Annotated in this window: 41 protein-coding genes and 1 pseudogene; 19 read left to right on the forward strand and 23 right to left on the reverse strand. The window is 68.4% G+C overall.

The window, feature by feature from the left end; genetic code table 11:
• A pseudogene (locus QZ772_RS25155) lies at window positions 1-1,157 on the forward strand (hypothetical protein); the annotation flags it as partial.
• Between the two features lie 278 nt (window positions 1,158-1,435).
• A complete protein-coding gene (gene rpoH, locus QZ772_RS25160; RefSeq protein WP_295532556.1) occupies window positions 1,436-2,371 on the forward strand; it encodes an RNA polymerase sigma factor RpoH in 936 nt (311 codons plus the stop codon).
• A gap of 102 nt (window positions 2,372-2,473) precedes the next feature.
• On the opposite strand, the gene QZ772_RS25165 is transcribed toward rpoH, so the two are convergent.
• From QZ772_RS25165 to QZ772_RS25185, 5 genes are read right to left on the reverse strand one after another with little or no spacing between them, the layout of a single operon-like run.
• Window positions 2,474-3,118: an SCO family protein gene (locus tag QZ772_RS25165; RefSeq protein WP_295532558.1), complete on the reverse strand. Its 645-nt coding sequence runs from the start codon at window positions 3,116-3,118 to the stop codon at window positions 2,474-2,476.
• The gene (cyoE, locus tag QZ772_RS25170) at window positions 3,115-4,020 is read right to left on the reverse strand and encodes a heme o synthase (protein ID WP_295532559.1); all 906 of its coding nucleotides are present in this window, start codon (window positions 4,018-4,020) and stop codon (window positions 3,115-3,117) included. The genes QZ772_RS25165 and cyoE overlap by 4 nt, the downstream gene beginning before the upstream one ends.
• A complete protein-coding gene (locus QZ772_RS25175) occupies window positions 4,017-5,219 on the reverse strand; it encodes a heme A synthase (RefSeq protein ID WP_295532561.1) in 1,203 nt (400 codons plus the stop codon). Before QZ772_RS25175 ends, cyoE begins: the two co-directional genes overlap by 4 nt.
• On the reverse strand, window positions 5,216-5,935 hold the full coding sequence (locus QZ772_RS25180) for a hypothetical protein (protein WP_295532563.1): 720 nt from the start codon (window positions 5,933-5,935) through the stop codon (window positions 5,216-5,218). The genes QZ772_RS25175 and QZ772_RS25180 overlap by 4 nt, the downstream gene beginning before the upstream one ends.
• The gene (locus tag QZ772_RS25185) at window positions 5,889-6,695 is read right to left on the reverse strand and encodes an SURF1 family protein (RefSeq protein WP_295532629.1); all 807 of its coding nucleotides are present in this window, start codon (window positions 6,693-6,695) and stop codon (window positions 5,889-5,891) included. Before QZ772_RS25185 ends, QZ772_RS25180 begins: the two co-directional genes overlap by 47 nt.
• 50 nt (window positions 6,696-6,745) lie before the next feature.
• Between QZ772_RS25185 and QZ772_RS25190 the strand changes: the two genes are divergently transcribed.
• Window positions 6,746-6,967 (forward strand): twin transmembrane helix small protein, encoded by a 222-nt coding sequence (locus QZ772_RS25190; protein WP_295532565.1) that lies wholly within the window; start codon window positions 6,746-6,748, stop codon window positions 6,965-6,967.
• A 93-nt stretch (window positions 6,968-7,060) separates the two neighbouring features.
• On the opposite strand, the gene QZ772_RS25195 is transcribed toward QZ772_RS25190, so the two are convergent.
• From QZ772_RS25195 to QZ772_RS25230, 8 genes are all read right to left on the reverse strand, one after another.
• Window positions 7,061-7,942, reverse strand: a complete 882-nt coding sequence (locus tag QZ772_RS25195; protein ID WP_295532567.1) for a cytochrome c oxidase subunit 3 — start codon at window positions 7,940-7,942, stop codon at window positions 7,061-7,063.
• Between the two features lie 55 nt (window positions 7,943-7,997).
• Complete coding sequence (locus QZ772_RS25200; protein WP_295532568.1) at window positions 7,998-8,225, reverse strand: DUF2970 domain-containing protein; 228 nt, start codon at window positions 8,223-8,225, stop codon at window positions 7,998-8,000.
• Window positions 8,222-8,845, reverse strand: a complete 624-nt coding sequence (locus tag QZ772_RS25205; RefSeq protein ID WP_295532570.1) for a cytochrome c oxidase assembly protein — start codon at window positions 8,843-8,845, stop codon at window positions 8,222-8,224. The genes QZ772_RS25200 and QZ772_RS25205 overlap by 4 nt, the downstream gene beginning before the upstream one ends.
• Before the next feature lie 10 nt (window positions 8,846-8,855).
• Entirely contained in the window at window positions 8,856-8,966 is a 111-nt protein-coding gene (locus QZ772_RS25210) for a cytochrome oxidase small assembly protein (protein ID WP_017761738.1), read from the reverse strand.
• Between the two features lie 25 nt (window positions 8,967-8,991).
• Window positions 8,992-10,626 carry a cytochrome c oxidase subunit I gene (ctaD, locus tag QZ772_RS25215; RefSeq protein ID WP_234197992.1) on the reverse strand — a complete coding sequence of 545 codons (1,635 nt, stop codon included), beginning with the start codon at window positions 10,624-10,626 and terminating at the stop codon, window positions 8,992-8,994.
• Window positions 10,627-10,674: 48 nt separating this feature from the next.
• On the reverse strand, window positions 10,675-11,844 hold the full coding sequence (coxB, locus tag QZ772_RS25220) for a cytochrome c oxidase subunit II (RefSeq protein WP_295532573.1): 1,170 nt from the start codon (window positions 11,842-11,844) through the stop codon (window positions 10,675-10,677).
• Window positions 11,845-11,909: 65 nt separating this feature from the next.
• On the reverse strand, window positions 11,910-12,386 hold the full coding sequence (locus QZ772_RS25225; RefSeq protein WP_295532575.1) for a DUF2244 domain-containing protein: 477 nt from the start codon (window positions 12,384-12,386) through the stop codon (window positions 11,910-11,912).
• Between the two features lie 137 nt (window positions 12,387-12,523).
• Complete coding sequence (locus tag QZ772_RS25230; RefSeq protein WP_295532577.1) at window positions 12,524-13,438, reverse strand: biotin synthase; 915 nt, start codon at window positions 13,436-13,438, stop codon at window positions 12,524-12,526.
• A 79-nt stretch (window positions 13,439-13,517) separates the two neighbouring features.
• On the opposite strand from QZ772_RS25230, the gene QZ772_RS25235 reads away from it, so the two are divergent.
• From QZ772_RS25235 to QZ772_RS25245, 3 genes are all read left to right on the forward strand, one after another.
• Window positions 13,518-14,261, forward strand: a complete 744-nt coding sequence (locus QZ772_RS25235) for a ComF family protein (protein ID WP_295532579.1) — start codon at window positions 13,518-13,520, stop codon at window positions 14,259-14,261.
• 76 nt (window positions 14,262-14,337) lie between these two features.
• Window positions 14,338-14,808 (forward strand): tRNA (cytidine(34)-2'-O)-methyltransferase, encoded by a 471-nt coding sequence (locus QZ772_RS25240; protein WP_295532581.1) that lies wholly within the window; start codon window positions 14,338-14,340, stop codon window positions 14,806-14,808.
• Window positions 14,809-14,949: 141 nt separating this feature from the next.
• On the forward strand, window positions 14,950-15,231 hold the full coding sequence (locus QZ772_RS25245; protein ID WP_295532583.1) for a DUF4148 domain-containing protein: 282 nt from the start codon (window positions 14,950-14,952) through the stop codon (window positions 15,229-15,231).
• A gap of 27 nt (window positions 15,232-15,258) precedes the next feature.
• Here the strand turns inward: QZ772_RS25245 and QZ772_RS25250 are convergent, their stop codons facing one another.
• Window positions 15,259-15,729: a MaoC family dehydratase gene (locus QZ772_RS25250; RefSeq protein WP_295532585.1), complete on the reverse strand. Its 471-nt coding sequence runs from the start codon at window positions 15,727-15,729 to the stop codon at window positions 15,259-15,261.
• A gap of 115 nt (window positions 15,730-15,844) precedes the next feature.
• Complete coding sequence (locus QZ772_RS25255; protein ID WP_295532587.1) at window positions 15,845-16,468, reverse strand: ParA family protein; 624 nt, start codon at window positions 16,466-16,468, stop codon at window positions 15,845-15,847.
• A gap of 87 nt (window positions 16,469-16,555) precedes the next feature.
• Between QZ772_RS25255 and QZ772_RS25260 the strand changes: the two genes are divergently transcribed.
• Window positions 16,556-17,218, forward strand: a complete 663-nt coding sequence (locus QZ772_RS25260) for an NAD(P)H-dependent oxidoreductase (protein ID WP_295532589.1) — start codon at window positions 16,556-16,558, stop codon at window positions 17,216-17,218.
• 2 nt (window positions 17,219-17,220) lie between these two features.
• Window positions 17,221-19,086 carry a glutathione-regulated potassium-efflux system protein KefC gene (kefC, locus tag QZ772_RS25265; RefSeq protein WP_295532591.1) on the forward strand — a complete coding sequence of 622 codons (1,866 nt, stop codon included), beginning with the start codon at window positions 17,221-17,223 and terminating at the stop codon, window positions 19,084-19,086.
• A gap of 12 nt (window positions 19,087-19,098) precedes the next feature.
• On the opposite strand, the gene QZ772_RS25270 is transcribed toward kefC, so the two are convergent.
• Window positions 19,099-19,962 carry an amidohydrolase family protein gene (locus tag QZ772_RS25270; protein WP_017760568.1) on the reverse strand — a complete coding sequence of 288 codons (864 nt, stop codon included), beginning with the start codon at window positions 19,960-19,962 and terminating at the stop codon, window positions 19,099-19,101.
• A 103-nt stretch (window positions 19,963-20,065) separates the two neighbouring features.
• Between QZ772_RS25270 and QZ772_RS25275 the strand changes: the two genes are divergently transcribed.
• The 8 genes from QZ772_RS25275 to QZ772_RS25310 all read left to right on the forward strand — a co-directional run bounded on the left by QZ772_RS25275 (window position 20,066) and on the right by QZ772_RS25310 (window position 30,789).
• Window positions 20,066-20,836: a crotonase/enoyl-CoA hydratase family protein gene (locus tag QZ772_RS25275; RefSeq protein WP_295532593.1), complete on the forward strand. Its 771-nt coding sequence runs from the start codon at window positions 20,066-20,068 to the stop codon at window positions 20,834-20,836.
• Window positions 20,837-20,971: 135 nt separating this feature from the next.
• Window positions 20,972-22,852 carry a feruloyl-CoA synthase gene (locus QZ772_RS25280; RefSeq protein WP_295532595.1) on the forward strand — a complete coding sequence of 627 codons (1,881 nt, stop codon included), beginning with the start codon at window positions 20,972-20,974 and terminating at the stop codon, window positions 22,850-22,852.
• 147 nt (window positions 22,853-22,999) lie between these two features.
• Window positions 23,000-23,764 carry an SDR family NAD(P)-dependent oxidoreductase gene (locus QZ772_RS25285; protein WP_295532597.1) on the forward strand — a complete coding sequence of 255 codons (765 nt, stop codon included), beginning with the start codon at window positions 23,000-23,002 and terminating at the stop codon, window positions 23,762-23,764.
• A gap of 72 nt (window positions 23,765-23,836) precedes the next feature.
• Window positions 23,837-25,639, forward strand: a complete 1,803-nt coding sequence (locus QZ772_RS25290) for a tannase/feruloyl esterase family alpha/beta hydrolase (RefSeq protein ID WP_295532599.1) — start codon at window positions 23,837-23,839, stop codon at window positions 25,637-25,639.
• A gap of 34 nt (window positions 25,640-25,673) precedes the next feature.
• Window positions 25,674-26,660, forward strand: coding sequence for a Bug family tripartite tricarboxylate transporter substrate binding protein (locus tag QZ772_RS25295; protein WP_295532601.1), 987 nt, complete (start codon window positions 25,674-25,676; stop codon window positions 26,658-26,660).
• A gap of 207 nt (window positions 26,661-26,867) precedes the next feature.
• Window positions 26,868-28,562, forward strand: a complete 1,695-nt coding sequence (locus QZ772_RS25300) for a tannase/feruloyl esterase family alpha/beta hydrolase (protein WP_295532603.1) — start codon at window positions 26,868-26,870, stop codon at window positions 28,560-28,562.
• A gap of 17 nt (window positions 28,563-28,579) precedes the next feature.
• Window positions 28,580-30,277: an acyl-CoA dehydrogenase family protein gene (locus tag QZ772_RS25305; protein ID WP_295532605.1), complete on the forward strand. Its 1,698-nt coding sequence runs from the start codon at window positions 28,580-28,582 to the stop codon at window positions 30,275-30,277.
• 29 nt (window positions 30,278-30,306) lie between these two features.
• A complete protein-coding gene (locus QZ772_RS25310) occupies window positions 30,307-30,789 on the forward strand; it encodes a MarR family winged helix-turn-helix transcriptional regulator (RefSeq protein ID WP_295532607.1) in 483 nt (160 codons plus the stop codon).
• A gap of 179 nt (window positions 30,790-30,968) precedes the next feature.
• Here QZ772_RS25310 and QZ772_RS25315 read toward each other — a convergent pair whose 3' ends face one another.
• The 4 genes from QZ772_RS25315 to QZ772_RS25330 all read right to left on the reverse strand — a co-directional run bounded on the left by QZ772_RS25315 (window position 30,969) and on the right by QZ772_RS25330 (window position 36,744).
• A complete protein-coding gene (locus QZ772_RS25315) occupies window positions 30,969-31,733 on the reverse strand; it encodes an SDR family NAD(P)-dependent oxidoreductase (RefSeq protein ID WP_295532609.1) in 765 nt (254 codons plus the stop codon).
• A 67-nt stretch (window positions 31,734-31,800) separates the two neighbouring features.
• Window positions 31,801-32,571 carry a sulfite exporter TauE/SafE family protein gene (locus tag QZ772_RS25320; protein WP_295532611.1) on the reverse strand — a complete coding sequence of 257 codons (771 nt, stop codon included), beginning with the start codon at window positions 32,569-32,571 and terminating at the stop codon, window positions 31,801-31,803.
• 130 nt (window positions 32,572-32,701) lie between these two features.
• Window positions 32,702-35,698 (reverse strand): EAL domain-containing protein, encoded by a 2,997-nt coding sequence (locus tag QZ772_RS25325; protein WP_295532613.1) that lies wholly within the window; start codon window positions 35,696-35,698, stop codon window positions 32,702-32,704.
• A complete protein-coding gene (locus QZ772_RS25330; RefSeq protein ID WP_295532615.1) occupies window positions 35,695-36,744 on the reverse strand; it encodes a TRAP transporter substrate-binding protein in 1,050 nt (349 codons plus the stop codon). The genes QZ772_RS25325 and QZ772_RS25330 overlap by 4 nt, the downstream gene beginning before the upstream one ends.
• Before the next feature lie 201 nt (window positions 36,745-36,945).
• On the opposite strand from QZ772_RS25330, the gene QZ772_RS25335 reads away from it, so the two are divergent.
• Window positions 36,946-37,554 (forward strand): hypothetical protein, encoded by a 609-nt coding sequence (locus tag QZ772_RS25335; RefSeq protein ID WP_295532617.1) that lies wholly within the window; start codon window positions 36,946-36,948, stop codon window positions 37,552-37,554.
• Here QZ772_RS25335 and pcaF read toward each other — a convergent pair whose 3' ends face one another.
• From pcaF to QZ772_RS25350, 3 genes are read right to left on the reverse strand one after another with little or no spacing between them, the layout of a single operon-like run.
• Window positions 37,555-38,760, reverse strand: coding sequence for a 3-oxoadipyl-CoA thiolase (gene pcaF / locus QZ772_RS25340; RefSeq protein ID WP_295532619.1), 1,206 nt, complete (start codon window positions 38,758-38,760; stop codon window positions 37,555-37,557).
• A 41-nt stretch (window positions 38,761-38,801) separates the two neighbouring features.
• A complete protein-coding gene (locus tag QZ772_RS25345; protein WP_295532621.1) occupies window positions 38,802-39,461 on the reverse strand; it encodes a 3-oxoacid CoA-transferase subunit B in 660 nt (219 codons plus the stop codon).
• Entirely contained in the window at window positions 39,461-40,168 is a 708-nt protein-coding gene (locus QZ772_RS25350; RefSeq protein WP_295532623.1) for a 3-oxoacid CoA-transferase subunit A, read from the reverse strand. Before QZ772_RS25350 ends, QZ772_RS25345 begins: the two co-directional genes overlap by 1 nt.
• 138 nt (window positions 40,169-40,306) lie before the next feature.
• Here QZ772_RS25350 and QZ772_RS25355 point away from each other — a divergent pair, with 138 nt between their 5' ends.
• Together QZ772_RS25355 and QZ772_RS25360 are read left to right on the forward strand one after the other, a co-directional pair.
• Window positions 40,307-41,101 carry an IclR family transcriptional regulator gene (locus tag QZ772_RS25355; RefSeq protein WP_295532625.1) on the forward strand — a complete coding sequence of 265 codons (795 nt, stop codon included), beginning with the start codon at window positions 40,307-40,309 and terminating at the stop codon, window positions 41,099-41,101.
• A 154-nt stretch (window positions 41,102-41,255) separates the two neighbouring features.
• Window positions 41,256-42,032, forward strand: a 777-nt coding sequence (locus QZ772_RS25360; RefSeq protein ID WP_295532627.1) for a DAHL domain-containing protein, incomplete at its 3' end; no start/stop codon positions are given.

Genomic DNA, 42,032 nt, shown 5'->3' on the forward strand with positions numbered 1-42,032 from the left:
TGGACAGCACGACCAGCACCGTCAGCGACGCGCTGTCGCCGCTGCTGGGCGACAGCTTCAACGCCAACAACCCCAACATGCTGGACCCGGTGGACGACGTGGTGGGCACCGCCACGGGCGCGGTGGACGGCCTGGTCTCGCCGCTGACCGACGGGCTGCTGGGCTCGAACGTCGTGCACGACGTGCTCGGCGGCGTGACGCAACAGGTCGACTACGTGACCGATGGCGTGGCGAATCTCACCGACGGGGCGCTGGGTAGCGATCTGCTGGGCGGCGTGCTGGGTGACGACGGACTGCTCGGTGGCCTCACCGGGGGTGACCTGCTCGGCGGTGTCCTTGGCGATGACGGGCTGCTGGGCGGCTTGACCGGCGGTGACTTGCTGGGTGGCGATCTGCTCGGCAGCGTGCTCGGCGAAGACGGCGTGCTGGGTGGCCTGAACGGCGGTGATGTCCTCGGCGGCGACCTGCTCGGCGGCGTGCTCGGTGAAGACGGCCTACTGAGCGACCTGACCGACGGTGACCTGTTGGGCGGCGATCTGCTGGGTGGCGTCGTTGGCGACACCGGCATCGTCGGCGGCCTTCTCGACACCATTGCCGGCGACGATGGCCTGCTGGGCAGTGTCACGGGCGGCGAGCTTCTGGGGGCTGACCTGCTGGGCAACCTCATCGACGATGGCCGCCTGCTGGAAGGGATCGCTGGCGGCAATCTGACGGGCGGTGACGCCGTCGGCGGCCTGCTCGGCGACGACGGCATCGTCGCGGGTCTGCTCGATACCGTCGTAGGTACGGACGGCATTCTGGGCAACGTGACGGGCGGGGATTTGCTGGACAGCGTCCTGGGTGACAGTGGCCTGGTCGGCAGCGCGCTGAGCGGCGCCACCGGCGGCAACGACCTGCTGGACAGCGTGCTGGGCGACAACGGCGCGCTCGCTGGGGTCCTCGATACCGTCTCCGGAGGCGGCGGACTGCCGGATGGCGGACTCGCCGGCTCTGCAGGCGGCCTGCTTTCCAGCGAGGGCGCGGTCGGCGGATTGCTGAACAGCCTGGTCGGCAGCGTCTCGGGCATCACCGAGCCGGTCTCCAGCGGCACGAGCACGGGTGCGGTGAACAGCCCCGTCAGCGCGGTGTCGGGCCTGCTCAACAACCTGCTGGGCTGACGTGAAATGGCGCTGCGGCCCGCCCGCCGGCAGGAACGCAGCGCCAGCCATTTCGCTCCAACGCCGGCTTTTCGGGCGAGGGGCCATCCGTGGAACAGCCGCCATTTCACTTGGCCCGCCAAGGCGAATGGACCCATGCGCAGGACGCGCCGACGCCCCGGCGTCGCCTGCGTCCTACCAATAAAAACTATCGACTATGCGGGAATGATGGGAACTCACCCGGCCATTAGCACTCCAAACCCGCGAGTGCTAATATCCTCAAGCAAGGAGTAACCCTGATGTCCAACCTGTCTACTGTGTCTTCGCAGTCGCTGGCCGTTGCCAACCCGTGGGCGATGGTGCCCCCGCTGGGCAACCTGGACGCCTACATCTCGGCGGCCAATCGCCTGCCCCTGCTCTCCCAGGAAGAAGAGCGCAACTATGCCCGCCGCCTGCGCGACGAGGGCGATTTGCAAGCCGCTGGTGCGCTGATCCTGTCGCACCTCCGGCTCGTCATTTCCATTTCCCGCCAGTATCTGGGCTATGGCCTACCGCACGGCGACCTGATCCAGGAGGGCAACATCGGCCTGATGAAGGCCGTGCGTCGCTTCGACCCTGACCAGGGCGTTCGGTTGGTGAGCTACGCCATCCACTGGATCAAGGCTGAAATCCACGAGTACATCCTCAAGAACTGGCGCATGGTCAAGGTGGCGACCACCAAGGCCCAGCGCAAGCTGTTCTTCAATCTGCGTTCGCTCAAGCAGGGTTTCAAGGCCGGAGCCGTAGATGCCGACACGCACCGCGAAACCCTGAACAGCGAGGAGATCGGCCTTGTCGCCGAGCACCTGAACGTCAAGCGCGAGGAAGTCGTGGAGATGGAAACGCGCCTGTCCGGCGGTGACGTGATGCTCGACCCGACGCCCTCCGACGGGGATGACGAGGCCTTCGGCCCCATTGCCTATCTGGCCGATGCGACCCAGGAGCCCACGGCACAGCTCGAGTCCCGCCAACGCGACCGCATGTCCACCGATGGCATCGCGACCGCGCTGGAGATACTGGACCCGCGCAGCCGCCGTATCGTGGAAGAGCGCTGGCTGAAGGTGAATGACGACGGCTCCGGCGGCATGACGCTGCACGAACTGGCCGCCGATTACGGCGTGTCGGCAGAGCGCATCCGTCAGATCGAGTCGGCGGCGATGAAGAAGATGAAGAAGGCGCTGGCCGAATACGCCTGAGCCTCGCGTCTCTCGCCACTCCTTAAACCCGGCCTCGGCCGGGTTTTTTGTGGGCGCTCACCTCGACCCTCTGGCCAACCGCCAGAAGGAAGATGCATCCGCTCAGCTCGCTGCCAGCAGCGTCTTGAGGTCGGAGGCCATCGCGTCGGTGCCCAGGCCATAGCGCGCGTACAGGCGCAACCGGCCCTGCGGGTCATAGACGAAGCTCGCGGCCGAATGGTCCATCGAATAGCTGGTGGGCGTCTTGCCCTCCACCTTCTTGTAGTAGACCTTGAAGTCCTTGGCGAGCGCGGGCAGTTGCTCCGTCTTGGGAATCAGCGCCAGGAAGCTGGGATCGAAGGCCGTCATGTAGGCCTTCATCACCTCGGCGGTGTCGCGCTCCGGATCGACGGTGACGAACAGCACCTGCACGCGCTGGCCGTCGGCGCCCAGCTTCTCGCGTACCTGGAGCATCTCGCTCATGGTGGTGGGGCATACATCGGGACACTGCGCATAGCCGAAGAAGAGCACCACCGCCTTGCCCTTGAAATCCGCCATCGTGCGCTCGCGGCCGTTCATGTCGGTCAGCCGGAAATCCTTGGCGTAGTCGGCGCCGGTGATGTCCACGGCCTGGAAACTGGGCTTGGGGTCGGTGCAGGCACCCAAGGCGACGGCCGCGCAACCGGCGCCCAGCAGTTGCAGCGCGCGGCGCCGTCCTCGCAGCGTGCGCGCGGACATCGAGGAGGGCGAAGACAGTCGATCGGTCATAGGACGTAGTGATCCACCAGCAGTGCCGCGAACAGCACGCTCAGATGGATGAGCGAGAAACGGAAGGTCTTGCGCGCCAGCTGGTCGGAATAGCTGCGCCACAGCGCATAGGCATAGCCGCAGAAACCCACGCTCACAGCGATGGCGGCCAGCAGGTAGAGCCAGCCGCTCATCCGGTAGATGAAGGGCATCAGGCAAGCAGCGAAGAGGATCAACGTGTAGAGCAGGATCTGCAGCCGGGTGTACTCGTTGCCATGCGTCACCGGCAGCATCGGCAGGCCGGCGCGGCGATAGTCTTCCACCCGGTAGAGCGCAAGCGCCCAGAAGTGTGGCGGTGTCCACAGGAAGATGATGAGGAACAGGATCAGCGCCTCCGGGTCCACGTTGCCCGTCATGGCGGCCCAGCCGAGCACCGGCGGCATAGCGCCCGAAGCGCCGCCGATCACGATGTTCTGCGGCGTGAGCGGCTTGAGCACCACCGTATAGATCACGGCATAGCCGACGAAGGTAGCGAAGGTGAGCCACATGGTGAGCGGGTTGACCGCGAACCACAGGACCGCAGAGCCCAACGCACAGAGCCCCGCCGAGAACAGCAGCGTCTGCCGGTCGGAAAGCTCGCCCCGCGCCGTCGGCCGCCACGCCGTGCGCTTCATGCGCGCGTCGATGCCTTTCTCGACCAGGCAGTTGAAGGCCGCGGCCGCGCCGGCGACCAGCCAGATGCCGATGCAGGCCTCGGCCATGCGCAGCAACTCGGCCAGCGTCGGCACCTCAGGCACGGCCAGCACCATGCCGATCAAGGCGCAGAAGACGATCAGTTGCACTACGCGCGGCTTGGTGAGCGCGTAAAACTGCCGCCACACGCTGGTGGCCGGCATCTGGGCAGGATGCGCCGGTGCGCTCATGATCGGGCCTCCTGCGGGCCGAAGGCCGGGCGCCGCGTCGGTGCCTGCGGCAGCCCACCCCGCAGCACGCGGCATTCGCACAGCGTCCAGGTCATCACCGTGGCGAGCGCTGCGGCGCCGCCGGTGTGGAGCACGGCCGCAGCGAGCGGCCAGCCGAGCAGCACGTTGCCAAGACCGGTGGCCAACTGCAGCAGAGCGAGCCCCCCGAGCCAGCGGGCCTGGTTGCGCAGGGCGGGAACATGACGAAGCTTGAAGAACAGCACGATGAGAACGGCAAAGACCGCGTAGGCCATCAGTCGGTGTGTGTAGTGGATGGCCGTGAGCGAGGCGAATTCGATGGGCACCCCGGCGGCATCCACGCCGAGATGGCGCCATGGCTGGAAGCCCTGAGCGAAATTCATGGCGGGCCACCAGCTGCCCTGGCACTTCGGGAACTCGGTGCAGGCGAGCACCGCATAGTTGGTGCTGACCCAACCGCCGAGCGCGATCTGCATGATCAGCAGGCCCATGCCCAGCCACAACCATCCGCGCATCGAAGGCGGCATGGCCGCCGGCCGGCGGCCAGTGGCCGCCTGCTGGTAGCGGACAGCCTGGATGCACAGCAACATCAACAGCACGATGGCGCCCATCAGGTGCAGCGTGACAATGGCCGGGAACAGCTTCCATGTCACGGTGAAGGCGCCGAACGCGCCCTGCAGACACACCCACACCAGCGTGGCCGCCGGCCACAGCGGATTGAGGACCTGCGGCTCACCGCCCGGCCGAAGCCGTTGCTTTCGCCGAGCCCACCAGGTCGCCAGGGCCAGCGTGACGATCAGCGCGCCCACGCCCGTGGCCAGGTAGCGGTGGACCATCTCGATCCAGGCCTTGGCATGCGTGACGGGGCCGGTCGGCAGGGCCGACTGCGCCATGGCGATCTCGTGGCGCGCTCCCAGAGGGCTGGCATTGCCGTAGCAGCCCGGCCAGTCGGGGCAGCCCAGGCCGGAGTCGGTCAATCGCGTAAAAGCACCGAACAGCGTGAGGTCGAAAGTGAGGAAAAGCGTCAGCACCGTGAGCGCATGCAGGCGGCGCGCGGCACCCGCACCGGCATTGCGCCGCCACACCCACAGTACCGGGCCGAGCGCCAGCAGCGCGCCGCCCAGCAACAGCAGCGCCACGGGCTCGAAATCGTAGAGGGCCTGCGTCTGCACGTCGGTCATCGTCCCGGCTGGTCCCACGAACTCGACGCACGTAGCAGGCGGTCGAGATCGCGCTTGGCCTTGGCCGCGCCCTTGAGGTCCATGCGCGCGGGAAAGCGCATCATCCAGTTGCCCATCGGATCCACCACGTACAGGTGCTCCCCCATCGATGCACCGGGGGCAGGTGCCAGCCACCCCGCCAGCGTATCCGCGGGCACGCGCAGCACCGTCGCACCGTCGAGCGCCGCCTTCAGCCGCTGGGGAATGGGCGCATCGTCCGACACCAGCCAGACCCGATCCACGCGGTCCTTCTCGCGGCCGAGCGTCTCGCGCAGTTGCCGCTGCAGGTACAGCTGCTGCTCGCACAGCTCGTTGCACGCACCGCCGGCTACCGCCACCAGCAGCCACTGGCCCTTGAGCTGGGCGAGCGGCTGCGCCGTGCCCTCGGCCGTGCGGACGGCGACCGCCGGCAGGGGCCGCTGCGGATCGATCAGCTCGCCGAAAACGCTGCGGCTCTGCGGCCGGATCACGTAATAGGTGAAGTAGGAGGCGATCACCGGTGCCGCGCAGCACAGCAGCACCAGCGTCATCTGCCAGCGGCCCCGCTTGCGCTGCCGGCCGGCGTCGGCGCCCATGCCCAACGCCTCGCCCGGCGAGGGCATGGAATGGACGGTCAGGCCCAGAGGCTCGTCAGCGAGGGCGGCGACGGCGGGGCGCGATGAGTTGGAACCAGACATAGAGGATGACCACCAGGGCGGCAAGCCCGAACCACTGGAAGGCGTAGCCGTAGTGCTTTTCGATGCCCAGCGCCGGCACCGGCCACTCACGCAGCAGGCCTTCGGAGTCGGGGCCGACCTGCTGCAGCGAAAAGTCGGTGCGCAGCGGCAGCCCGGTCTCGTTGCGGAAAGTCTCCAGGTCCAGATTCTGCCGGATGCGGGCATGGGCCAGGTCGGCGGGCTTTTCAATGCCGGGCTGCGCGGCCGAGGCAGCCTGGGCCGGCGGATCGGCGCCCAGTTGCAGCAACTTGGACGGAGGCGGCTCGATGCGCGCCTCCAGATCCACCAGACCGGCCGGCGTCTCGACAGGCGGCAGTTGCGTACGGTCCGCGAAGTTGCGCGGTACCCAACCCCGTTGGACCATCAGCGTCTGGGTGGTGCCCTCCAGCGCAAAAGGCGTGAGCACATAGAAGCCGGGCTGCCCGTGCATCTGCCGGTTGTCGAGGAAGATCGTCTGCGTGGGGAGCCAGAGCCCGCGCAACCGCACCTTGCGATGCAACTCGGTGGTGGGCTGCTCCACCGCAAGGAAGTCCTCCATCTGCAGCGCCGGGTAGGCCTGCTGCGTCTCGATGCTGGCCTGCAGTGACTCTTTCTGCGCGGCACGGGAGAGCTGCCATCGGCCAAGGGCCACTGCCGTGGCCGCGACCGCAAGGGCCGCCAGGGTGATGATCCAGAAACGCACGGCAGGGTGCGCGCGCGACGAAGAAGAGGAAACCCGCATCCGGTCACGCATGGCGTTGAACGCGGCAGAGGCCGCACATAATCGAACTCATGAAATATCTCGTGGCCCTGGGCTTCGTGGGCATCCTGGGCAGCCTGGCATGGGCGCTGTTCCACATGCTCACTGGCGGACGCGACGGCAAGTCCAAGCCTGGCGGCATGGCGCGCGCGCTGACCGTTCGGATCGGGTTGTCGGTGGTTTTGTTCCTGTGCCTGCTGCTCGCCTGGAAGCTCGGCTACATCCAGCCGACGGGCTTGCCGGCCGGACGCTGAGCCCTCAGCGGACGACAACAAAAAAGCGCCTTGCGGCGCTTTTTTGCTTTCTGGACCTCGATCATAGCGAGGCCCCTTCGGCAGCCTTGTCGGTCAAAGCCAATAGACCAGCACGTACAGGCCAAGCCAGACCACGTCCACGAAGTGCCAGTACCACGCCGCGCCTTCGAAGCCAAAGTGACGATCCGGCGTGAAGTGGCCCTTCATCAGGCGCAGCGTGATGAACAGCAGCATCAGCATGCCGACGAACACATGCAGGCCGTGGAAGCCGGTGAGCATGAAGAAGGTGGAGCCGTAGGCACCAGAACTCAGCTTGAGATTGAGTTCGGTGTAGAGGTGGTAGTACTCGTAGCCCTGCACGCCCAGGAAGATCACGCCCAGCAGCACCGTGATCCACATGAAGCGGATGGTCTGGGCGCGATGGCCGGCACGCAGCGCATGGTGGGCGATGGTCAGGGTCACGCCCGACGACAGCAGCAGCGCGGTGTTGATGGTGGGCAGCCAGAACGGACCGACAGTCTGGAAAGGCTCGACGATGCCGGCGGGCGAACCGGTGGCACCGGCCTGCACGCTGGGCCACACGGCCCGGAAGTCCGGCCAGAGCAGCGCGTTGTCCAGGCTGCCGAGCGCCGGCAGCGAGTGGGTGCGCGTCCACCACAGGGCGGTGAAGAAGGCGCCGAAGAACATCACCTCCGAGAAGATGAACCAGCTCATGCTCCAGCGGTACGAAAGGTCGATCTTGGCGCTGTACTTGCCCGCTTCGCTCTCGCCCACGGCCTCGCGGAACCACTGGAACAGCACCACCCACCACCAGATCAGACCGAAGGCCAGCGAATAGGCACCCCAGGCATGGTCGTTGATCCATTGCCCGGCCCCGAGGATGACGAAGAACAGGCCGATGGCGGCCATCAGCGGATGACGCGATGGGCCCGGCACGAAGTAGTAAGGCGCGGTGCCGTGGGTGGTCGAACTCATGTTGCTCCTCAGGCTTGATCTTTGTCTTGTGGGTGGCAGGGGAACGGGTGTCGGCTCAGGTCGAAACGGCGAACTTCACCAGCGCAAGCAGCACGGCGATGAGCACCAGCACCGCGACGAAGCCCACGGCCACGATGTGCAGCGGTGACAGGCGCGATATGTCTTCCTGGTACTCGCTGTGCTTGCGCACGCCGAAGAAGCCCCAGGCCACCGCCTTGATGGTGCGCCACAGGGACGGCCTGGGCACAGCCACCGGACCGCGGCCATCATTCGGCGCGGTCACGAGCGCGGCTCCCCGTTGCCGGCCGCCGCCGTGGGCGCAGGCGGCGTACGGCCGCCAACCTCGAAGAAGGTGTACGACAGGGTGATCGTCTTCACATCCTTGGAGATGCGCGGATCGATCACGAAGGCCACGGGCCACTGCTTCTTCTCACCGGCGTCCAGGGTGTACTGATTGAAGCAGAAGCACTCCAGCTTGTTGAAGTACGGCGCGGCCTGCTGCGGCGCATAGCTTGGTACGGCCTGGGCGGCCATGCGCCGGTTCTGCACGTTCTGGAACTCGTACATCACCGTGTGCAATTCGCCGGGATGGACCTGCATCGAACGCTGGGCGGGTGCGAAGTCCCACAGCCCGTGCGCGTTGGCATCGAACTCCACCGTGATGGTCCGCGACCGGTCCACCTGCGTGTTGGCCGGCACCTTCACCGCCGAGCCGCCCTTGGCGCCACCGGGCACGTCGAGCTCGGAGCGGGCCAGCACATTGATGCCCGTGACCTCACAGATGGCACGGTACAACGGCACCAGCGCATAGCCGAAGGCGAACATGCCCGCCACCACGATCGCGAGCTTGCCCACCATCTGGAGGTTCTCGCGCCGCAGGCGCCGGGCGAATTGCAGAGCCATGGGCGGATCCTCAGTGGCCGAGCCAGACCATCCGGATGATGAAGCCGATGAAGAACAACACAGCAATGGAGGCCAGCGTCAGGCCCATGCGGCGGTTGTTCTTCTTCTGGTCGGGCGTCATGGCAGATGCGGGCACGTGCTCAGCCTCAGCCGATCACCTTGGTCGCGGTGGCGTCCAGGCGGGGCGGGTTCTCGAAGGTGTGGAATGGAGCAGGCGACGGCACTTCCCACTCCAGGCCCTCTGCACCTTCCCAGGGCTTCTGGGGCGCGGGCTCACCCTTGCCGCGCATGGCCGGCAGCACGACGAAAAGGAAGAAGTACACCTGGGCGAGTCCGAAGGCGAAGGCACCGACGGAGGCGATGGCATTGAAGTCCGCGAACTGCATCGGATAGTCGGCGTAACGACGCGGCATGCCTGCCAGACCAAGGAAGTGCATCGGGAAGAAGGTGACGTTGAACGAGATCAGGGACCACCAGAAGTGCAGCTTGCCCCGCGCCTCGTCGTACATCACACCCGTCCACTTGGGCAGCCAGTAGTACACGCCAGCGAACATGGCGTAGAGTGAGCCGGCCACCAGCACGTAGTGGAAGTGGGCCACCACGTAGTAGGTGTCCTGCAGCTGGATGTCGATGGGCGCCACGGCCAGGATCAGGCCGGTGAAGCCACCCATCGTGAACACGAAGATGAAGCCGACGGCGAATAGCATCGGCGTCTCGAAGGTCATCGAGCCCTGCCACATGGTCGCGATCCAGTTGAAGATCTTCACCGCCGTCGGCACCGCGATCAGCATGGTCGCGTACATGAAGAAGAGCTGGCCCGTCACCGGCATGCCGGTGGTGAACATGTGGTGCGCCCACACGATGAAGCTCAGGATGGCGATGGAGCTGGTGGCGTACACCATGGAGGCATAGCCGAAGAGCTTCTTGCGCGCGAAGGCCGGCACGATCTGGCTGATGATGCCGAAGGCCGGCAGGATCATGATGTAGACCTCGGGATGACCGAAGAACCAGAAGATGTGCTGGTACATCACCGGATCGCCGCCGCCGGCCGGATTGAAGAAGTGCGTGCCGAAGTGCCGGTCGGTCAGCGTCATGGTGATGGCGCCGGCCAGCACGGGCATCACGGCGATCAGCAGGTAGGCGGTGATCAGCCAGGTCCAGCAGAACATCGGCATCTTCATCAGCGTCATGCCCGGAGCGCGCATGTTGAGGATGGTCACGATGATGTTGATCGAGCCCATGATCGACGAGGCGCCCAGGATGTGCATCGCGAAGATGCCGGCGTCCATGGAGGGGCCCATCTGCAGGGTGAGCGGCGCGTAGAGCGTCCAGCCCGCGGCGGGCGCACCGCCCGGCAGGAAGAAGGAGCCCACGAGCATGAGGGCGGCGGGAATCATCAGCCAGAAGCTGAAGTTGTTCATCCGCGCGAAGGCCATGTCGCTCGCACCGATTTGCAGCGGGATCATCCAGTTCGCAAAGCCCACGAAGGCCGGCATGATCGCGCCGAACACCATGATGATGCCGTGCATGGTGGTGAACTGATTGAACAGCTCGGGGTTCACCAACTGAAGGCCGGGCTGGAACAGCTCGGCGCGGATCAGCAGCGCCAGAATGCCGCCGATCATCAGCATCGTGAAGGAGAACAGCAGGTACAGCGTGCCGATGTCCTTGTGGTTGGTGGCGAACATCCAGCGGCGCCAGCCGTGCGGATGGTCGTGGTGTTCGTCATGCACATCGCCACCGTGGGCGGCGTGGCCGTGCGGGTCGAGGACTGCGCTCATGTCGTTATTCCTTGGCTGACTCTCGGAGGGACTGCAATGGCGCCGGCATCACTTGCCGCGCTGTGCCAGCACCTCGGCCGGCTGCACGAGCTGGCCTGTCTTGTTGGACCAGCTGTTCTTGGTATAGGAGATGACTGCCGCAATGTCGGTGTCGGACAGCTGTTTCCACGACGGCATGGCGCCGTTGTTCTGGCCGTTGAGCAGCACATGGATCTGCTTCGTGTGGTCGGCGTCGAGCACCACGGCGGACCCGTCGAGCGGCTTGATCGGGCCGGCACCCTTGCCGTTGGCCTGGTGGCAGGCCGCGCAGTTGGCAGCGTACACGCGCTCGCCACGGGCCAGGATGTCGGGAAGCGTCCAGACCTTGTTAGGGTCGTCCTGCTTGGCAGCGGCTTCCTTCTTCTTGGTGTCGACCCACGCGGTGTAGTCGGCGGCAGACAGAACCTTGACGTGGATCGGCATGTACGCATGCTCCTTTCCACACAATTCCTGGCATTGACCATAGAAATCGCCAGTTCGCTCGGCGCGGAACCAGGTGTCGCGCACGAAGCCGGGAATCGCGTCCTGCTTGATGCCGAACTGCGGCACGGCGAAGGCGTGGATCACGTCGTTGGCCGTGGTGATGATGCGGATCTTCTGCTTCTCGGGCACCACGAGCGGGTTGTCGACCTTGAGCAGATAGTCATTGGGCACATTGCCCTTGGCACCGGCATCGGACAGGGCGCGGTGCGAGCTGTCGAGCGTGGAAATGAAGGACAGCCCCTCGCCTTCACCCTTGATGTAGTCGTATCCCCACTTCCACTGATAGCCGGTGACCTTGATCGTGAGGTCGGCGTTGGTCGTGTCCTTCTGGGCGACCAGGATCTTGGTGGCAGGCAGGGCCATCAGGATCACGATGATGAAGGGGACGATGGTCCAGACCACCTCCACCACCACGGATTCATGGAAATTGGCGGCCTTGTGGCCCACGGACTTCCGGTGCTTCCAGATGGAATAGAACATCACCGAGAAGACACCGACGAAGATCACCAGGCACAACAGGAGCAGCACGTTGTGCAGGAAGTGCTGCTCCTCCGAAATGCGTGTCGCGCCCACCGGCAGGTTGAGCTGGCGCACCATCGGGCCGCCCGGCAGATCTTCGACTGCATGCGCAGCGCCACTGAACGCCACGCCAGCCGCCAGCATCCATCTTGCCGGCACGGTCCAAATGCTCTTCATCGTGTTCACTCTTTTCAGACCTTCAAACAATCCACCGTCTCCACCATCCGCCAGCCCGCGCGAACCTAGGTCTCGCGCAACGCGCTGCGGATCTCCCGTGCCAGTGCGGCCCGAAGCTCGGGGCGCACGTAGCGCCCCACGCAGACCGAACGCCCCTGCGCGGACACCTCGATCAGCGAGCGGTCGCTCACCTGAGGCTCCACCCGTACCTGGTGCCGAAGGAATTCGGCCCGCTCGACACTGCCGCCATGCTCGTGCTCGATGACGAGCCGACCGTCCTGCAGCGCGATGCGCTCGCCATCCGTCGCATGCCGGGCATAGAACATGAAAGCCAGGCCCACCGCCGCAAGCTCCAGCCAGGCAAATGGCAGCACGAGCTTGGCACCCTGCAGCCAGAAGACACCGGCGATCCCCAGCGATACCACGCACAGTGACGCATAGGCCCATCCGAGCTGGCTGGGCGTGATCGAGCAATTGCGCCGCAGGAACCAGTGAATGCTCTGGCCCGAAACAGTGGCGAAGCGAAACACGGGATTCGGCACGGGCGGGTGGGGCTCTTTCGAGGGTGTGTCACTGCCGCCAAGGGCCAGTCCCAGGGACGCAGGCACTCAAGAATTGTAGCGTGGCACCCTGTTTCGACAGTCGGGGCAAGCCCTGCCCCGGCAGCTCTTCGCAGAGGCTAGGCGTCTTCGCGGCCCCGCCGCAACATTTGACGCATGTCATTCAGACCGATGGCGCTTTCCGGGGCGACGGCGACCCGGGAAACGGGCTTGAAGGCATGACCGTAGATGATCTCGAAGGTCAACGCGATGCGTCCGCCGTGCTCGGCCGAAGCCAGCCCGGCCAGCAGGTCCAGCAGCTGCGCGCGCCAGCGCCGCCCGCGCAGGCCGGCAAAGCGCTCCCGATGGAGATTGCGCCCGAGCGTCCGCAGCTCCGCCAGCGCCGCCTCCGGCGAGCCCCAGGTGAGCACGATGCGCTCCATGTCCATCACCGGCTCGGCGAACCCCGCATGCACCAGCATGTCGCCCCAGTCGTGCATGTCGGTGAAGGCGTGGGCCGGCTCGGGCCAGCCCCGCGCCAGGTAGGCCGCGCGCAGTTCCACCAGCGTATCGGGGCCGAAGCCCGAGAACATCAGGAATCCATTGGTCGCCACCTGCCGATGCCACTGTGCGATCAACGATTCAGGATCGGCGGTCATGTGGAGGCCCATGTTGGCCCACAGCAAGTCGACGCCGCCTTCCGGCAGGGCGCCGAAGAGTTGCGGCCGGCCGCTGCGCCAGCGCTTGGCGCTCCACCAAGGGGCCGCAAACGCGGCAGACGTGAGCGCATGCAGGGCGGGTTCGGGCTCCTGCACATGGACGGCCGCCTGCGGATAGCGCTGGGCCACCTGCGCGTGCACCTCCAGGCCACCACGCAGCGGCGACCAGTCCGCCCAGTGTCGGGGCGTGGCCTTGATCCACTGCAACCGCTCCTCCATCCGCTTGCCCACTTCCTCGTGGAGCCAGGGCGCCGTATCGCCGGGCGCCTGTCGTGCCCAGCGGCGGGCGGCCACCGGGTCGATGGTCGGGGGCCGGGATGCGGGGGAAGAAGGCATGGCGATCAGAAGGCGCGCAGTGTGCGAATCGTCACGGCCGCGAGCGGGTCGGCGAGGGGCGCGCCAGTATATTGAGCCGATGCCGACCTCTGCGCCGACCCGGCTTCATTCCCCGGTTGTCCGTCTGTTCAGCGCCCTGCTCGGCCTGCTCCCCAGCCAATGTGCCCTCTGTCGCGCGTGGCCGGGCGAGGTGCTCTGCGGCACCTGCCTGGACCAGTTCGCGGTGCCCGTGCCGCGCTGCGTGCGCTGCGCGATTGCCGTCCCGCCGGGCCAGCCCACCTGCGGCGCCTGCCTGCGCGATCCGCCCTTCCTGGACGAATGCGTCGCCGCCTGCGACTACGACTGGCCGTGGAGCGCCTGCATCGCGCGCTTCAAGTTCGCTGGCGAGGCGGGCTGGGCCGCGCCGCTGGCCGCGGTGCTGGCGCGCCATCCGCGCACACCCCATCTGCTCGACACCGCCGACCTCGTGCTGCCCATGCCGCTGTCAGCGGAGCGACTGCGCGAGCGCGGCTTCAATCAGTCGCTCGAACTGGCCCGGCGGCTGGCGCCGGGACGATGCGACGCGCATCTGCTGCTGCGGCCCGTCCACACATCGCCGCAGGCGGGGCTCAGCCGTCACGATCGGTTGCGCAACCTGCGGGGCGTCTTCGCGGTCGGGTCCTCGAGCGCCAGCGCCGTGCGCGGCCGCACCGTGTTGCTGGTCGATGATGTGATGACGACCGGTGCATCGCTCGCCGCTGCCGCGCAGGTGCTGCGGCAGGTGGGCGCGGCCCGGGTGAACGCCCTCGTGCTCGCACGCACGCCGGCGCCAGGGAACGCCTGAGGCGATCCGGGTCCAGGCGCCCCCACGACGCGCCGCGCGGTTAAGCTCGCCGCCCCTTCTCCGGTCCAGCGCATCCATGTTCCGCATCGTCCTCGTCGAGCCCGAGATCCCGCCCAACACAGGCAATGTGATCCGTCTGGCGGCCAACACCGGCTGTGAACTCCATCTGGTGGAGCCGCTCGGCTTCTCGATGGAGGATCGCCTGCTGCGGCGCGCGGGTCTCGACTACCACGAGTTCGCCCGCGTGGTCCGCCATGGCAGCTGGCAGGCCTTGGTCGACCAGCATGCGCCAGCGCCGGAGCGCACTTTTGCTCTCACGACGCGCGGCACCCGTGTGGTGCACGACGTGTCGTTCCAGCCCGGCGACTGGCTGGTCTTCGGCTCGGAAACAAGGGGCCTTTCGCCCGAACTGCGAGCGCATTTCGCACCGGCGCAGCAACTGAAGCTCCCGATGCGCCCCGGCCAGCGCAGCCTCAACCTGTCGAATGCAGTGGCCGTGACGGTGTTCGAGGCGTGGCGACAAAACGGCTTCGGCACCGAAACCTGAGGGGAACAGGCGCATCTGAACGCGCCTCGAAGGGCTGCGCGTGAATCCAGGCGCACGTCGGCGACGTATGTGGATCAGGTGCCTGCTCGGCCGCGTGGTGGGCAGACACCCGTCGCCCACCCTTTCTTCAAGGAGCCTTCCATGATCCGCAAGCTCACCGCCATTGCCCTCGCCACCGTGTTCACTGCGGGCGCCGCCCATGCCGTGGACGGCGAGATGTCACCCAATCCGGCCGCTCCCTTCAAGTCGACGCTGTCTCGCACACAGGTGCAGGCCGAGGCGCGCAATGCGCCGACGCCCAGCAACGGCGGCACCGGCGTGCTGCAGGTACGCGGCACCGCCGACCGGGCGGTGGTCCAGTCCGGCGCGCGGGCCACGGCGCGCAACGGCTGCGCCAACTGCGCCGAAGTCGGCACGATGTAAGCCGATGCGACGCACCCCTGCCTCGGCTCAGGGGTAGCGCCGCACCACGGATTCGGCCACGCAGGCCGGCTTGGCGGCGCCCTCGAGCTCGATGGTGCTCTGCCAGACCATCTGGTAGCCGCCACCCTCGATGGCCTCGCTAGCCAGCAGCTTGATATGGGCGCGCAGTCGGCTGCCCACGGGGACCGGTGACATGAAGCGCACCCGGTTCAGACCGTAATTGACCCCCATGCGGGCCTCCACCACCTCGACCGCCGTGTCGAAGAAGGTGGGTAGCAGGGACAGTGTCAGAAAGCCATGCGCGATGGGCGCGCCGAATGGCCCCGCCTTTGCGCGCTCCACATCCACATGAATCCACTGATGGTCGCCCGTCGCCTCGGCGAACTGGTTGACCTGGGCCTGCGTCACGGTGCTCCAGTCGCTGGTGGCGATGTCCTGGCCGACGCAGGCGTGGAGGTCGGCAAGGGTCTGGAAGATGCGCTTGGTCATGCGGCGCATGATGCCGCCGGCCGGCGCTCATCGCTGTCTGCGCGGGGACACGGCGGCTCGGGGCTTTCCCCAAAGTCCGCATCCCAGGCACGACTCCGTCGCTCAGTCTCCAAACGCTCCCTGCTCAGTTCTCCAGCCACTCGATCAGCGGCTGCCACTGCGCCAGGTCGCGTTCGTAGCGCGACGGCGACAGGTCGAACAGGGTCAGCCCATGGGCAGCGACCTGGACATAGTTCTGCGTTTCGCGCAGTTCCGTGACCAGCGGCATGTCCACCTGGGCCGCGAATTCACGAAGCCGCTCGGCCGCCAGCGTACGCAATCCGACGCGCATGCCCACCAGTCCGATGCGCGGCGTTTTCTTGCCGGAGAGCCGCTCTGCCAGCCGGTCCAGGAATTCGCGTGTGGCAAAGATATCGAACAGGCTGGGCTGCACCGGCACCACCACCTTGTCCGCCAGGGCCAGCACCTCCTTGAAGCGCCAGCCATGCAGGCCAGCAGGCGTGTCGAGCACTGCATGCGTGGTGCCCGGCGGTGGTCGCACCACGCTGCCCTCGCCCTTCGCCTCCCAGCTGCGGATGGGCGCGACCTGCGGCGGCCGCAGCGACAGCCACAACCGGGACGATTGCTGACGGTCCACGTCGCCCAGCATCACCGGATGGCCCTGGTTGGCGAAATGGCCCGCGATGTGCGTGGCGATCGTGGACTTGCCTGATCCCCCCTTGGGATTGGCGACGAGAACCACCGGCATGCAGCGCTCCTGAGCTTGGACGGATCTTGGATGGTAGGGCCCGACGCCGCCGCCGGACCAGCACGAGTTTGCGCTATGGTCGCCGCCATGCCGACCATTCCAACCTCAACATCCGGCGCCCCCATCGGTGAGCCCAGGACGGCAGCAATCTATGTGCTGGCCGCCCATCCGCACTGGCGGGAATCGCGGGCCAACCGGCGCCTGCGCGATGCCGCCGCGCGTCTTCCAGGCGTCCAGGTCAACGACCTCTACGCCCGCTACCCCGACTACGCCATCGACGTGGAGGCCGAACAGCAACGCCTGGCGGCCGCCGAACTGGTGGTCCTGCTGCACCCGATCCAGTGGTACAGCATGCCGCCGCTGCAGAAGCTCTGGCTGGACGAGGTGCTGGGCTATGGCTGGGCCTACGGACCGGGCGGCGGGGCGCTGCGCGGCAAGTCGCTCTGGCTGGTGGCCAGCACCGGCGGCGCCGAGGACAGCTACCACCCTGCGGGCTACAACCGCTATTTCTTCGACGCATTCCTGCCGCCCTACGAGCAGACCGCCGCCTTGTGCGGCATGCGCTTCCTGCCGCCGCTGCTGCTGCACGATGCGCGGCGCGTGCCGGAAGCCGAACTCGCCGCGCACGAGCACGTCTTCGTGGAACGGCTGGTCCGCTACCCGGACTGGCCCGAGATGGCCGAACTGGACGATTGCCCCGAGTGTCGCGTGCCGGTGGGCGACCGGCCGCAAGGCCAGGTGGTGCGCTGACCATGGAACACGCACCCGCCTGGCTGACCAACAGCCTCATCTACCTAGGCGCCGCCGTGCTGGTGGTGCCCCTTTCGCGCGCGCTCGGCCTGGGCTCGATCATCGGCTACCTGGTCGCCGGCATCGCCATCGGCCCCACCGGCCTCGGACTGGTGTCCAGCGTCGAGGAGGTCCTGCACTTTGCCGAGTTCGGCGTGGTGCTGATGCTCTTCCTGGTCGGTCTGGAACTGGAGCCGCGCCGGCTCTGGCTGCTGCGCCGGCCCATCTTCGGCTGGGGAAGCGCCCAGGTGCTGGGCTGCGCCGTGGTGCTGTTCGCCGTGGGCTGCCTGGCCGGCGCACCGTGGCGTGTCTCGCTCGTCGCGGCGCTCGGCCTGGCGCTGTCGTCGACCGCCATCGCGCTGCAGGTCTTCGGCGAGCGCAAGCTGCTCAAGACGGCGAGCGGCCAGGCGGGCTTCTCGATCCTGCTGTTCCAGGACGTCGCGGCCATCCCCATCCTGGCGCTGCTGCCGGTGCTGGCCAGCGGTCCGGCGGACGCGCCGCTGGACGCGATGGCGCGCGCGCTCGAGGCCGCCAAGATCATCGGCGTGGTCGGCGGCATCGTGCTGGGCGGCCGGCTGGCGCTGCGACCGATCCTGCGCTGGATCGCCCGCAGCAACACGCCCGAGATCTTCACCGCGGCCTCGCTGCTGCTGGTGGTGGCCATCGCGGCGCTGATGCAGTTCGTGGGCCTCTCGATGGCGCTGGGTGCCTTCCTCGCTGGCGTGCTGCTGGCCGAAAGCGAGTACCGCCGCGAGCTGGAAACCGACATCGAGCCCTTCAAGGGGCTGCTGCTCGGCCTGTTCTTCATCGCGGTGGGCATGAGCATCGACTTCCGCGTGCTGCTCGCGCAGCCGCTGCTGATGGCGGCGCTGGTGGTGGGCTTCATGGTGCTCAAGTTCGGCGTGATCCTGGGGCTGGCGCGGGCCATGGGGCTGCCGGCGCGGGAGCGGCCGGTGTTCACGCTGCTGCTGGCGCAGGGTGGCGAGTTCGCCTTCGTCGTCTTCCAGGCGGCCGTCGGCGCGCAGGTACTGGCGCCCGAGACGTCGTCGCTGCTGATCGGCGCGGTGGCGCTGTCGATGCTGCTGTCGCCGCTGCTGCTGGTGCTGTTCGACCGCCTCATTCCCGACCCGCAGATCCGGGCGCAGGTGGAAGAAATCTCCGAGCCGCAGGAGGCCCAGGTGCTGATCTGCGGCTTCGGCCGCTACGGCCAGATCGTGGGCCGCGTGCTCCTGTCGCAAGGCATGCCGGTGACGGTGCTCGACCACGACCCCGACACGGTGGAAGGCCTGCGGGAGTTCGGTTTCCGCGTGTTCTACGGCGATGCGACCCGGCTCGACCTCCTGCGCATCGCGGGGGCCGGTCATGCCCGGGCCATCGTGGTGGCCGTCGACGAGGTGGCCACCTGCCTGGCCATCGTCGACCTGGTGCGGGAGCACTTTCCACAAGCGGAGATCATCGCCCGCGCGCGCAACCTGGGGCACTACTACCAGCTGCGCGACCGCGGCATCACGCTGGCCGAGCGCGAGCTCTTCGAGTCGTCGCTGCGCAGCGCGCGCTCGGTCCTGGAGACGCTGGGCTGGCCGGCGCACGAAGCGCGCGAGGCGGCGATGCACTTCCGTCAGCGCAACCTGCGCATCGCGGAAGACAGCTATCCCCACTACAAGGACCGCAAGAAGCTGATCGCCGTGGCCAAGGAAGGCCGCCAGCAGTTCGAGGAGCAGATGGCCCGCGAGCGCGAAGAGCGCCGGCGGGCGCGCGACTCCTGGGGCGTGCGGCACGAGGCGCAAGGAGGCGCGACGCAGCAGACCGGCAGCGCCGACCGGCCATGACGCGCCAGCCGATCACTTCAGTCCGAGCAGCCGGACCGCGTTGTCCTTCAGGATGCCCGGCATCACCTCGGGCTTGAAGCCCGCCTCCTGGAAATCCTTCATCCACCGGTCCGGCGTGATCAGCGGGTAGTCGCTGCCGAAGAGGATGCGGTCCTTCAGCAGCGTGTTGGCGTACTGCACCAGCTGCTTCGGGAAGTACTTGGGGCTCCAGCCCGACAGGTCGATCCAGACGTTGGGCTTGTGCGTGGCCACCGACAGCGCCTCGTCCTGCCACGGAAAGCTGGGGTGGGCCATGATGATCTGCATGTCCGGGAAGTCGATGGCGACGTCGTCCAGGTGCATCGGGTTGCTGTACTCCAGCCGCAGCCCGCCGCCGCAGCGCATGCCCGAACCGATGCCGCTGTGGCCGGTGTGAAAGATGGCGGGCAGCTTGTGCTCGGCGATCACCTCGTACAGCGGCCAGGCCATGCGGTCGTACGGGTGGAAGCCCTGCACCGTGGGGTGGAACTTGAAGCCCTTGACGCCGTGCTCCTCGATCAGCCGGCGCACCTCGCGCGCGCCCATCTTTCCCTTGTGCGGATCGACGCTGCCGAAGGCGATCATGATGTCGCTGTTCTTCTGCGCCGCCTCGGCGATCTCCTCGTTCGGGATGCGGCGGCGGCCCAGGTTGGACTCGCTGTCCACGCCGAACATCACCAGGCCGATCTTGCGCTCGCGGTAGTAGTCGATGCTCTCCTGGATGGTGGGGCGCCGGCTGGAGCGGAAGTACTTGTCCGCCGCGCGGTCGTATTCCTCGCCATAGTTGTCGAAGGGGTTCCAGCAGCTGATCTCGGCGTGGGTGTGGATGTCGATGGCGCTGAGGTTCGCGATGTCCATGAGGCGCGTCTCCGTTCGGGTAAGTACTGATGAGTTGGCCGCTCCGGGCCGTTGAATTGATTATTTTGGATAACCATAATCGATCCAACTTCCGAACGCAATCATGACTCATCAGGACCTCAGCCTCGACATCCAGGGCGACATCGCCATCGTCCGCCTCACGCGCCCTGCCAAGCGCAACGCGCTCAACGACGGCCTCATCCTGGCGCTGCGCAACACCTTCGAGAGCCTGCCCGACACCGTGCGTGCGGCCGTGATCGATGGAGAAGGTCCGCACTTCTGCGCCGGCCTCGACCTGTCCGAGATCAGCGAGCGCGATGCTGGCGGCGGCCTGCGCCATTCGCGCATGTGGCATGCCGCGCTGGAGCTGGTGCAGCACGGCCCCGTGCCCGTCGTCGCGGCGCTGCACGGCGCCGTGGTGGGTGGCGGCCTGGAACTGGCCAGCGCCTGCCACATCCGCGTGGCCGATGCCAGCACCTTCTACGCGCTGCCCGAAGGCACGCGCGGCATCTTCGTGGGCGGCGGCGGTTCGGTGCGCATCCCGCGCCTGATCGGCGTGGCCCGCATGACCGACATGATGATGACCGGCCGCGTCTACAACGCCGAGGACGGCGAGCGCGCCGGCTTCGCGCAGTATCTGGTGCCCGAAGGTGCCGCGCTGGACAAGGCCGTCGAGCTGGCCCGCCGCATCGCCACCAACGCGCCGCTGACCAACTATGCGCTGATGCACGCCCTGCCCCGCATCGCCGAACAGAACGCCGACCACGGTTTCTTCACCGAGGCCCTGATGTCCGGCATCGTGCAGGACGCGCCCGAGGCCAAGGCCCGTGTGCGCGCCTTCCTCGAAGGCAAGGCTGCCAAGGTGACGAAATAGGCCCACCCCCGTTTCTTGCTCACAACGCGCAAGCCGAATCCCCCCTCAAGGGGGCGACACCAGTGGCCCGGCAGAGCCGGTTCCACGATGCCCCCCGCGGTCCGGCCCGCTCAAAGGCCGAAAGGAATAGATGAAATGAAGATGGAGACAGCCCAGGATCTGCGACCCAAGTACCGCGCGCTCGAATTCGGCATTACCCGCGCCGTGCTGCGCGAGGCCGAGGGCGGCGTGCAGTACCTGCAGGCCGACAAGCCGCTGGGCCACCATGCCCACCGCATGACCGACCGGCTGGTGTACTGGGCCGCCATGGCGCCCGACCGCACCTTCGTGGCCCGGCGCGCCCGCAATGCCGACGGCAGCACCGGCGACTGGATCCGCATCAGCTACCGCGAGGCACTGGCCAAGGCCCGCGCCATCGGCCAGGCCCTGCTCGACCGCGGCCTGAGCGAGGACCGGCCCGTCGCCATCCTGAGCGAGAACAGCATCGAGCACCTGCTGTTGGCGCTGGGCGCGCTCTATGTGGGCATTCCGCACTGCCCGGTGTCGCCACCCTACTCACTGGTCAGCAAGGACTACGACAAGCTGCGCCATGTGATCGGCACGCTCACGCCCGGGCTGGTGTTCGCCAGCGACACGCGCTATGCCTCAGCCATCGCCGCCGTGGTGCCGGCCGACACCGAGGTGGTGCTGGGCGGTGGCTCGCTGGAAGGCCGCTCGGTCACGCCGCTATCGCAGCTGCTGGCCACCGAGCCCACCTCCGCCGTCGATGCCGCCATGCACGGCACGCACCCGGGCACCATCACCAAGTTCCTGTTCACCTCGGGCTCCACCAAGAACCCCAAGGCGGTCATCAACACCCACCGCATGTGGTGCGCCAACCAGCAGCAGCTGCGCGCCTCCATCCCCGCGCTCGGCGAAGAGCCGCCGGTGCTGATCGACTGGCTGCCCTGGAACCACACCTTCGGCGGCAACCACAACGTCGGCATCGTGCTGGACAACGGCGGCACGCTGTACATCGACGACGGCAAGCCCACGCCGGCCGGCATCGCCGAGACGCTGCGCAACCTGCGCGAGATCGCGCCCACGGTCTACTTCAACGTACCCACCGGCTTCGAGTACATCGCCAACGCGATGGAGGAAGACCCGGTGCTGCGCAAGAAGCTGCTGTCGCGCTGCCGCATGTTCTTCTATGCCGGTGCGGCCCTGCCCCAGGCCGTGTGGGACCAGCTGCACCGCCTGCAGGAGGCCGAGATCGGCGAGCGCCTGGTGATGGGCACCGGCCTGGGCATGACCGAGTCCGGCCCCTTCGGCCTGTACATCACCCGTCCCGAGGTGCGCACCGGCGACCTGGGCCTGCCCACCGCCGGCATGGAGATCAAGCTGGTGCCCACCGACGGCAAGGTCGAGATCCGCTATCGCGGCCCCAACGTCACGCCCGGCTACTGGCGCATGCCCGAGGCCACGCACGAGGCCTTCGACGAGGAAGGCTTCTTCAAGACCGGCGACGCCGTGGCCTGGATCGACCCCGAGAACATCCACCTGGGCCTGCGCTTCGACGGCCGCATCGCCGAGGACTTCAAGCTGGCCACCGGCACCTTCGTGAGCGTGGGCCCGCTTCGTGCCAAGGTGATCGCGTTCGGCGCGCCCTATGTGCAGGACGTGGTGCTCACCGGCATCAACCTGAAGGAGGTGGGGGCGCTGATCTTCCCGACCCAGGCAGTGCGCGAGCTGGCTCCCTCGCTGCCGGGCGATGCACCGCTGAAGTCGGTGCTGGAGCATCCGGAGGTGCAGCTGCACTTTCAGAAGGTCATCGACCGCCTGGCCGGCGATGCCACGGGCAGCGCCAACCGCATCGCCCGCGCCGCGCTGGTGGCCGAGCCGCCCTCCATCGACAAGGGCGAGATCACCGACAAGGGCTCGATCAACCAGCGCGCCGTGCTCAAGCACCGCGACGCCGCGGTGCAGGCCCTGCACGCCGACACCCTGCCTTTCACCATCAAGCCGCAGTGGCAGTAGCCATCCGCTCCCTCCCCCGCTGGGGGAGGGCTGGGGTGGGGGACTGCGGCGGTGGTTCAACTGCAACGCACCCAGCGCCCCCGGCCCCCATCCCCGCCTTCCCCCAGAGGGGGAAGGAGTAAGAAGACCCGACTAGGAGATGAAGTCATGAAGATCGAAGGACAAAACGCACTCGTCACCGGTGGCGCCTCCGGCCTGGGCGAAGCCACGGCCCGGGAACTCGCCCGCCTGGGCGCCAAGGTGGCGGTGCTCGACCGCAACCTCGACCAGGCGAAAAAGGTGGCGGCCGACATCGGCGGCACCGCCTTGGCCTGCGACATCACCGACACCGCCAGCGTCGAGGCCGCCCTGGCCGCGGCCGCCGAGGTCCACGGCCCGGCGCGCATCCTGATGAACGTGGCCGGCATCGGCAGCGCGAAGCGCATCGTCGGCAAGGACGGCAGCGCCGCGCCGCTGGAAGACTTCGCCCGCGTCATCCAGGTCAACCTGATCGGCACCTACAACGTGAGCCGGCTGTTCGCGGCCCGTTGCGCCAAGCTGGACGCGCTGGACGGCGGCGAACGCGGCGTGATGATGTTCACCGCCTCCGTGGCCGCCTTCGATGGCCAGGTCGGACAGCAGGCCTACAGCGCCTCAAAGGGCGGCCTGGTCGGCATGACGCTGCCGATGGCGCGCGACCTGGCGCAGCACGGCATCCGCGTGTGTACCGTGGCACCCGGCATCTTCGCGACGCCCCTGCTGCTGGAGCTGCCCGAGCCGGTGCAGCAGTCGCTGGCCGCGGCCATCCCCTTTCCACCCCGTCTGGGCAAGCCCTCGGAATTCGCCGAGCTGGCCTGCCACATCGTGACCAACGGCCACCTCAATGGCGAGGTGATCCGGCTGGACGGCGCGCTGCGCATGGCGCCGCGCTGACCCCCGGAGCGGCCGAGGGGCCGCTCCTTCCTTGTGCGAGACCTTCACGAAAAACCACCACGGAGACAAACCATGAAGAAGGAAGACGGCAAGACTTTCGCGCTGCGGGCCCTGGCGGCCGCGGCGCCCCTCGCGCTGCTGGCGGCCTGCGGCGGCTCGGGCAACGACAACAACCAGAACGCCGCGCTGGCGGCGGCGCTGATCGCCGCCAACCGGCCCGCGCCGGCCCCTGCGCCCGCACCGGCACCCGCGCCCGCCCCCGCGGTCGAGACCATTCCCCAGCTGTCGGCGGCAGTCGGCGCCTCGCTGCAGTCGTGCACCGACCTGGCCACGCGCATCAGCTTCGCCAACACCACCATCACCGCTTCGACGCTGGTCGCGGCCGGCACGCTCAAGGTGGGCGGCACCGACGTGCCCGAGCACTGCCTGGTCACCGGCAGCATGTTCCCGCGCACCAGCAGCGTCGACGGCAAGAACTATGCGATCAAATTCGAGATGCGCCTGCCGCGCGCCTGGAACGGCCGCTTCTTCTACCAGGGCAATGGCGGGCTGGACGGCAGCGTGGTCACCGCCACCGGCACGCTGGGCGGCGGACCGCTGACCGGCGCCCTGTCGACCGGTTTCGCCGTGCTGAGCTCCGACGCCGGGCATGCCGGCGCGGATGCCACCTTCGGCATCGACCCGCAGGCCCGCCTGGACTACGGCTACCAGGCCGTGGCCAAGCTCACGCCCATGGCCAAGAACGCGATCCAGACGGCCTACGGCAAGGGCCCGGATCGCTCCTACTTTGGCGGCTGTTCCAACGGCGGCCGGCATGCCATGGTCGCGGCCTCGCGCTATGCCGACCAGTACGACGGCATCATCGCCGGCGACCCCGGCACGCGCCTGCCACTGGCAGCCACCGCCAACATCGCAGGCGCCCAGACCTATGCCACGCTGGCCACCACGCCAGGGGATCTGAGTACCGCCTTCACCCAGGCCGAGCGCACGCTGGTCACCAAGGCCGTGCTCGCCCAATGCGACGGACTGGACGGCGCCGCCGACGGCATGGTGCAGGACAACGCCGCCTGCCAGGCGGCCTTCGACATCAACCGCGACGTACCCACCTGCGCCACCACGCGCAACGGTACCTGCCTCTCGGCCGACCAGAAGACGAAGATCGACAAGCTGTTCAAGGGCGCCACCACCAACAGCGGGACACGCATCTACAGCAGCTTCCCCTACGACGCCGGCCTGGACACGGGCGGCTGGTCGTTCTGGAAGTTCACCGTGCCGCTGATCCTCGACTCGGGGTCGGTCGGCCTGGTGTTCCAGTCGCCGCCGGAGGACCCGAGCTTCAACGGCCCCAACTTCGCGCTCAACACCAACCTCGACACCATCCTGGCCAAGGTGACCGGCACCTCGGGCGTCTACACCGAGAACAGCATTTCCTTCATGACGCCGCCCAACTACGGCAAGCTGCCGGCGCTCAAGAAGCGCGGCGCCAAGCTGATGGTCTACCACGGCACGGCCGACCCGATCTTCTCCAGCGACGACTCGGTCAACTGGTACCAGCAACTGCAGCAGGACAACGGCGGCGATGCGTCCAACTTCGCGCGGCTGTACCTGATCCCGGGCATGAACCACTGCTCCGGCGGCCCGGCCACCGACCAGTTCGACATGCTCAGCGCCATGGTCAACTGGGTCGAGAAGGGCCAGGCACCCGACCGCGTGGTGGCCAGCGCCCGCGGCACCGGCAATGCCGGTGGCGCCAACACCGATCTGCCGCCGACCTGGTCCGCCACCCGCACCCGGCCGCTGTGCCCCTATCCGAAGGTCGCCCGCTACAACGGCACGGGCAGCTTGGAGGATGCGGCCAACTTCAGCTGCCGCTGACCCCGCCTTTTCCCTTCGCTCTACGGAGACATCCATGCAACACCGTCGTCAATTCCTCCACACGCTGGGCGGCGCGGCCGCCCTGGGCGCCCTGTCGCCCCTGTCGGCCTTCGCCCAGGCCATCGAACAGGTCAAGATCATGTACGGCTTTCCAGCCGGCAGCGCGGGCGACACCGTCGCCCGCCGCGTGGCCGAGAAGATCGCCGGCACCCCTTATGCCAAGGGCGCCTATGTCGAGAACAAGCCGGGCGCCGGCGGCCGCATCGCGGTCGAGACGCTGAAGAACTCCACGCCGGACGGATCCGTGCTCACGCTGGCGCCGGTGTCGGCCCTGTCGGTGTACCCGTACATCTATCCCAAGCTGACCTACAAGCCGGAGGACGTTACGCCCGTCTCCATCGGCGCCATCATGTTCCACGGCCTGGCCGTGGGCCCCGCGGTGCCGGCCGAGGTGAAGACGCTGAAGGACTTCCTGGCCTGGGCCAAGGCCAACCCCAGCCAGGCCAGCTACGGCTCGCCGGGTGCCGGCTCGATGCCGCACCTGCTGGGCGCGCTGCTGGGCATGCGCTCGGGCGTGGAGCTCAAGCATGTGCCCTACCGCGGCACCGTGCCCAGCATCACCGACCTGGTGGGCGGCCAGATTGCCGCCGCCATGAACCCCAGCGGCGACTACCTGCAGTACATGAAGAACGGCCGCGTGCGCGTGCTGGCCACCTCGGGCAAGAAGCGCTCGCCCTACCTGCCCGATGTGCCCACCTTCACCGAATTGGGCTACCCGGACGTGACCTCGGAAGAGTGGTTCGGCTTCTACGCGCCGGCCAAGACGCCGGCCGCCACGCTGGCCTCGGCCAATGCGGCGATCAATGCGGCGCTGAAGGACAAGTCGGTGATCGACTCGCTGGCATTGGTGGGCCTGGTGGCCCACGGCACCACGGCGCAGGACATGGCTGCGGACCAGAAGGCCGAATACGAACGCTGGGGCCCCCTGGTCAAGCAGATCGGCTTCACGGCGGAATCTTGAGCTCCCCCAGGCTGCGCGCTTCGCGCTTCGCCAACCCCCTCGCGGGGGCGCTCCCAGCGGCCTGGCAAAGCCAGTGCCGCGGGAGCCCTGGCGTGGCCTGCTCCGCGGCCATTCGACGCACAACGCGCCTGGTGTCGTGACGCCGTTGCCTCCCGATCTGGCCGGCTCTTACGATGCCGGCTCCGCGCCGTTTGCGAGACCCCGACCATGAACACCTTCCGCCTTGCCGCCATCGGCGGCGCCATCGCCCTGCTCAGTGCCTGCGGTTCGCGGCCGCCCGAGGCGGCCACGGCCATGAAGGCGGCGCGCCCCGGCGAACTGCACACCTGCGAAAGGCTGGAAGCCGCGCCGGGCGTGGTGTTCACCACTGTGCGCAGCGTGCCGGCCGGGCCGGTGGCCATCCGCGGCGGCAGCGAACAGGCGCCGGCGCATTGCCTGGTGCAGGGCCGCATGGCCGAGCGCACCAGCACGGTGGACGGCCAGCGCTACGCCATCGGCTTCGAGCTGCGGCTGCCTCAGGCCTGGAACGGCCGCTTCCTGTTCCAGGCCAACGGCGGCCTGGACGGCGTGGTGGTGCCGGCGCTGGGCGGCATCGGTGGCGGCGGGCCGCGCACCAATGCGCTGTCGATGGGCTTCGCCGTGGTCAGCAGCGACGCCGGCCATCCGGCGCCCAATCCGCGCTTCGGCCTCGATCCGCAAGCACGGCGCGACTACGGCTACAGCGCCGTGGCCCAGCTCACGCCCGTGGCCAAGCAACTGGTGGCCCAGGCCTATGGCCGCCCGGCCGACCGCTCCTACATCGCGGGCTGCTCCAACGGCGGGCGCCATGCCATGGTGGCGGCCTCGCGCCTGCCGCAGGCCTTCGACGGCGTACTGGCGGGCGACCCGGGCTTCCACCTGCCGCGCGCGGCCGTGGCCCAGCTCTACGGCGCGCAGCAGTACGCGGCGCTGGCGACGGCCAAGACGCCGCAGGGCGATCCCGACCTGCAGACCGCGTTCACACCCGGTCAGCTCCAGACCCTCTCGCGCGCCGTGCTGGCGCGCTGCGACATGCTCGACGGCCTGACCGACGGCATCGTCGGCGACCTCAAGTCCTGCCAGGCCCGCTTCAACCTGGGCCGCGACGTGCCCACCTGCACCGCCGGCCGGCAGGACAGCTGCCTGGACCCGGCCCAGAAGATGGCCCTGGCCCGCGTCTTCGCCGGCGCGCGCGACAGCAGCGGCAGGCAGCTCTACAACAGCTTCCCCTTCGACCCCGGGGTCTCGGGCGCCAACTGGCGCGAATGGAAGCTGGCCAGCCCCGCCACCCGCGACGCCGGTGCCGTGGCCTTCATCTTCAGCACGCCGCCGATGGCCGACCGGCCGCAGGGCTTGGCCTTCGCGCTCGGCTTCGACATGGACCGTGACGCCCCGCGCATCGACGCCACGCAGGCCCCGTACGACGAATCGGCCATGGCCTTCATGGTGCCGCCCAATTCAGAACGCCTGCAGTCGCTGCGGGCCCGCGGCGGTCGGATGATCGTCTACCACGGCACCGGCGATCCGGTGTTCTCGTCCGACGACACGGCCGCCTGGTACGACCGCCTGCAGACCACGCACGCCGGCCGGGCCGGCGAGTTCGTGCGCTACTTCCCGGTGCCGGGAATGAACCACTGCAGCGGCGGCCCTTCGACCGACCATTTCGACATGCTCACGGCGCTGGTCGACTGGGTCGAAGGCGGCCATGCGCCCGAGCAGGTACAGGCCGAGGCACGCGGCCCGGGCTCGCGCCAACCCAACCCGGAGGTTCCGGCCAACTGGGCGCCAGACCGCACCCGGCCGCTGTGCCCCTATCCCGCCGTCGCCCGCTTCCGTGGCGGCGACACCGAACGCGCGACCAGCTTCGCCTGCGTCGCGCCCTGACTTTCCGCCCGCTTCCCATGGATTACGCCCCCCGCCCTGAAGACGTCCGCTTCCTCCTCGACGCCGTCCTCGGTGCCTCGCAGCAGCTCGCACGACTGGCGCCGTTCGCCGAGGTCGATGCCGACCTGCAGGCCCAAGTGCTGGAACAGGCCGCCACCTTCGTCGGCGAGGTGATCGCCCCGCTGCAGCGTGACGGCGACGAGATCGGCTGCCGCCTCGAAGGTGGCCAGGTCCACACGCCGCCCGGCTTCGCCGCCGCCTACCAGGCTTTCGTGGAGGGCGGCTGGCCCAGCCTTTCCGCCGCGTCCGAAGACGGCGGCCAGGGCCTGCCTGCCGTGCTGGAGGCCGTGCTCTACGAATGGCTGGCCGGCGCCAACCACGGCTTCACCATGGCGCCCGGCCTGCTGCATGGCGCCTACGAATGCATCCGCCACCATGCCAGCGACGACCTCAAGGCGCGCTACCTGGGCAAGGTCGCCACCGGCGAATGGCTGGCCACCATGTGCCTGACCGAGGCCCATGCGGGCAGCGATCTGGGCCTGGTGCGCACCCGCGCCGTGCCGCAGGCTGACGGCAGCGTGCGTGTCTCGGGCACCAAGATCTTCATCTCGGGCGGCGAGCACGACCTCACGCCCAACATCGTCCACCTGGTGCTGTGCCGCCTTCCCGATGCGCCCGCCGGCCCGAAGGGCCTGTCGCTGGCGCTGGTGCCCAAGGTCCTGGACGACGGCGCGCGCAACGCGGTGCAGTGCGAGCGCATCGAGGAAAAGATGGGCCTGCACGGCAGCCCCACCTGCGTGATGCGCTTCGACGACGCCACCGGGTGGCTGGTCGGCGAGCCGGGCCGCGGCCTGGCTGCGATGTTCGTCATGATGAATGCGGCCCGTCTGCATGTGGCGCTGCAGGGCATCGGCCTGCTCGACGCCGCGTGGCAGAAGGCCCATGCGTATGCGCAGGAGCGCCGCCAGATGGTGGCGCCGGGCGCCGACCGCGCCTCCGGCCCCAGCCTGATCGCCGAGCATCCGGCAGTCGCCCGCGTGCTGGACGTGCAGCGGGCCTGGATCGACGGCGGCCGGCTCATCGCCTATCGCACTGCGCTCCAGCTCGATATCGCGCGCCATGCCGAGGACGCCAAGGCACGCGAGGCCGCGCAGCAGTGGTGCAGCTACATCACGCCGGTGCTCAAGGCCGCCTGCACGCAGCAGGGCTTCGACGGCGCCAGCGCCTGCCTGCAGGTGTTCGGGGGCCACGGCTATGTGCGCGAATGGGGCATCGAGCAGATCCTGCGCGACGCCCGCGTGACCATGATCTATGAGGGCACCAATGAGATCCAGGCCATCGACCTGCTGGTGCGCAAGGTGCTGCCCGATGCCGGCGCCGGCTTCGCGGCCACGCTGCTGGCGCTGCGCGACGAGCTGGACGCCTCGCGTGATGTCGATGCCGATGCGCAACGTCGCCTGGCGCAGTTGCGCTACCTGACCACGCAGATCGCCATGGCCGCGCATGCCCAGCCACGCCTGCCCTACGAGCTGGCCGACGACTACCTGCGGCTGGTGATGGTCACGCTGCTGGCCTGGGCCTGGGCCCGCATCGAACAGGCACCGGGCGCTGGCGAGGCGCAGGCGCGCGCGGCAGCCGCCTTCCGCCGCTGGGTGCTGCCGGAGTTCGACATGCGCGCGGCGATCGTCAAGAAGGCCTGCGAGCCGCAGGGGTGACGGGGCGGCGGACCTAGACTGCGATCGCCATGACGCCTGCCAAGCCCCGAACACGCAAGCCCGTTCAGCCCCCGACCACGGCGCCTGAGCCGCTGGACAGCCATGTGCTCGAGAGCCTGGTGGGCTACAACGCGCGCCGCGCCTACCTGGTCGTGTATGTCGCCTTCGCCGAGCGGATGGCCGTCTATGGCCTCAAGCCGACGGATTTCTCGGTGCTCTCGCTGCTGGCGCACAACCCGGGGGCCACCTCGCGCCAGCTCTGCGCGGCGCTGGACATCCAGCCGCCCAACTTCGTGAGCCTGGTGGCGGCCATGGACCGCCGCGGCCTGATCGAGCGCCGACCCCATCCGCACGATGGCCGCGCGGTGGGACTGCACCTCACGCCGGCCGGCCACCAGCTCATGGTCGAGGCGGAAGAGGCCGTGATCCAATTGGAGAAGGAGGCCAGCCACAAGCTCACCGACCGCGAGCGCGAGACCTTGATCCGGCTCTTGCAGAAGATTTACCTGTAGCGCGAGAGCGCGCCGCAAGGCATGGACCTGGCGTCACCTTCCGCATCAGACGGCCGCGGAGCAGGCCATGCCAGTGCACCCGAGGAGCTGGCTTCGCCAGGCCTCCGGGTGCGCCCCCCTCCAAGCCGAAGGCGCCAGAGAGCGGGGGAGCCGCGAAGCGGCTTGGGGGGTGCTTCAGTTCAAGCCGTACGCACGTCCGCCACCGGCTGGGCGCCGAAGTCCGGCCGTTCCAGCCAGGCCAGCACCTTGCGGGCGGCCGATTCGGGCGAATCCAGTTGGCCGTTGCGATGCAGGGCCTCGAAGCGGCCACGGTCGGGAAAGAGCGCCGCGTCGGCGCTGCGCAGCGCGATCTGCATGTCGGTGTCGATCACGCCCGGCGCCAGCGACACGATGCGGGCGCCACCTTCCTCGGTCTCCTCCAGCGCCACAGCGCGGGAGAAGTGGTCCATGCCCGCCTTGGCGGCGCAGTACGCTGCCTGGCTGCCCATCGCATTGCGGCCCAGCCCCGAGGAGATGTTGAGCACCTGCCGCGGCACCGACCAGCCGGCGGTCGCCGACAGGAAGGCGCTGGTCAGCAGCAGCGCCGCCTCCAGCCCCACGCGCAGCGCCGCCGACAGCTCGGCCAGCGAAGCCCGGGCCAGCGGCGCGGTACGCCCCACGGTGCCCGCGTTGTTGATCAGCACGGCGCTGGCCAGGGGGGACGGGTCCTGCGCGGCCAGCCAGGCGGCCAGCCGCTCGGCGACCGACAACGGATCGGCCAGGTCGGCCGACCACTGCAGCACCTCGCTGCCCGCGGCGATCGCTTCGGCCTCCAGCGTGGCATCGGTGCCGCGCGACAGGCACAGCAGCCGCACGCCGCCGCGCGCCAGCAGCTGGCTGGCCATGGCGCGGCCCATGCCGCGCGACGCGCCGGTCAGCACGACGAGTTGGTTGAAAGCGTTCATGGAGAAGGCACTCCTTGCAGTGAAGGTCGAGGAAGGGGCAGCGCAAGCGACGAGGTCGCTGCTGCCCTCAGAAGAAGCCATCCCACACCAGCTTGAGGCCAGTGAGGAACATGCCGGCATAGACGCAGCGATAGAACCAGATCGGATCGATGCGCCGCGCGATGTGCACGCCCGCCCAGACACCGAGCGGCGCGAGCGGCATCAGCAGCAGCGAGGTGCTCAGGTTGCGCGCATCCAGCAGGCCCAGCCAGGCATAGGGAATCCACTTGGCCAGGTTCACCAGGAAGAACAGGTAGGCCAGCGTGGCCGTGAAGACGATGGGCCGCAGCTTCAGGGGCAACAGGTAGGCATTGAGGGGCGGCCCGCCCGCATGCGAGATGAAGCTGGTGAAACCCGACAACACCGTGAGCACCCAGCCCGCCGCGCGCGAGGGCGGCGGCGCATCGGAACGCGGTGGAAACAGCAGCCGCTGCGCCAGGAACAGCAGCGTGCACACGCCCACGAGACCGGCCACCGTCGCCGCCGACAGCACATGGAAGAGCAAGGCGCCCAGCACGACGCCCACCAGCGCAGGCGGCACCAGGAAGGCCAGCAACCGACGGTCCAGGTCGTGACGGAAGGCGGCGATGCCCAGCACGTCCATCACGAACAGCACCGGCATCAGGATCGCAGCCGCACGCGGCACCGTCACGGCCAGCGACATCAGCGGCACCGCCAGGGAGCCGAAACCGGCCCCGAAACCGCTCTTGCCGATGCCCAGCAGCAGCACGGCAGGCACGGCGACCAGATAGAAGGCGGGATCCGCGATCGGCGCGGCAAGGAAGTCGGGGAGGGACAAGGCAGTGGTGGCCGCGCGGCGGACCGTGGCAAGCAGGCTGGGCGAAGCGGGCATTGTGCCCAGGGCCGCTCCGGGGGGCACGGAGCCTGGCCCGCCCTGCCCCGGGCCCGCGGCAGGCCGGCCATGAGCCTCAGTGCGGGATCAGCTCCGCATCCAGCTGCGTCTCCAGCACCTCGACCGGCTGCGGCCGGCCGAAGAGGAAGCCCTGGCACACGCGGCAGCCGTTGCGGGTCAGGAAGTCCAGCTGCGCGCGCGTCTCCACGCCCTCGGCCACCACCTCCAGATCGAGGTTGGCCGCCATGCCGATGAGGGTCTGCACGATCAGCTCGATCTTGGGATTGGCGCCGATGCCGCTGACGAAGAACTTGTCGATCTTGATCTGGTGCAGCGGCAGTTGCGCCATGTACGACAGCGAGGAGTAGCCCGTGCCGAAGTCGTCCATCGAGAAGCGGATACCGATGGCGGCCAGCGACTTCATCTTGCGGATGGTCTCGGCGACCTCATCGTGCAGAAGGCTTTCGGTCAGCTCCAGCTTGAGCTTGGAGGGATCGGCACCGGTACGGATCAGCACCTCGCGCACCTTGTCCGCGAAGTCCTCCTTGCGGAACTGACGCGCACTCACGTTCACCGCCAGCGTGAGGTGGCGGCGGCGCGGATGGGTGCTCCAGTCGTCCAGCTGCTTGCAGGCCTGCTCCAGCGCCCACAGGCCGATGGGCGAGATCAGGCCGGTCTCTTCGGCCACGTCGATGAAGGCCGCCGGCGGGATCAGCCCACGCTGCGGATGCAGCCAGCGGATCAGCACCTCGGCGCCCACCACGCGCCCCTCGGTCGTGACCTGCGGCTGGTAGTGCAGCAGGAACTGGCCACGGGCCTTGAGGGCCGCGCGCAGCTCGCTCTCCAGCGAGGCCCGTGCATTGACGGTGGTCTGCATGTCCGCCTCGAAGAAGCGCAGCACATCGCCGCCGGCGGTCTTGGCATGGAACATCGCGATGTCCGCCTGCTTGAGCAGATCGTCGAGCGAGGCGGAACTGGCGCTGATCAGCGTGGCGCCGATGCTGCAGGTGCCGTGGTAGGTCATGGCCGGCAGCTGGATCGGCCTGCCCAGCTCGGCCAGCACGGCCTCGCCGAAGGCCTGGGTCTGCATCACGGCGGTGGCCGAATCGGCGCTCAGGCCTTCGATCAGGATGACGAACTCGTCACCGCCCAGCCGTGCCACGGTGTCGCCCTCGCGCATGAGCTGCTGCAGGCGCTGCGCCACCTGCTTGAGCAGTACGTCGCCGGCGTTGCGGCCCTGCGCGTCGTTGAGCGTCTTGAAGTGGTCCAGGTCCAGGAAGAGCAGCGCCGCCTGGCGCTCGCGCCGCACGTTGGCGTCGATGGCCGACTGCAGCCGGTGCAGCAGCATGCGGCGATTGGGCAGACCGGTGAGGTTGTCGTAGAAGGACAGGTGGTCGATCTGCAGCTGCGCCGACATGCGGTCGGTGATGTCGCGCAGGATGACGATGAAGCGCGCGTCGGCGCCCTCGCCCACCAGCTTGCGCGAAGCCGAGATCTCGAACCAGGCCGTGCCCTGCGAGGCCCTGCGCTCGAACTGCTTGCCGAACGAAAGCCCCTTGAGATACGCCTCGCGCATGGCGGCCATGATCTGGATCGCCGCGTCGCCGGGCAGCACCTCGGCGAGCGTGCTGCCCACCGGGTCGCCGATGTCCAGCAGCGAGGCCCGCGCCGAATGGAAGCCGATGCAGCGCCCGTCCAGGCACAGCTCCAGCAGCACGTCGGGCAGCGCATCGAGCGTGGCCTGCAGCTGCGCCTTGCCTTCCAGGATGTCGGCCAGATGCCGGCGCTTCTCGCTGGTGTCGCGGTACACGCAGACCATGCCGCCGTTGGGCGTCGGGCTCTTGACGACGACCACGGTGCGGCCGTCGGGCAGTTCCAGCTCCTGCTCACCCGCCTGCGGCAGACTAGGCGGCATCAGCGCCACCTCTTCCGCGCTGCGCCCGGAGACGGCGCCTTCGACGGCCGCCATGGGCATGCGCGCCTCGAGCGCCATGCGCGCCTGGGGAAAGATGTCGGCAAAGCGGCGGTTCCAGGCCGCCACCCGTCCTTCGGGGTCCAGCAGGACGAAGCCGTCGGACATGGATTCGAGCGCCTGGTCCAGCATGCCCTTGGCATGCAGGGCCTCGCGCCGGCGCATCCACTGCTCACGCAGCTGGTGCAGCGCATAGGCCGACACGCCCATCACCATCAGCATGAGCAGCCCCGTCACGCCGACGATGAGGTTGCGCTCGGTGCGGAAGCCCTCCAGCACCTGCTCCATCGGCAGACCGGCGCTGAGCACGATGTCCTGGTTGAGCGTGGGGCGCAGCGCCAGCAGCGCGTCCTGACCCATCAGGCGCGAGTCGGCCCGCACGATGCCGCGCGCATCCGCAGCGCGGCGCAAGTCGGCCAACTTGGCAGCGCCTTCGGCGATCTCGCTTCGCGGGGGCACGCTGACCAGCAGGCCCTGGCTCAGGCTTTCGAGCGTGACCTCCATGCCGTCGATGCCCGCACCATGGGCCAGCAGCCGCGCCAACGATGCCACCTGCACTTCGGCCAGCGCGATGCCTTGCGTGCCATCGGGCAGGCGGACCATGCGGGTGAAGTACAGCACCTGCTGCGAAGTGCGCGGGCTCAGGGATGGTGCTGTCGTCATCAGCTCGGGCACCGGCTGGCTCATCAGGCGGGCGGTGAAGGCCGGCGGAAGTTGCACGGGGTCGCCGCGGGACGGCGACACCACGCTGCCGTCCGGACGCAGTACTTCCAGCCGCTCGACGAGCAGGCTGTGTCGGGCCAGCGATTGCATGTTGCGGGCCGCCCGCTCGGCCGCCGCCGCCATGTCCTCGTTGCCCACCGGACGCAGCAGCATGCCCAAGTCGGCCAGCAGCAGATCCACGCCCAGCAGGTTCTGGTTGACCGCGGCGACGGAACCGCTGAGGAAGCGGTCGATCTGGTCGCGTGCGTCCTCCACGGCGCGGTTGCGCATCTCCAGCACCGCGAACACGGCCAGGCCGAACACCACCACGATGAACAGTGCGGCCAGCGCAAGCGTGGACGCGGCCAGTTGCCGCGGCGGTCCGTTCTTCGACTTCATGGCGTGCGCGCCGCCTTGGTGTCGATCACCGGTGCGATCGTGCGCTGCCACAGCCGCGTGCATTCGGCACCACAGCGTTGCAGCCAGTTCACGAGGATGGTGGAAGACAGGATCCGGCGGCGAAGGCGGTCGTCGTCGGCGCTGGGTGCGACCGCCACCATGGCGCCCGGCGTGCCACTTTCGCAGGCGCCGGCTCCGGTGTTGCAGGCGATGGCCAGGTCGGTATCGCGGATGGACTGGTCCCAGATGCGGCGCTCGAGTTGGGGCAGCTGCTGCTCCAGCACGATGCGCAGGTCGCCAGGGAGCACCGACCAGGCGTCGGCATTGGCACCGAAGATGGCCAGGCCCCAGTTGATCGGCATGGTGAAGAGCGACCGGGTGATGCGGTGCAGTCCCAGCGTGTTGCCGGACGCGCCGCCGGTGATCGCACAGTCGGTGTTGCCCGAGGTCATGTTGCTCATGAGCGCAGCAAACGCGGTCGGCACCGGCGTGCCGCCCAGCGCCTGGACGAAGTCGGCCTGTGTTCCACTGGAGACGCGCACACGCCGGCCCTTGAGATCGGTCAGGCCCTTCATGGGCGCCGCGCAGAAGATGACCTGCGCCGGATAGATGTACATGGCCAGCAGCTTCACATTGAAGCGCTCGCGCAACATGCGGTCCATTTCGGGCCGGAAGGCGTCGACCACGCGCCGAAGCGTGGCGGCGTCGGCGCTGAGGCCCGCCAGGTCGGGCAAGGCAAGGGCCGGATGCTCACCGCCCACCTGGCTGAGCAGCACAGTGCCGAAAGGCACCACGCCCGTCTCCAGCAGCGTGAGCATCTTGTTGCCAGGCACGCCGGCCTGGTCGAAGGGCGCGATGGTGGCCGCCACGCGGCCCTGCATCAGCGCCGGAAGGGCCTGTGTCCAGAAGACGGACTCGTGCTGGTCGTACTGCGGCAGGCCCGCCAGCCCTCCCACGACACGCAGTTGCAGGGGCGCGTCCTGCCCTGCCGCAGGCCAGGCGGCGATCCAGAAACAGCAGCAAAAAATCCTCAGCAAGAGGCGCATGGGGCAGAAATGAACAGGCGGCGCGCAGTCAATTCCTGCATCTTGAAGAGGAAATCGTCATGTTGCAAATTGTGTCCTAATGATTGAGCTCAAAGACACAATTTTGGAAACCTTAAGTATTCGTTGCGCCATTGCGGCCGAGGAATATGTTGCAGACCTGCCTACACTGCCTCTTCTTCGGCATTTCCCTGCGGAACTTTCATGGACTTTCTGGCCTTGCTGGCCCTGGCCGCGTTTGGCCTGCACCTGTTGAAACGGCGCGATCAACAACGTCGTGTCGCCCTTCTCGCCGCACGGCTGGCGCCCTACCGCATCGAACCGCAGATGGAAACGCTGCTCGACGGCTACCTTCGGTGGCTGGACGAAAGCGACGAGGACCGACGCCAGCAAATCTGGCAGACCCTGTGCGCGACGGAGGCGCTGCTGGCCGAACAGCTCAAGCGTTTTTCGGACGACATGGCGTCGCTCGATGCACCGCTGGCCCAGGTGAGCAAGCTGCCGATGTGGCTGCCGTGGGCACAGCCGCTGTTGTCGGGGCGGCTGCTGTTCGATGTGCGGCGTGCCTTCGCCATCCATGCGAAGGGCATCGCGGCCGTGGCGGCCAACGAGCCCGGGCTGGCCGACAAGCCGCGGGCCTTCATGATGAGTGCCGAGCTGCTGCTGCTGCAGCACACCTGCCATTGGTTCTGCCGCTCCAAGGCGGTGGCCAGCGCGCGCTTGCTGGCCCGGCACGGCACCTCGTACGAGCAGGTGCTGGCCTCGGTGTCGCCGCGCACGCTCAGCGACTACCTGGCACTCATCGGTCGCTGATCAGACCTTCTCGAGGATCAGGGCGATGCCCTGGCCCACGCCGATGCACATGGTGCACAGCGCATAGCGCCCGCCGCCGCGGTGCAGCTGGTTGACCGCCGTGGTCGCCAGACGCGCGCCGCTGGCGCCCAGTGGGTGGCCCAGCGCGATGGCACCGCCATTGATGTTGACGCGCGCGTCGTCGTCCTTCAGGCCCAGCATGCGCAGCACGGCCAGGCCCTGGGCCGCGAAGGCCTCGTTCAGCTCGATGACGTCGATCTGGTCGAGCGAGAGGCCGGTCTGCGCCAGCACCTTCTGCGTGGCCGGTGCCGGACCGATGCCCATGATGCGCGGCGCCACGCCGGCCGTCGCCATGCCGACGATGCGCGCGCGCGGCGTCAGGCCGTTCTTCGCGGCAGCCGCTTCGCTGGCGATCAGCAGCGCACAGGCGCCGTCGTTCACGCCACTGGCATTGCCAGCCGTCACCGTGCCCTCGGGCTTGACCACGCCCTTGAGCTTGGCGAGCGACTCCAGGCTGGTGTCGCGCGGATGCTCGTCCTTGGCCACGACAATGGCGTCGCCCTTCTTCTGCGCAATGGTCACGGGCACGATCTCGGACTCGAAGAAGCCCGACTTCTGCGCCGCCACTGCGCGCTGCTGGCTGGCCAGGGCCATGCGGTCCTGCGCCTCGCGCTCGATCTTGAACTGCTCGGCCACGTTCTCGGCCGTCTCGGGCATGGAGTCCACGCCGTACTGCGCTTTCATCAGCTTGTTGACGAAGCGCCAGCCGATGGTGGTGTCGTAGACGGCATTGCTGCGGCTGAAGGCCGACTCGGCCTTGGGCATGACGAAGGGCGCGCGGCTCATGCTTTCCACGCCGCCGGCGATCATCAGCTGCGCCTCGCCCGCCTTGATGGCGCGGGCCGCGCTGCCCACGGCGTCCAGGCCCGAGCCGCACAGGCGGTTGATGGTGGCGCCCGGCACCTCGATGGGCAGGCCGGCCAGCAGCGCGGCCATGCGGGCGACGTTGCGGTTGTCCTCGCCGGCCTGGTTGGCGCAGCCGTAGAGCACATCGGTCACGGCCTGCCAGTCGACCTTGGCATTGCGCTCCATCAGCGCCTTGATGGGGATCGCGCCCAGGTCGTCGGTGCGCACGCTGGACAGCGCGCCGCCGTAGCGGCCGAAGGGGGTGCGGATGGCGTCGCAGATATAGGCGTCGGTGGTCATGCGAAAGGTCTCCTTGAGAATCGGATGAAAAGAGGGGGTGTTCAGTCGGCGGCCGCGTCGTCGGCGATGGGCAGGCCCACCAGGCGCTCGAGCTCCTGCAGCGACAGGCCCGGCACGCGGTCGATGCAGCGCAGGCCCTGCGGCGTGCAGGCCAGTGTCGCCAGGTCGGTGTAGATGCGCTTGACGCACGCGAGACCGGTAAGCGGATAACTGCACTGCGCCACCACCTTGCTCACGCCCTGCTTGGTCAGCAGGTCCATCATGACCCAGGTCTGCTTGGCGCCGGTGGCCAGATCCATGGCGCCGCCGACGGCCGGGATGGCGCCGGGCTCGCCGGTGCTCCAGTTGGCCAGGTCGCCCGTGGCGCTGACCTGGAAGGCGCCCAGCACGCAGATGTCGATGTGGCCGCCGCGCATCATGGCGAAGCTGTCGGCATGGTGGAAAAACGCGCCGCCCGGCAGCAGCGTCACCGGCTGCTTGCCGGCGTTGATGAGGTCGTAGTCCTCCTCGCCCGCGGCCGGCGCCGGGCCCATGCCCAGGATGCCGTTCTCGCTGTGCAGCACCACCTCACGGCCCGCGGGCAGGTGGTTGGCCACCAGCGTAGGCTGGCCGATGCCGAGGTTGACGACGGCACCGTCGAAGATGTCCTGCGCCACGCGGGCGGCCAGCTGGTCCTTGGTTCGGCGTTGGTAGTCGGCCATCACGCCACCTCCTTCTTCTTGAAGCCGCCGGCCTGGGTGGCCGTGCGATCGATCTTCACGACGCGGCTGACGAAGATGCCGGGCGTGACGATGGCCTCGGGGTCGAGCGTGCCCAGCTCGACCACCTCGTGCACCGTGGCGACGGTCTTCTTCGCGGCCATGGCCATCACCGGACCGAAGTTGCGCGCGGCCTTGCGGTAGCTGAGGTTGCCCCAGCGGTCGCCGCGCTCGGCCTTGATGAGGGCCAGGTCGCCGTGGATCGGGTACTCCAGCACGTAGTGGCGGCCGTCGATGACGCGGGTCTCGCGGCCGGCGGCCAGTTCGGTGCCGTAGCCGGTCGGGCAGAAGAAGGCACCGATGCCGGCACCGGCGGCGCGGATGCGCTCGGCCAGATTGCCCTGGGGCACCAACTCCAGCTCGATCTTGCCGGCGCGGTAGAGGCCATCGAAGACGAAGCTGTCGGCCTGCCGCGGGAAGCTGCAGATGATCTTGCGCACCCGTCCGGCCTTGAGCAGCGCGGCCAAGCCGGCCTCGCCGTTGCCGGCGTTGTTGTTGACCACCGTGAGCTCGCGCGCACCTTGCGCGATCAGGCCGTCGATCAGCGCGTCCGGGATGCCGGCGGTGCCGAAGCCACCGATCAGCACCGTGGCGCCATCGGCTGTGCCCTGGAGCGCCTCCTCCACCGAGGCGGCGAGTTTGTCGATCATGCGGGGTTCCTTCTTCAGGGACGTCGGCCCTTGCAGGCGCAGACGCGGGTCATGGAAAGTCGACGGAGAGCTTCGCGAAAAAATGTTCGCTATAAGAACATTTGTTCTTAGAATGAATTCTAGCCCGCCTGCACGAACATGCCATCCTCCTTTCCTTCTGCCGACCTTCCCGAAGCGCCACGACCCGGCGACGGCTTCGTGCAGTCCTTCGCCCGCGGCCTTCAGGTCATCCGCTCCTTCAGCGCCAGCGCGCCCCGGCAGACGCTGAGCGAAGTGGCCGCCGCCAGCGGCCTCACCCGCGCCGGGGCCCGACGCATCCTGCTCACGCTGCAGACGCTGGGCTACGTGGAAAGCGACGGCCGCCTTTTCTTCCTCACCGCGCGCATCCTGGACCTGGGCTTCGCCTACCTGTCCTCCATGCCGATCTGGAACCGGGCCGAGCCGGTGATGGAGTCGCTGGTGGCCCAGGTCAAGGAGTCGTGCTCGGCCGCCGTGCTTGAGGGCACCGACGTGGTCTACGTGATGCGCGTGCCCACGCACAAGATCATGCGCATCAACGTGGGCATCGGCTCGCGCCTGCCGGCCTACTGCACCTCCATGGGCCGCGTGCTGCTGGCCGCCCTGCCCGAGGACGAACTGCAGCGCCGCCTGGCCGCCTCGCCCATTGCTGCGCTCACGCGCCACACGCTGACCGATCCCGAGGCCATCGGCGCCCGGATCGCCCAGGCGCGGCGACAGGGCTGGTGCCTGGTCAACCAGGAACTGGAGGAAGGGCTGATCTCCATCGCCGCGCCGGTGCGCGACCGCGCCGGCCGGGTGCTGGCCGCGCTCAACATCAGCGGCCAGGCCAACCGGACCAGCGCCAAGGTGATGCAGGACAGCCTGCTGCCACCCTTGCTGGACGCCGCGGCGCGGGTGTCCAGCCTGCTGTAGAAGCCTGGGTGCGCGCCCGTTGTCTTGATCTAGCACAATACAAGAGGGGATGGCGCTGTCCAGAATCGCGCGCCATGCTCGCTCCCTCTCCGCTTCCACGACCCTCCTGGCGACAGCGTTCGCCCACGCCCTCCAGGGCTTAAAGGTGGCTTCCATGAGCGCAGCGCCGTCCGCCCCGCCCTCCGACTGGGGCAGCCTCCAACCACGGCACGCGATGGCCACGCCGGCGCTTCCCGAGCCGCAGCCTGCGCAGCTCCCCCGCGCCTGGTATCTGCGGGTGGGCGCCGTGGTGGCGTTGCTGCTCGCCGGCCTCACCCTCACCTACCTGCGGGCCGATCCGGCGCCGGCCAGCGCGCACATGGCCTTCCTGTGCCAGCTGCTGAGCGTGCGCGAGACCGATGCCGGCTTCGACACGCTGCTGCTCTCGCTGCAGGCCGGGCGCACCGCCGATGACCGGCCGCTGTCGCAGTTCGCCACCCGGGCCACCGGGCAGATCGAGCAGCTGGAAGCCCTGTCCGCCGTGGTGCCGGCCGGCGACCGCCCAGGTCTGAAGCAGGCGCTCGAGGCCTTGCGCAAGGCCGTGGACGCCAAGGCCGCGGGCCTGCCGGACTTCCGGCGCAACCACCTCGGCCTGATGCAGGCGCAGGCCGGCCTGCCCACCGCCGCGCAGGAGCTGCTGCAAGCGACCGAGAACACACCACTGCAAGGCGCCGCCCAGCGCTATGTGCTGGGCTTCCTGCCCGGCAGCAACGACACCGATGGAGCGCAGGAGGCGGCCCAGGCCCTGCGCGCGGCCGCCGAGGCCGCCCCTGCGCTGGCGCTTCCCGTGCAGCGCCTGCTCGCCCAGGGCGATGCCATCCATCAGCTGCGCGCCGCCCGCGATGGCGCGGTCGATGCGGTGAGGCGCCTGGACACCACGGCCCGCATCCAG

The organism is uncultured Pseudacidovorax sp., from assembly GCF_913773995.1.
Classification (GTDB): Bacteria; Pseudomonadota; Gammaproteobacteria; order Burkholderiales; family Burkholderiaceae_C; genus Xenophilus.

Coding starts and splice junctions, on each gene's coding strand:
- rpoH (WP_295532556.1), top strand. CDS start 1,436: ATGTCCAACCTGTCTACTGTGTCTTCGCAGTCGCTGGCCGTTGCCAAC.
- QZ772_RS25165 (WP_295532558.1), bottom strand. CDS start 3,118: ATGACCGATCGACTGTCTTCGCCCTCCTCGATGTCCGCGCGCACGCTG.
- cyoE (WP_295532559.1), bottom strand. CDS start 4,020: ATGAGCGCACCGGCGCATCCTGCCCAGATGCCGGCCACCAGCGTGTGG.
- QZ772_RS25175 (WP_295532561.1), bottom strand. CDS start 5,219: ATGACCGACGTGCAGACGCAGGCCCTCTACGATTTCGAGCCCGTGGCG.
- QZ772_RS25180 (WP_295532563.1), bottom strand. CDS start 5,935: ATGTCTGGTTCCAACTCATCGCGCCCCGCCGTCGCCGCCCTCGCTGAC.
- QZ772_RS25185 (WP_295532629.1), bottom strand. CDS start 6,695: ATGCGGGTTTCCTCTTCTTCGTCGCGCGCGCACCCTGCCGTGCGTTTC.
- QZ772_RS25190 (WP_295532565.1), top strand. CDS start 6,746: ATGAAATATCTCGTGGCCCTGGGCTTCGTGGGCATCCTGGGCAGCCTG.
- QZ772_RS25195 (WP_295532567.1), bottom strand. CDS start 7,942: ATGAGTTCGACCACCCACGGCACCGCGCCTTACTACTTCGTGCCGGGC.
- QZ772_RS25205 (WP_295532570.1), bottom strand. CDS start 8,845: ATGGCTCTGCAATTCGCCCGGCGCCTGCGGCGCGAGAACCTCCAGATG.
- QZ772_RS25210 (WP_017761738.1), bottom strand. CDS start 8,966: ATGACGCCCGACCAGAAGAAGAACAACCGCCGCATGGGCCTGACGCTG.
- ctaD (WP_234197992.1), bottom strand. CDS start 10,626: ATGAGCGCAGTCCTCGACCCGCACGGCCACGCCGCCCACGGTGGCGAT.
- coxB (WP_295532573.1), bottom strand. CDS start 11,844: ATGAAGAGCATTTGGACCGTGCCGGCAAGATGGATGCTGGCGGCTGGC.
- QZ772_RS25230 (WP_295532577.1), bottom strand. CDS start 13,438: ATGCCTTCTTCCCCCGCATCCCGGCCCCCGACCATCGACCCGGTGGCC.
- QZ772_RS25235 (WP_295532579.1), top strand. CDS start 13,518: ATGCCGACCTCTGCGCCGACCCGGCTTCATTCCCCGGTTGTCCGTCTG.
- QZ772_RS25240 (WP_295532581.1), top strand. CDS start 14,338: ATGTTCCGCATCGTCCTCGTCGAGCCCGAGATCCCGCCCAACACAGGC.
- QZ772_RS25245 (WP_295532583.1), top strand. CDS start 14,950: ATGATCCGCAAGCTCACCGCCATTGCCCTCGCCACCGTGTTCACTGCG.
- QZ772_RS25250 (WP_295532585.1), bottom strand. CDS start 15,729: ATGCGCCGCATGACCAAGCGCATCTTCCAGACCCTTGCCGACCTCCAC.
- QZ772_RS25255 (WP_295532587.1), bottom strand. CDS start 16,468: ATGCCGGTGGTTCTCGTCGCCAATCCCAAGGGGGGATCAGGCAAGTCC.
- QZ772_RS25260 (WP_295532589.1), top strand. CDS start 16,556: ATGCCGACCATTCCAACCTCAACATCCGGCGCCCCCATCGGTGAGCCC.
- kefC (WP_295532591.1), top strand. CDS start 17,221: ATGGAACACGCACCCGCCTGGCTGACCAACAGCCTCATCTACCTAGGC.
- QZ772_RS25270 (WP_017760568.1), bottom strand. CDS start 19,962: ATGGACATCGCGAACCTCAGCGCCATCGACATCCACACCCACGCCGAG.
- QZ772_RS25275 (WP_295532593.1), top strand. CDS start 20,066: ATGACTCATCAGGACCTCAGCCTCGACATCCAGGGCGACATCGCCATC.
- QZ772_RS25280 (WP_295532595.1), top strand. CDS start 20,972: ATGAAGATGGAGACAGCCCAGGATCTGCGACCCAAGTACCGCGCGCTC.
- QZ772_RS25285 (WP_295532597.1), top strand. CDS start 23,000: ATGAAGATCGAAGGACAAAACGCACTCGTCACCGGTGGCGCCTCCGGC.
- QZ772_RS25290 (WP_295532599.1), top strand. CDS start 23,837: ATGAAGAAGGAAGACGGCAAGACTTTCGCGCTGCGGGCCCTGGCGGCC.
- QZ772_RS25295 (WP_295532601.1), top strand. CDS start 25,674: ATGCAACACCGTCGTCAATTCCTCCACACGCTGGGCGGCGCGGCCGCC.
- QZ772_RS25300 (WP_295532603.1), top strand. CDS start 26,868: ATGAACACCTTCCGCCTTGCCGCCATCGGCGGCGCCATCGCCCTGCTC.
- QZ772_RS25305 (WP_295532605.1), top strand. CDS start 28,580: ATGGATTACGCCCCCCGCCCTGAAGACGTCCGCTTCCTCCTCGACGCC.
- QZ772_RS25310 (WP_295532607.1), top strand. CDS start 30,307: ATGACGCCTGCCAAGCCCCGAACACGCAAGCCCGTTCAGCCCCCGACC.
- QZ772_RS25315 (WP_295532609.1), bottom strand. CDS start 31,733: ATGAACGCTTTCAACCAACTCGTCGTGCTGACCGGCGCGTCGCGCGGC.
- QZ772_RS25325 (WP_295532613.1), bottom strand. CDS start 35,698: ATGAAGTCGAAGAACGGACCGCCGCGGCAACTGGCCGCGTCCACGCTT.
- QZ772_RS25330 (WP_295532615.1), bottom strand. CDS start 36,744: ATGCGCCTCTTGCTGAGGATTTTTTGCTGCTGTTTCTGGATCGCCGCC.
- QZ772_RS25335 (WP_295532617.1), top strand. CDS start 36,946: ATGGACTTTCTGGCCTTGCTGGCCCTGGCCGCGTTTGGCCTGCACCTG.
- pcaF (WP_295532619.1), bottom strand. CDS start 38,760: ATGACCACCGACGCCTATATCTGCGACGCCATCCGCACCCCCTTCGGC.
- QZ772_RS25345 (WP_295532621.1), bottom strand. CDS start 39,461: ATGGCCGACTACCAACGCCGAACCAAGGACCAGCTGGCCGCCCGCGTG.
- QZ772_RS25350 (WP_295532623.1), bottom strand. CDS start 40,168: ATGATCGACAAACTCGCCGCCTCGGTGGAGGAGGCGCTCCAGGGCACA.
- QZ772_RS25355 (WP_295532625.1), top strand. CDS start 40,307: ATGCCATCCTCCTTTCCTTCTGCCGACCTTCCCGAAGCGCCACGACCC.